52 protein-coding genes (2 of these 52 cut by a window edge) are annotated in these 57,671 nt (G+C 41.4%); 28 read left to right on the top strand and 24 right to left on the bottom strand.

What is annotated here, in order from left to right; translation table 11 throughout:
• Positions 1-1,496, top strand: the 3' portion of a protein-coding gene (locus N477_RS13675; protein ID WP_063359854.1) for a trypsin-like serine protease. 115 nt of this gene lie to the left of the window's left edge; only the last 1,496 of its 1,611 coding nucleotides appear in the window; its start codon lies off the left edge, out of view; it ends in the stop codon at positions 1,494-1,496.
• Positions 1,497-1,581: 85 nt separating this feature from the next.
• Positions 1,582-2,778: a hypothetical protein gene (locus N477_RS13670; protein ID WP_063359855.1), complete on the top strand. Its 1,197-nt coding sequence runs from the start codon at positions 1,582-1,584 to the stop codon at positions 2,776-2,778.
• Here the strand turns inward: N477_RS13670 and N477_RS13665 are convergent, their stop codons facing one another.
• From N477_RS13665 to gyrA, 13 genes are all read right to left on the bottom strand, one after another.
• Complete coding sequence (locus N477_RS13665) at positions 2,779-4,350, bottom strand: cryptochrome/photolyase family protein (RefSeq protein WP_063359856.1); 1,572 nt, start codon at positions 4,348-4,350, stop codon at positions 2,779-2,781.
• 3 nt (positions 4,351-4,353) lie between these two features.
• The gene (locus tag N477_RS25655; protein ID WP_081216295.1) at positions 4,354-4,500 is read right to left on the bottom strand and encodes a DUF2256 domain-containing protein; all 147 of its coding nucleotides are present in this window, start codon (positions 4,498-4,500) and stop codon (positions 4,354-4,356) included.
• Positions 4,501-4,505: 5 nt separating this feature from the next.
• Positions 4,506-5,954: a cryptochrome/deoxyribodipyrimidine photo-lyase family protein gene (locus N477_RS13660; protein WP_063359857.1), complete on the bottom strand. Its 1,449-nt coding sequence runs from the start codon at positions 5,952-5,954 to the stop codon at positions 4,506-4,508.
• The gene (locus N477_RS13655; RefSeq protein ID WP_063359858.1) at positions 5,944-7,281 is read right to left on the bottom strand and encodes a DASH family cryptochrome; all 1,338 of its coding nucleotides are present in this window, start codon (positions 7,279-7,281) and stop codon (positions 5,944-5,946) included. Before N477_RS13655 ends, N477_RS13660 begins: the two co-directional genes overlap by 11 nt.
• A gap of 159 nt (positions 7,282-7,440) precedes the next feature.
• The gene (gene pyrF / locus N477_RS13650; RefSeq protein ID WP_063359859.1) at positions 7,441-8,145 is read right to left on the bottom strand and encodes an orotidine-5'-phosphate decarboxylase; all 705 of its coding nucleotides are present in this window, start codon (positions 8,143-8,145) and stop codon (positions 7,441-7,443) included.
• Between the two features lie 39 nt (positions 8,146-8,184).
• A complete protein-coding gene (locus N477_RS13645) occupies positions 8,185-9,321 on the bottom strand; it encodes a lipopolysaccharide assembly protein LapB (protein WP_063359860.1) in 1,137 nt (378 codons plus the stop codon).
• Positions 9,318-9,542 carry a LapA family protein gene (locus tag N477_RS13640; protein WP_231098034.1) on the bottom strand — a complete coding sequence of 75 codons (225 nt, stop codon included), beginning with the start codon at positions 9,540-9,542 and terminating at the stop codon, positions 9,318-9,320. The genes N477_RS13645 and N477_RS13640 overlap by 4 nt, the downstream gene beginning before the upstream one ends.
• Before the next feature lie 60 nt (positions 9,543-9,602).
• Positions 9,603-9,893 (bottom strand): integration host factor subunit beta, encoded by a 291-nt coding sequence (ihfB, locus tag N477_RS13635; RefSeq protein ID WP_023401704.1) that lies wholly within the window; start codon positions 9,891-9,893, stop codon positions 9,603-9,605.
• Positions 9,894-9,953: 60 nt separating this feature from the next.
• Complete coding sequence (gene rpsA, locus N477_RS13630; RefSeq protein ID WP_063359862.1) at positions 9,954-11,621, bottom strand: 30S ribosomal protein S1; 1,668 nt, start codon at positions 11,619-11,621, stop codon at positions 9,954-9,956.
• 95 nt (positions 11,622-11,716) lie between these two features.
• A complete protein-coding gene (cmk, locus tag N477_RS13625; protein WP_063359863.1) occupies positions 11,717-12,424 on the bottom strand; it encodes a (d)CMP kinase in 708 nt (235 codons plus the stop codon).
• A 156-nt stretch (positions 12,425-12,580) separates the two neighbouring features.
• Positions 12,581-13,861 (bottom strand): 3-phosphoshikimate 1-carboxyvinyltransferase, encoded by a 1,281-nt coding sequence (aroA, locus tag N477_RS13620; protein WP_063359864.1) that lies wholly within the window; start codon positions 13,859-13,861, stop codon positions 12,581-12,583.
• Complete coding sequence (gene serC, locus N477_RS13615) at positions 13,861-14,943, bottom strand: 3-phosphoserine/phosphohydroxythreonine transaminase (RefSeq protein WP_063359865.1); 1,083 nt, start codon at positions 14,941-14,943, stop codon at positions 13,861-13,863. The genes aroA and serC overlap by 1 nt, the downstream gene beginning before the upstream one ends.
• A gap of 190 nt (positions 14,944-15,133) precedes the next feature.
• Positions 15,134-17,809 (bottom strand): DNA topoisomerase (ATP-hydrolyzing) subunit A, encoded by a 2,676-nt coding sequence (gene gyrA, locus N477_RS13610; protein WP_063359866.1) that lies wholly within the window; start codon positions 17,807-17,809, stop codon positions 15,134-15,136.
• A gap of 181 nt (positions 17,810-17,990) precedes the next feature.
• Between gyrA and ubiG the strand changes: the two genes are divergently transcribed.
• The 3 genes from ubiG to nrdA all read left to right on the top strand — a co-directional run bounded on the left by ubiG (position 17,991) and on the right by nrdA (position 21,965).
• A complete protein-coding gene (ubiG, locus tag N477_RS13605; RefSeq protein ID WP_063359867.1) occupies positions 17,991-18,701 on the top strand; it encodes a bifunctional 2-polyprenyl-6-hydroxyphenol methylase/3-demethylubiquinol 3-O-methyltransferase UbiG in 711 nt (236 codons plus the stop codon).
• Complete coding sequence (locus tag N477_RS13600; RefSeq protein WP_063359868.1) at positions 18,698-19,345, top strand: HAD family hydrolase; 648 nt, start codon at positions 18,698-18,700, stop codon at positions 19,343-19,345. The genes ubiG and N477_RS13600 overlap by 4 nt, the downstream gene beginning before the upstream one ends.
• A gap of 334 nt (positions 19,346-19,679) precedes the next feature.
• Positions 19,680-21,965, top strand: a complete 2,286-nt coding sequence (gene nrdA, locus N477_RS13595) for a class 1a ribonucleoside-diphosphate reductase subunit alpha (RefSeq protein ID WP_063359869.1) — start codon at positions 19,680-19,682, stop codon at positions 21,963-21,965.
• 85 nt (positions 21,966-22,050) lie between these two features.
• Here nrdA and N477_RS13590 read toward each other — a convergent pair whose 3' ends face one another.
• The 6 genes from N477_RS13590 to N477_RS13565 all read right to left on the bottom strand — a co-directional run bounded on the left by N477_RS13590 (position 22,051) and on the right by N477_RS13565 (position 28,456).
• Entirely contained in the window at positions 22,051-22,842 is a 792-nt protein-coding gene (locus N477_RS13590; RefSeq protein WP_063359870.1) for a PhzF family phenazine biosynthesis protein, read from the bottom strand.
• Between the two features lie 123 nt (positions 22,843-22,965).
• Positions 22,966-23,964, bottom strand: coding sequence for an L-histidine N(alpha)-methyltransferase (locus N477_RS13585; protein WP_063359871.1), 999 nt, complete (start codon positions 23,962-23,964; stop codon positions 22,966-22,968).
• A complete protein-coding gene (gene egtB, locus N477_RS13580; RefSeq protein ID WP_063359872.1) occupies positions 23,961-25,235 on the bottom strand; it encodes an ergothioneine biosynthesis protein EgtB in 1,275 nt (424 codons plus the stop codon). The genes N477_RS13585 and egtB overlap by 4 nt, the downstream gene beginning before the upstream one ends.
• Before the next feature lie 650 nt (positions 25,236-25,885).
• Entirely contained in the window at positions 25,886-26,953 is a 1,068-nt protein-coding gene (locus tag N477_RS13575; RefSeq protein WP_063359873.1) for a DUF4331 family protein, read from the bottom strand.
• Positions 26,954-27,052: 99 nt separating this feature from the next.
• A complete protein-coding gene (locus N477_RS13570; RefSeq protein WP_196760620.1) occupies positions 27,053-27,517 on the bottom strand; it encodes a DUF417 family protein in 465 nt (154 codons plus the stop codon).
• Between the two features lie 504 nt (positions 27,518-28,021).
• A complete protein-coding gene (locus N477_RS13565; protein ID WP_155731891.1) occupies positions 28,022-28,456 on the bottom strand; it encodes a hypothetical protein in 435 nt (144 codons plus the stop codon).
• Positions 28,457-28,626: 170 nt separating this feature from the next.
• On the opposite strand from N477_RS13565, the gene N477_RS13560 reads away from it, so the two are divergent.
• Positions 28,627-29,601, top strand: coding sequence for an AraC family transcriptional regulator (locus N477_RS13560; RefSeq protein ID WP_063359876.1), 975 nt, complete (start codon positions 28,627-28,629; stop codon positions 29,599-29,601).
• Between the two features lie 227 nt (positions 29,602-29,828).
• Here the strand turns inward: N477_RS13560 and pssA are convergent, their stop codons facing one another.
• Entirely contained in the window at positions 29,829-31,154 is a 1,326-nt protein-coding gene (pssA, locus tag N477_RS13555; protein WP_063359938.1) for a CDP-diacylglycerol--serine O-phosphatidyltransferase, read from the bottom strand.
• A gap of 255 nt (positions 31,155-31,409) precedes the next feature.
• Here pssA and trxB point away from each other — a divergent pair, with 255 nt between their 5' ends.
• The 4 genes from trxB (at position 31,410) to infA (ending at position 34,174) form a co-directional block, all read left to right on the top strand.
• The gene (gene trxB / locus N477_RS13550) at positions 31,410-32,360 is read left to right on the top strand and encodes a thioredoxin-disulfide reductase (protein ID WP_039608983.1); all 951 of its coding nucleotides are present in this window, start codon (positions 31,410-31,412) and stop codon (positions 32,358-32,360) included.
• Positions 32,361-32,452: 92 nt separating this feature from the next.
• A complete protein-coding gene (aat, locus tag N477_RS13545) occupies positions 32,453-33,169 on the top strand; it encodes a leucyl/phenylalanyl-tRNA--protein transferase (protein ID WP_063359877.1) in 717 nt (238 codons plus the stop codon).
• Positions 33,162-33,866, top strand: coding sequence for an arginyltransferase (locus N477_RS13540; protein WP_063359878.1), 705 nt, complete (start codon positions 33,162-33,164; stop codon positions 33,864-33,866). Before aat ends, N477_RS13540 begins: the two co-directional genes overlap by 8 nt.
• An 89-nt stretch (positions 33,867-33,955) precedes the next feature.
• The gene (gene infA, locus N477_RS13535) at positions 33,956-34,174 is read left to right on the top strand and encodes a translation initiation factor IF-1 (protein ID WP_010560183.1); all 219 of its coding nucleotides are present in this window, start codon (positions 33,956-33,958) and stop codon (positions 34,172-34,174) included.
• Positions 34,175-34,306: 132 nt separating this feature from the next.
• On the opposite strand, the gene clpA is transcribed toward infA, so the two are convergent.
• Both clpA and clpS read right to left on the bottom strand, forming a co-directional pair.
• A complete protein-coding gene (clpA, locus tag N477_RS13530; protein ID WP_063359879.1) occupies positions 34,307-36,571 on the bottom strand; it encodes an ATP-dependent Clp protease ATP-binding subunit ClpA in 2,265 nt (754 codons plus the stop codon).
• 28 nt (positions 36,572-36,599) lie between these two features.
• A complete protein-coding gene (clpS, locus tag N477_RS13525; protein ID WP_063359880.1) occupies positions 36,600-36,917 on the bottom strand; it encodes an ATP-dependent Clp protease adapter ClpS in 318 nt (105 codons plus the stop codon).
• A gap of 201 nt (positions 36,918-37,118) precedes the next feature.
• Between clpS and cspD the strand changes: the two genes are divergently transcribed.
• The 8 genes from cspD to N477_RS13485 all read left to right on the top strand — a co-directional run bounded on the left by cspD (position 37,119) and on the right by N477_RS13485 (position 45,682).
• Complete coding sequence (cspD, locus tag N477_RS13520; protein WP_023401678.1) at positions 37,119-37,337, top strand: cold shock domain-containing protein CspD; 219 nt, start codon at positions 37,119-37,121, stop codon at positions 37,335-37,337.
• A 349-nt stretch (positions 37,338-37,686) separates the two neighbouring features.
• Entirely contained in the window at positions 37,687-39,909 is a 2,223-nt protein-coding gene (locus N477_RS13515) for an NADP-dependent isocitrate dehydrogenase (RefSeq protein ID WP_063359881.1), read from the top strand.
• Between the two features lie 111 nt (positions 39,910-40,020).
• Entirely contained in the window at positions 40,021-40,674 is a 654-nt protein-coding gene (locus tag N477_RS13510) for a pseudouridine synthase (protein ID WP_063359882.1), read from the top strand.
• Positions 40,675-40,753: 79 nt separating this feature from the next.
• The gene (gene mnmA, locus N477_RS13505) at positions 40,754-41,854 is read left to right on the top strand and encodes a tRNA 2-thiouridine(34) synthase MnmA (protein WP_063359883.1); all 1,101 of its coding nucleotides are present in this window, start codon (positions 40,754-40,756) and stop codon (positions 41,852-41,854) included.
• Positions 41,854-42,456 carry a high frequency lysogenization protein HflD gene (gene hflD / locus N477_RS13500; protein ID WP_063359884.1) on the top strand — a complete coding sequence of 201 codons (603 nt, stop codon included), beginning with the start codon at positions 41,854-41,856 and terminating at the stop codon, positions 42,454-42,456. Before mnmA ends, hflD begins: the two co-directional genes overlap by 1 nt.
• Before the next feature lie 37 nt (positions 42,457-42,493).
• Positions 42,494-43,864 carry an adenylosuccinate lyase gene (gene purB, locus N477_RS13495; protein ID WP_063359885.1) on the top strand — a complete coding sequence of 457 codons (1,371 nt, stop codon included), beginning with the start codon at positions 42,494-42,496 and terminating at the stop codon, positions 43,862-43,864.
• A 75-nt stretch (positions 43,865-43,939) separates the two neighbouring features.
• Entirely contained in the window at positions 43,940-45,094 is a 1,155-nt protein-coding gene (locus N477_RS13490) for a cupin domain-containing protein (RefSeq protein ID WP_063359886.1), read from the top strand.
• Positions 45,095-45,223: 129 nt separating this feature from the next.
• Positions 45,224-45,682, top strand: a complete 459-nt coding sequence (locus tag N477_RS13485; protein ID WP_063359939.1) for a GNAT family N-acetyltransferase — start codon at positions 45,224-45,226, stop codon at positions 45,680-45,682.
• Here N477_RS13485 and N477_RS13480 read toward each other — a convergent pair.
• Positions 45,666-46,079 carry a DUF4826 family protein gene (locus N477_RS13480; RefSeq protein WP_063359887.1) on the bottom strand — a complete coding sequence of 138 codons (414 nt, stop codon included), beginning with the start codon at positions 46,077-46,079 and terminating at the stop codon, positions 45,666-45,668. The two genes, N477_RS13485 and N477_RS13480, sit on opposite strands and share 17 nt — an antisense overlap.
• A 169-nt stretch (positions 46,080-46,248) precedes the next feature.
• Here N477_RS13480 and N477_RS13475 point away from each other — a divergent pair, with 169 nt between their 5' ends.
• Genes N477_RS13475 through N477_RS13430 form a run of 10 tightly spaced genes read left to right on the top strand, consistent with a single transcriptional unit; the run spans position 46,249 to position 56,816 of the window.
• Entirely contained in the window at positions 46,249-47,385 is a 1,137-nt protein-coding gene (locus tag N477_RS13475; protein ID WP_063359888.1) for a methyl-accepting chemotaxis protein, read from the top strand.
• A 7-nt stretch (positions 47,386-47,392) separates the two neighbouring features.
• The gene (locus tag N477_RS13470; protein ID WP_039608997.1) at positions 47,393-47,761 is read left to right on the top strand and encodes a response regulator; all 369 of its coding nucleotides are present in this window, start codon (positions 47,393-47,395) and stop codon (positions 47,759-47,761) included.
• Between the two features lie 9 nt (positions 47,762-47,770).
• Positions 47,771-48,046 carry an STAS domain-containing protein gene (locus N477_RS13465; RefSeq protein WP_063359889.1) on the top strand — a complete coding sequence of 92 codons (276 nt, stop codon included), beginning with the start codon at positions 47,771-47,773 and terminating at the stop codon, positions 48,044-48,046.
• 9 nt (positions 48,047-48,055) lie between these two features.
• Positions 48,056-50,170 carry a chemotaxis protein CheA gene (locus N477_RS13460; RefSeq protein ID WP_063359890.1) on the top strand — a complete coding sequence of 705 codons (2,115 nt, stop codon included), beginning with the start codon at positions 48,056-48,058 and terminating at the stop codon, positions 50,168-50,170.
• Positions 50,171-50,188: 18 nt separating this feature from the next.
• On the top strand, positions 50,189-52,171 hold the full coding sequence (locus tag N477_RS13455) for a methyl-accepting chemotaxis protein (protein WP_063359891.1): 1,983 nt from the start codon (positions 50,189-50,191) through the stop codon (positions 52,169-52,171).
• Between the two features lie 5 nt (positions 52,172-52,176).
• Positions 52,177-52,767 carry a chemotaxis protein CheW gene (locus N477_RS13450; RefSeq protein ID WP_081216297.1) on the top strand — a complete coding sequence of 197 codons (591 nt, stop codon included), beginning with the start codon at positions 52,177-52,179 and terminating at the stop codon, positions 52,765-52,767.
• A complete protein-coding gene (locus N477_RS13445; protein WP_063359892.1) occupies positions 52,760-53,305 on the top strand; it encodes a chemotaxis protein CheW in 546 nt (181 codons plus the stop codon). The genes N477_RS13450 and N477_RS13445 overlap by 8 nt, the downstream gene beginning before the upstream one ends.
• A gap of 9 nt (positions 53,306-53,314) precedes the next feature.
• A complete protein-coding gene (locus N477_RS13440; protein ID WP_063359893.1) occupies positions 53,315-54,118 on the top strand; it encodes a CheR family methyltransferase in 804 nt (267 codons plus the stop codon).
• A complete protein-coding gene (locus N477_RS13435) occupies positions 54,115-55,188 on the top strand; it encodes a protein-glutamate methylesterase/protein-glutamine glutaminase (RefSeq protein WP_063359894.1) in 1,074 nt (357 codons plus the stop codon). Before N477_RS13440 ends, N477_RS13435 begins: the two co-directional genes overlap by 4 nt.
• 2 nt (positions 55,189-55,190) lie before the next feature.
• Entirely contained in the window at positions 55,191-56,816 is a 1,626-nt protein-coding gene (locus N477_RS13430) for a bifunctional diguanylate cyclase/phosphodiesterase (RefSeq protein ID WP_063359895.1), read from the top strand.
• 16 nt (positions 56,817-56,832) lie between these two features.
• On the opposite strand, the gene N477_RS13425 is transcribed toward N477_RS13430, so the two are convergent.
• Positions 56,833-57,671, bottom strand: partial view of a lipoprotein-releasing ABC transporter permease subunit gene (locus N477_RS13425; RefSeq protein WP_063359896.1) — the 3' portion only. The gene runs 391 nt beyond the window's last position; 839 of the gene's 1,230 nt are visible here — the last part of the coding sequence; its start codon lies off the right edge, out of view; the stop codon is at positions 56,833-56,835.

Genomic DNA, 57,671 nt, shown 5'->3' with positions numbered 1-57,671 from the left:
ATTCAAGACCATACCAAGTTGCTTTATTGATGAATGGACGCCAAGGCTGTGGCGGCACACTGATCAGTCCGGACTGGGTATTAACAGCTGCTCACTGCTTAGACAGCGCGTCTACATCAAGTTTAACAGTGCGGGTTGGTGCCCACTCCATTAGCCGTGGCGATGGACAAACAATCAGGGTATCTCAGATTATAAACCATGAGAGATGGCGTGGTGCCAATGGGATCCGTTCAGGTTATGATATTGCATTATTAAAACTCGCCTCACCAGCACCAAACCAATACACACCCGCTAAGCTGCCAACCGCAGCAATTGAGTCACAATATGCTAATGTTGGTGCTTATGTCACAGTATCGGGGTGGGGTTTAACCTCAAACAGAGGCAGACCTAGCGATGTTTTGCGTGAGGCCGAACTGCCAGTCATCAGCAACAATAGTTGTAGCTCTTTACTTAATTTCTCTATTCCTGGCTCTGTCATATGCGGCGGTGGTGAAGGTGGTCGTTCAGCATGTAATGGAGATAGCGGCGGTCCCTATGCTGTACGTGTTGGGAGTGATTTTTATAGCATAGGCACTGTGAGTTGGGGAATTGCCTGTCAGGGCGCAACCGCCTTTACTCGTACCACCAGCTACTTAGATTGGATAAAGCAAAAAACGGGCATTATTGATATTCCGAATGACAAACCACCCGTTTCTGATTTTAGATATAGCGTCAATGGCACAATGGTTAACTTCATCAGTACTTCAACTGATGACAAAGGTATTACTCAATTTGATTGGAGCTTTGGCCAAGGTAACACCTCTTCAAGCGCCGAAAACCCCAGTCATGATTATAACTCGAATGGAGAATATAATGTCACGTTAACTGTCACTGACACAAAAGGACAAACTAATAGTACTTCTCAGGTAGTCCGTGTCGGAACCCCGCCCAGCTGTGGAGAAAACTGGTTAGCAACGAAAAGTTATTCACCTGGCGACAAAGTGACATTCAATGGTGTTGTATATGAAGCAATTTGGTGGTCTCAAGGTGCGCAACCAGATTTATACAGCAACGTTTGGCGTAAAGGCAGTGATTGCAACGGTTCATCTGATCCAGTGCCAGTCGCAAGCTTTACTGTTACAAAAAACAATTTAACGGTTTCATTGCAAAATCAGAGTACAGGTGCCGTGTCCTACGCGTGGAATTTTGGTGATGGTAAAACGAGTTCAGTTGCCTCTCCAACACACACCTATGCAGTAAAAGGGCAATACACTATTACGCTTACTGCAAAAAATAACCAAGGACAATCAGCAACATCAAGTAAAGTTGTTTCTGTAGGAGAGGTTTCTGGCGGCTGTAATGGATTACCTAACTGGTCGGCTGAGAAAGTGTACTTCAAAGGTGATCGCGTTGCTCATGACAATGTCATTTATGAAGCAAATTGGTGGGTACAAGGTGAAAACCCAGCAAACTCTGATGATTGGGGACCTTGGACGCGGATCCAACCTTGCAATTAACAAACTGATAGTAAAATGTAAATTTTACTTTTAAAGCGACTAAGTCCCATGTAATCTGATACCAAAAATTACCTCAAAAGAGAGCATGGGACTTAATCAACATAACCGAACAGAATTAACTCGCTTAGGTGAGCGGATCCAAAAAACATTTTTAGCTGTCAGTCATGCTTTGCCTGAGCATGCACACACAATTGGCGGTTTCGCAAAGTATTTAGATTATAATCGTTCGAACAGCCAACGTTTTTTTGCAGCCTGCAAGGCCAATAATGGCTTACAAGTTTTGGTTGAACTACCCGGAACACAAGCTTTACAGCAGCTCTGTGAAAAGCTCTCTCCCCTACTTCCCTCAGTATTGATAAGCCAAGTTAATCAAGTCGTAGACCTATTTTCTCAATGTATAGAAAGCAACGCTAAGAGCCATGCAGACCTCAAACGCTTGTTACAAGAACCTAAAAATAGTGAAGTGCTAAAAGAAGGGTCAGAGCATAAAGCTCAGCTCTATCACGCAGCTAAAGCTTTATTAAAATTCAGTGTGGAAGAGGTTTTTTGTATCTATATTTTGCGTGAAAATCAGAACGATCCAAGCTATTTACAAGAAGTCGCGCTTATCAGTAAGTCAGGTATAAACAGGCTTATGGGTGCAGTGCCATTCGTGCAGTTTTACACTCATCCTCACCCTGAACATTTCAGTGGTCCAGTCGAAATCACAGCAAGTAGTGCCCTTAAGCCCAATGAGTTCACACTGGGTGTTTCAAAAGAACTTTCAAGTCCTGGCTTTTTAAATGCATTTAGTACCTATTCACCCAGTAATTCTGGATTGGTGTTCGACCCTTTGCCAAGCCAGAATAGCGATGTCACTTTTGTGTTTAACAACCCAGACGAAGTCGTCAACCCCTTGGATCGAAACAGTCCATGCAGCTCAACCAGCCTATCGATTAAAAACCCAGTAAAAAAACTCACTATGCTTGTTTTACTTGAAAAGCAAATAGACAAATGTAGTACCGTCAATATCGGTTGCTATCACAGTAATCAAAAAGTTGAAGAAGGCAAATTAAAGGCAAGTGACCTATGGACTGAGCGTTTTCCGGAGTTTCCTGAACTCAAAATAACACCTCTTGAAAATGACTTTGCTCACAGTCAACTTTTGGAAGAACAAAAAACTAAGCTTAGGTATCTACTCACTGTCAGTGGTATAGCTGCTGATGATTTTATTTGCTACACCACTGATGTTGACTACCCTATTTGGTCCAGTACTTATCGCATTTACTTTGAACACCAATAATTACAGTTTATTAAGGTTATCAAGGTAGAATGCCGCTTGCTCCATTATTAACGCCCTTTGCTCAGGGGCTTTTTTACGCCAATTGGCATAAACCATACGATTACGAGGGTTAGAAGAAAACTTGCCTTCATGCGTATCCATAAAATGCCAGTATAGAGAGTTTAATGGACATGCATTGTGACCAGCAACGGACTTGATGTCATATTGGCAGTCTGAGCAGTAGTCACTCATTTTGTTCACGTAGTTCCCGCTGGCTGCATAGGCTTTTGAGCCAACTATGCCACCATCTGCAAATTGACTCATACCTCGAGTGTTTGGCATTTCAACCCACTCTATCGCATCGATGTAGACACCTAAATACCAATCATCCACCTGTCTGGGGTCAATACCAGCAATCAGGCAAAAGTTCCCCGTTACCATTAAACGCTGAATATGATGAGCATATGCATAATCTAGAGACTGCTTCACCGCATGCTTTTGACAATTCATATGCGTCTTGCCATCCCAAAACCAGTCAGGTAAATCTCGTTTTGCGTCTAGCTCATTGAGCCCAGCGTATTGCGGCATGTTTACCCAGTAGATCCCACGAACAAACTCTCTCCAACCAATGATTTGCCTGACAAACCCCTCTACTTGCGCAATATCTATTTCCTGCTGATGCTGCATAAAATAGGCAACAACCGTATCTACCACAAACTGAGGACTAATAATTTTACTATTGAGGGCAAAAGACAGCCTTGAGTGATACAAACTCCATTGTTTTTTTGTATACATATCATCTGCTTTACAAGTCATCGCGTCTTGAAAAAATCCAAACTTGGGTAACTGAGTCTCGCAAAACGAACACAATAACTCTTTGGCTTGCGCTCTGGTTATCGGCCAGAGGCTATTCGCTTCATATGTTCCAAAAGTTCTTACCTGATGCCTTTGCAACCTTTCCCATATATCACTTACATCATTTGCAAAAACCAGCGGCTCAGGTATCTCCGAAAGATCTTTTTGTTTGAGTTTGTTTCTGTTATTGCTGTCAAAGTTCCACTCTCCACCAAAGGGAGTAGAGCCATCCATCAAAATATTAAATCTCACTCGCATCTTTCGATAAAACGCTTCTAACCTATGCTTTTTACCAGCACTAAAATAACTGGAAAGCTCGCTATCTGATAAATAAAAATGTTCAGATTCATAGGCACCGCTCTCGATGTCTATTTGTGCACAAAAAGCACTAAGTTGCTCTCGAAGCCGATACTCATCTGGTAATTGATATTCAAATTTTGCTATGCCATATCTTGCTATCAAGCTATTGAGTAGTTCAGGCAATGTTGCAAATTGGTGGGTGTCATCCAGCGTTAAATGACTCACGTTATGCCCCGCTTTTTGCAGTGCAACCGCGAATGCTTTCATCGCTGCAAAAAAAGCACATACTTTTTGAACATGGTGCTTTACATAACTGGTTTCTTGATTCAGTTCAGCAATTACATACAAGATGCCTTCATCTTTGATACTGTACCAACTATGGCCTGCATTAAGCTGATCGCCCAGAATTAAGCGAAGTGTTTGATAAGTTTGAGACATATTTTATTGGCTCTCTTTGTGACGGTTTGAAGCGCAGCGCTTAGAACAGTATTTGACATTAACCCAGTCCCTCTGCCACTTTTTTCGCCAAGTGAATGGACGCTTGCATGTAACACATACTTTGCTGGGTAAATTTACTTTTTTATGCACTGCGTTTACCTTACATGTATTGCCAAAACACGCTTGGCTTCAATGGCTACATCCTCTCGCTTTTTCCAATGCCACATAAGCGCTTGAGCGTGAGTATAACTTTCTTTTAAATCAACGATAGGATTTGGATATTCGACACCAAGCTCAATGCCATACATCATTTGTTCCATGTCTGTTAAATCCCATGGTGCATGCACAAGGGGGGCTGGTATATTTTCTAATTCAGGTACCCACTTTTTCACAAATATGCCTTCTGGGTCTTTGTCTTCACCTTGCTTTACTGGGTTATAAATACGGATTGTATTTATCCCTGTAACCCCTGCTTGCATCTGAAACTGACTGTAGTGGATCCCAGGCTCAAAATCTAAGAACAATTTAGCAAGGTGGGTAACCCCTTCACGCCAATCAAGCTCCAAGTGGTGACATAAAAAACTCACCAACATAGCGCGCATTCTAAAATTTAGATACCCAGTTTTAATCAAACTGCGCATACACGCATCAACCATAGGTACACCCGTGTTCCCTTCTTGCCATGCTTTTAGACGAACAGCGGCTTCATCTCCCTTTACCCTTGGCATACCCTCATAGGCACGATTGACGCACCTGAACTCCATATCACATTCACTTTCAAACTTTTGGATAAAATGGCAATGCCAGTGCAACCTTGATGTAAAAGCAACCAGAGAACGTCTCCAATGTGGCTTTTTCCAATTCGCTAAGACGGTTTGATATACCTGCCTCAAACTCACGTTGCCCCAAGCAAGATGAGCAGACAGACGAGAGCAGTGGTGCTGAGACTTTTCGGGACTGGAAAGAGAAAACGCATATTCCTTCCCTCTCTCATTAAAAAATGAGTTGATAACATGCCAAGCAAGTGACTCTCCACCTTGCTGAAAATGCACAGACTCAGCTTCATACTGAAACCGCTTAATATCTACGTGCATGGAAAAGTGTGCGCCAATTGGAAACCAATTAACCTCGGCGCAATCAATATCGAGCGTGTCTTCACGCATCACGGTTTGCCAATTTTTGTCCCAACTAGTTCTTGCTTTAAGTCCTCTGATCACAGCGCCTTGTGGGAAATCTTCCCAATTTATACCAAACTTTTTACACCAAGCTGCGACGAGCTTATCTCTTTCAAAAGTGAAGCCAAGCCCTATTTCTTGATGGGAGTACAATGCATCTATGCCAACCTCTTGGTTGATCTGCTCAAGCACATCAATGATGCTCCCATAGGCACAATAGAGACTGTCAGAGTCAATTTGCTTTGAAATATCCTCGAGGGATTGGGATATAAACCTAAGGTGGCGACGAGAAGTGTGTTGATCTTTTATCATGATCGGTTCAAAGCAATACAATAAAAGCACTGGTTTATTTGTTTTTGCCGCCCTATACAGTGCTGCATGGTCTTGTAAACGCAAGTCCCTTTTTAACCAGACAACGCTAATGGCCATGCTTTTCACTCATTACAGGCCAATCGACCATATCAACGTCTTCACTGAATAAGTTGGGATGGCTAGACCACTTTTCTTGAAATGTGCCATCGGGGTCATACATCTGCGCCTGCTTTTCAATATTGAAATGTCTTCCGCCCCTCGGGTCATCACCGACGCCAGCGATATATTGCCAGTTTCCCCAATTAGAGGCGACGTCATAATCTATCAGCTGTTGCTGAAAATAAGCTGCACCATATCGCCAATCCACTTGGAGTTCATTAACTAAGCAACTTGCAACAATCTGTCTGCCACGATTCGACATAAACCCAGTTTCGTTCAACTCCCTCATACATGCATTGACAAGTGGAAACTGAGTGGTGCCATTGCACCAACGTTTGAATCGCTGTGGGTAAAAAGTAGTTAAAGGACGCGCTCCTTTTTCTCCTGCAAACTTAAATAAACTACTCCCTTTTTGTATCGCTTTATGATGAAAAAAATCCCGCCACATCAATTCAAAGCGGATCCAATAAGTAGAGTCATTTGCACCGTGCTGCTGCTCATACATATCAAGCCTATTAATGATCTGTCTTGGTGAGATGTTACCAACGGACAAATACGGGCTAAACTGCGTAGAGTTATACTTGCCATCTAATGCATTGCGAGTCATTTTATATGACGATGCGCTTTGTGTAGAAAAGTATTCTTCTAAGTAATCAAGCGCCGATTTCTCGCCACCTTGGAGCAGACTTTCATTATTAGCCATTGACCCGTCTACTTTGCACATATACTTCTCTGTCACAGTACTGTCCACAACTAATGGCAATGGTAAAGTCTCTGAGAATGTATCTTCAACGTACGAAGAGACCTGTAGTTTGTCTGCTTTTTTTCTAAATTTTGAAAAAGAGCCACTTAAATCTTTGTCTTCCAGCTGCTGTGGACCGAACAACAGGTTGTTGTGCTGGTGTATAAATCGAACCTTTCCATTGTCTGATTTTATATGCTCGAAGGCTGTTCGCTCATCATAGCCACAGCCTAAATGACTGCCGACGACTTCAATCTCCATTTGGGTAATCACATGATTTATGACTTCTCTACTGTGCCCCTTGAATACATATAACTCGTAACCTAATTGCTGCAGTTGCTCAGACAAATCACTCAACGACTGTTGAATAAATTTAAGCCGCTTTTCACCTAAATGTACATGATCAAAATTTGTTGCCGAAAAAAGAGATTCATCCACAACATAAATAAACATGATGCTGCTAGATGCATAAAGAGTGGAATTGAGCGCCAAATTATCTTGAAGCCTCAAATCGTCGGTAAACCAATATAGAGCTTTACTCATGATGCTTGTTTAACCCTGCCTTACAAATGGTTATTAAGCACATTTGTACGCATCAAACATCAATCTAGATTTATAAAATATATAACGAATATAGCGGTGAGAATTGATGACGGGAAAGAGAGGCTCGTCAGGTCCAAGACAGACCTAACGAGTATTCAATTAAGAAATACTGGCGTTAATATCTCTCAATGCTTTTGCAGGGTCTTCAGCTTTCGTGATCGGTCTGCCTATCACCAGATAGTCACTGCCAGCTTCAATAGCTTTAGCTGGGGTCATGATGCGCTTTTGGTCGCCTGCATCACTACCAGCAGGTCTGATCCCCGGCGTAATAAGCTTAAATTCATTACCAAGCTGTGCTTTTAATGTCTCTGCTTCTTGCGCTGAGCACACTACACCATCTAAGCCAGACTCTTTAGCCAGTTTTGCCAAGTAAAGCACCTGCTCCTGTGGTGTTTTATCAATGCCCAACTTGCTTAGCTGAGCTTGGTCCATACTTGTCAAAACAGTAACAGCAATAAGCAACGGCGCCTTATCACCATATTTACTTAACGCTTCTTTGGCTTTTGACATCATTTCTGTGCCACCACTGGCGTGCACATTAACCATCCATACACCTAACTCCGCAGCAGCAGTGACTGCTTTTGCGACCGTATTTGGGATATCATGAAATTTCAGGTCAAGGAATACGTCAAATCCTAGATCTACTAGCTTTTTTACAAATTGAGGGCCAAAGTAAGTAAACATCTCTTTACCTACTTTTAAACGACACTCATCTGGTGAAAGCTGAGACACAAATGCTAAAGCCGCACTCTCGTTGTCATAATCTAATGCAATTAGCACTTTCTTTTGTTCAATATTTGACATAATTACCTTAATTTTCTTTTAAAAGAATCACATACAATATTAATAACCATCTAAGCCTCGACTTGGCACAACTGACTCCCACGTTTTACACGATGGGCATAACCAGTATAGTTTATGGCTAGTAAAGCCACATTTGTTACACTGATAATCAGGCTTAGTGGATATGTAAGATGTAACGAGGTTATCAATCTCTTCTAATACATCTTGAATTTTTACATTTTTGGCACTCAAAAGTTGCAGTAAATAACTGAATCCTCTTATTGACGGCTCTCGCTTTAAGCTGTCAGTTAAAAATACTATCGCTTCTGTTACTTTCCCAGACTCTACTAGCCCCTGACAATGTTTTATTTTTATTGTTACACCTGCGTTAGGGAGTAATTCGCCTATCAAGCCATAAAACTCTTCTGAAATATTCAAGCTCTGATAGCAGGTTTGAAGATCGTTGATAATAAGAGGTGCGATTTGAGGAAATTCGGAGGTCAGTTTTCGCCAATAGTAAATTGCTTTTACATTATCTTGGCGACCGTGTGCATCAAGACCTAACTCATATAAAGGTCTGATAGCTTGATGATTGAGCTTGGTCGCTTGTTCAAAAAATTTGATATCTTTTGATTCAATAGCAACTTCACAATAAAAGTTCGCAATTGCAGCGCAACTGGCTTTATCAGAAAATAGGTCCGAATATGCTTCGTACATATTGACACCTTTTTGCCAGTCTCTCGTTTGCGAATAAAGTTGGATCATGGGCTCCAAAGCATCTTCAAAACCCGCTTTGACTAAAACAACTAAATTAGATTCGGCCCCATCTAATAACCCTGCCATTATATAATCTTTTGCTAATTCCAGCCGGCAGGATTTCACCAATTCTATATCTAAATTAGGCTGCTCTATGAGTAACTCGTGAATTTTGATTGCCCTATCAAGTTCACCGCGTTTTCTAAATAAGGTAGCGAGCGTCAAATAATGCTCTACAGAATCAGCTGACACTTCTAGCAGCTGTATTAGATGCTCAAGACCCTGATCTTCTTCTCTATCAAGTAAGAACTTTAGGCCTTTACTATATTCGGATGTGATTTTTCTATTTTGCTCATGTGCCAAATTTTTAGCACTGTTCTTTCCCATTACATAACCATAAGCAGCGGCAACAGGAAGCAGCAAGAACAAAAGCTCGATCATGGCTGGCTTTGATCTTTATTCAACAATAAATTATTCGTTTTATGTAACTGACGATTCTTTTGTTTTAACCTTACGAGTGAACTCAAGTTAAACAAAACACCAAGAATTATACCTGAAAACAGACATAAGCTCAGCAGTGTCGCTAACGGCATTTCGGCACTTGCAACGATAAAGTTTACTTCAACAACATTCGGATTCTGTGTGCCTACTACAAACGCCACTAAAAGCAACACCAAAAGTAGTCCCTTCTTAACAACTCGAACCAAATTAGGTATCTCCAATTACCCTTCGAGACTAGCGTTGACGCGATCTCTTAATTCTTTTCCAGGCTTGAAATGTGGTACATATTTGCCATCTAACTCTACTGTTTCGCCTGTTTTAGGGTTGCGACCAGTTCTAGGAGAGCGATAGTGCAGAGAGAAACTGCCAAAGCCACGGATTTCGATTCTATCAGAGCCTGATAGTGAACCCGCCATTTGTTCTAAAACTTCTTTTACTGCATTTTCTACGTCTTTTACAGGCACATGTGCATGCTGTTCAGCAAGTTTTTCTATTAATTCAGACTTTGTCATAACGTTTCCTTTAAATAAAAAAAGAAGGGCTAAAGTGCCCTTCTTGATTAGACTTAAGAATTAGTCTTTTTGAGCATTTTTGAAAGCAGCTGCCATTGCGTTTTCGAACGCTGGCTCTTCTTTCTTAAGCTTCTCTAGAGCTTCTTTCTCTTCAGCTTCGAAGATAGCTTTAACAGATAGGCTGATCGCACGGTTCTTACGGTCAACACCTACAAATTTAGCTTCTACTTCGTCACCTTCAGAAACAACAGAAGTTGCATCTTCAACGCGCTCTTGAGCGATGTCAGCTACACGGATGTAACCTTCAACACCTTCAGCAAGCTCTACAGTTGCGCCTTTCGCGTCAACTTCAGTCACTTTACCTTTAACAATAGCACCTTTTTTGTTTGCGTCTAGGTAGTTATTGAAAGGATCAGCTTCGATTTGCTTAACGCCTAGTGAGATACGCTCACGCTCTGGGTCAACCTGAAGAACGATTGCAGTGATCTCGTCGCCTTTCTTGTACTCGCGTACAGCTTCTTCGCCTGGAGTGTTCCAAGAGATGTCAGAAAGGTGTACAAGACCGTCGATGCCGCCGTCAAGACCGATGAAGATACCGAAGTCAGTGATTGACTTGATCTTACCAGTAACTTGGTCGCCTTTGTTCTGTAGACGAGCAAATTCCTGCCAAGGGTTAGCTTTACACTGCTTAAGACCTAGAGAAATACGACGACGCTCTTCGTCGATTTCAAGAACCATAACTTCAACTGTGTCACCTAGTGAAACAACTTTTGAAGGGTGGATGTTCTTGTTAGTCCAGTCCATTTCAGAAACGTGTACTAGACCTTCAACGCCTTCTTCGATCTCAACGAAACAACCGTAGTCAGTAAGGTTAGTTACGCGACCAGTAAGCTTAGCGCCTTCTGGGTAACGACCAGCGATTGCTGCCCAAGGATCTTCGCCAAGTTGCTTAAGACCTAGAGAAACACGAGTCTTCTCTTTGTCGAACTTAAGTACTTTAACAGCGATTTCGTCACCAACATTTACGATTTCACTTGGGTGCTTAACGCGCTTCCAAGCCATGTCAGTGATGTGAAGTAGACCGTCAACACCACCTAGATCTACGAATGCACCGTAGTCAGTAAGGTTTTTAACGATACCTTTAACTTCTTGACCTTCAACAAGGTTAGCAAGAAGCTCTTCACGCTCTTGTGAGTTCTCAGATTCGATAACTGCACGACGAGAAACAACAACGTTGTTACGCTTCTGGTCAAGCTTGATTACTTTGAACTCAAGCTCTTTACCTTCAAGGTGAGCAGTGTCACGTACAGGACGAACATCAACAAGTGAACCAGGTAGGAAAGCACGGATTGAATCAACTTCAACAGTGAAACCACCTTTAACTTTACCGTTGATAACACCGATAACAGTCTCTTGATCTTCACATGCTTTCTCAAGACGGATCCAAGCTTCGTGACGCTTCGCTTTCTCACGAGAAAGGATAGTTTCACCGAAACCGTCTTCGATTGCGTCTAGTGCTACGTCTACTTCGTCGCCAACAGCAACTTCTAGTTCACCAGCAGCATTTTTGAATTGCTCTGCAGGGATTGCACTTTCAGACTTAAGGCCAGCGTCAACAAGAACGATGTTGTTCTCGATTGAAATAACTGTACCTTTAACGATAGAGCCTTGCTCTGCTTCAAAACCCTTTAGGCTTTCTTCAAATAACTGCGCAAAATTTTCTGACATACTAAATACGTCTCATATATAAATGTACCAATAAGCGACCATGCTGCATGGGGTAGTTAAAAAAACACCGGCGGCCTTGCCAGTGCTATGATAAATTAGCTAACTTTCGGAAGTTTGCCTGACAACACAGCTTCATCAACAAGTTTAAGTACTTGCTGATATACTTGGTCGGCATCTAAAGTCGTGGTATCTATGTGAACAGCATCAGCAGCAGGCACTAGCGGCGCTACTTTTCTATTCATATCACGGTCATCACGTGCTTTGATATCTTCTAAAAGGCCCTCAAGTGTAACATCAAGCCCCTTATCCTTCAACTCATTAAAGCGTCTCTTAGCACGTTCTTCAGCACTTGCAGTAAGATAAATTTTTAATTCCGCTGATGGGAAAACAACTGTACCCATATCGCGACCATCCGCAATAAGGCCATTCTCAGTTCTAAATGCACGCTGTCTGCGTAAAAGTGCCTCTCTAACGCGTGGAAGCATGGCTATTTTGGAAGCCGTTGCTCCTACTTCTTCATTTCGGATTGTATTCGTTACATCTTCACCTTCAAGCACGATTCTAGATTTTTTAGTCGTACTATCAATCATAAATTGAACATCAAGGTTCGCGGCTAAAGGAACCAGCGCCTCTTCATTGTCCAGTGCGATTTGATGATGTAACACTGCAATAGACAGCACGCGATATATTGCACCGCTGTCTAGAACATCCCAATTTAATTTCTCAGCCAACAAACGACAAACAGTCCCTTTGCCAGATCCGCTTGGGCCGTCTACGGTGATTACGGGCATTGCAGCCTGCATTAAAACCTCCTGAAATGCACACCTTATATAAATCGGCGCCTATTATACGCAAGTTTGATGAATAGATCCTTATCAACATGTAACTTTTTGTTCTATTGTTGAATTTGTATCTTAATTGGGTATGGGAGCGTGTAAAAAACACGCTCTTAAATCTGATTAGTGCTGCGAAATTGAGGCGAGCACATCAAAGTAGGTAGGAAAAGTTTTCGCTGTGCAACCAGGATCATTAATCGTAACTGATTGACCACCAACAGCGACCATCGAGAAGCACATTGCAATTCGGTGATCGTTATAAGTGTCTATCTCAGCGTGTTTGAACTCAGTTGGCGGTGTGATCTCGATAAAGTCTTTACCTTCAACTACTTGAGCACCAACTTTGCGAAGTTCTGTCGCCATTGCATATAAACGATCGGTTTCTTTCACTCGCCAATTATAAATATTACGAATCCCTGTTTTACCGTTCGCAAACAAGGCTACGGTAGCCAATGTCATCGCCGCATCAGGGATAGCATTGGCGTCGATATCGACACCTTGCAACTCTCCCTTTCTCACAACCAGCTTTTCGTCATACCAATCAATTTGGGCACCAACTTGCTCCATCACTTGTGCAAAACCAATATCGCCTTGCACGCTCGCTTTGCCAACACCATTTATTTCAATTTCGCCCCCTGCGATTGCTGCTGCTGCCACGAAGTAAGATGCAGAAGAAGCGTCACCTTCCACCATAATACTGCTTGGTGAGGTGTAGCCCTGTTGGCCTTTCACATAAAACACTTCGTAATTGTCATGCTCTACTACCACACCAAACTGCTTCATCACACCTAATGTGATATCAATGTAGGGTTTAGAAACTAGCTCACCAGAGATCTTAATTTCACTGTCACCATCAAATAGTGGAGCAGCCATCAGTAGCGCAGTCAAAAACTGACTTGAAATACTGCCGTCAATCTCAACCGTGCCGCCTTTTAGCTTTTTCCCTACAATATTAAGTGGCGGATAGTGTTCATTTTTTAGATAGGTAACGTCTGCACCTAATGCATCAAGTGCATCAACAAGGTGACCAATTGGACGCTCTTCCATTCTAGGTTCACCTGTCAACCTGAACTTGCCCTCTGTCGCTGCTAAAACCGCAGTCAGAGGTCGAAAAGCTGTACCTGCGTTACCTAAAAACAATGGTTGTTCAGGCGTATTAAAGTGACCACCGTTACCGTGTACTTTCGCTATGGTTTTGTCATCGTTCAATTCAACCTTAACACCCATCACATCTAAAGCTGCGAGCATATGACGAATATCATCACTGTCTAACAAATTGCGAACTTCTGTTACTCCGTCACATAAAGCGGCAAGCAAAAGAATACGATTTGATAAGCTCTTTGATCCTGGCAAGGTCACAGAGCCAGATACTTTTTTTATTGGCCTTAAAGGTAACTGTTCCATCAGCTGTGCTCCGCTGCAAATTTCTTCATGAACGCAATTAATGCTTCAATGCCCTCAATTGGCATTGAGTTATAAATACTGGCGCGCATACCACCGACAAAGCGGTGACCTTCCAACGCCATTAAGCCGTTTTGTTCTGCTTGCTCAAGGAAGGTGTCATTAAGCGCATCATCTTTGAGCCAAAACGGCACATTCATTAATGATCGGCAAGTACTCGTTACTTTGTTGTAATAAAAGTCAGAGCTATCAATATAATCATATAACAACGCCGCTTTTTCTTTGTTGTGCTTTTCCATTGCAGGCACCCCACCAATTGACTCTAGGTATTTGAATACCTCCGCCGCTAAGTACCAAGCGTATGTTGGTGGTGTGTTGTACATGCTGTTTTGCTTTGCTTCGATTGCGTAATCCAAAATTGCAGGACGTGGTAACCCTTCTCTTTCTAATAAAGACTTACGAACAATAGCAATGCTCAAACCTGACGGACCGATATTCTTTTGTGCGCCTGCATAAATCAAATCAAAATCATCGACATTAATTTCTCGAGATAAAATCATTGAGGACATATCCGCAACGATTGGTGCTGTTGGATGCTTTGGCACGTCAAAAATTTCAATGCCATCTATAGTTTCATTCGGGCAGTAATGGATAAAAGAAGCATTTTCAGGTAGTGGCCAATCTGAAACCGGTAAAATATCAAATTGACCCTCTTTGTCCGTACGAATATCAACAGATTCAACTTGTGTAAACTTTGCGCCCTCTTTCGTTGCGCCAATTGACCAAATACCATTCTCAACATATACACCTGGTGCATTGTCCAAATGTAAGTTCAACGGCACCGCTGAGAAATGACCTCTGCCGCCACCGTGCATAAATAGCACTTCAAATTCATCAGAGATGTTCATCAACCTTCTCAAGCTTGCTTCACATTCTTCAGCCAACTTAAGAAACGGCTCTGAGCGGTGGCTTATTTCCATTACGGATACGCCTAAACCTTGCCAGTTGATAAACTCTGCTTTCGCTTTCTCCATTACTGCAGGGGGCAACATCGCTGGGCCTGCACAAAAGTTATAAACAGTCATATTTTCCTCATTCCAAAATAAAACGTGCCGCCAAACAGCAAAAAGCGGTTTATACAACGCGACACGGAAATAAACTTTCAGTCTATGAATTTACATCAAATACGGGGTTAGATGAAACAAAATTCTGGGTCAAATTATTTAATTTGGTTGAATTTTTTTAATAAAAAAGCGGCCTAAGCCGCTTTTTTAATTATTCAGAATCTTGTTCTGGTGTACTCGGTGGTGTTTCTTCACCTTGAGCGTCATCCACAACAGCATCTTCAATCTCATCTACTTCAATTTCTTCGATGCGCTGAAGCCCGACAACTTGCTCATCTTCTATTGTACGGATCAATATAACACCTTGCGTGTTACGTCCTACAGTAGAGACTTCATTTACGCGCGTTCTAACCAAAGTGCCTCGGTTAGAGATAAGCATAATTTCATTGTTGTCTTCAACTTGAACTGCGCCAACAACGTTACCGTTACGCTCAGTTACCTTAATTGATACAACCCCTTGTGTCGCTCGGCTCTTCGCTGGGTATTCATCCAATGGCGTACGCTTGCCATAGCCGTTTTCTGTTACCGTTAAAATAGCACCGTCGTTTTTAGGCACAATCAATGAAACAACTTTTACGCCATCTGGCATCTTAATACCACGAACACCTGTTGCTGTACGACCCATCGGACGTAATGCCAACATTTCTTCGCCTGTTTCAGGGTCAAGCTTCACTTCGCCTGTTTCTGAGTCACGTAGTTTCTCATTAAAGCGAACAACTTTACCGTGGTCTGTAAATAACATAATGTCGTTACTGCCATCAGTAATATCAGCACCAATTAGGTTATCACCATCGTTCAAGTTGATTGCGATAATACCGCTTGCACGCTGACGGCTGTATGCTGTCAGTGGTGTTTTCTTCACTGTACCATTGGCTGTTGCCATTAAGACATACTTGTCTTCTTCATATTCACGGACTGGTAAAATCGTTGTGATACGTTCATCTTCTTCAAGAGGCAGTAAGTTAACAATTGGCTTACCACGCGCTTGTCTTGATGCCAATGGTAGTTGATATACTTTCAACCAATACAATCTACCCGCAGTCGAGAAACAAAGTATTGTGTCGTGTGTATTGGCCACAAGTAGACGCTCGATGAAATCTTCGTCTTTCATTCTCGTTGCTGCTTTACCTTTACCACCACGACGCTGTGCTTCGTAGTCAGATAGAGGCTGATACTTCACGTAACCTTCATGAGATAGCGTTACAACAACATCTTCTTCGTTAATTAGGTCTTCAAGGCTGATGTCATGTGCTGCGGCAGTGATTTCCGTGCGACGCTCATCACCATATACATCTTTGATTTCAACCAACTCATCACGGATAACTTCCATTAAACGCTCAGGTGACGAAAGAATGTGTAGTAGCTCAGCAATTAAGTCTAGTAGTTCTTGGTATTCACCTAAGATCTTCTCATGCTCTAAGCCTGTCAGCTTGTGTAGACGTAAATCAAGAATTGCCTGTGCTTGTTGTTCAGAAAGGTAATATTGACCATCTCTAATACCAAGCTCATCTGCTAACCAATCCGGTCTTGCAACATTTTGCTCACCTGCACGCTCAAGCATAGGTGCAACCGAGCCAAGCTCCCACGCACGCGCTGTTAATGCTGCTTTCGCTTCAGATGGTGTTGGTGACTTACGAATTAGTTCAATAATTGGGTCGATGTTTGCCAATGCAATAGCAAGACCTTCAAGCGTATGTGCTCTGTCTCTTGCCTTACGTAAGTCGTAAACTGTACGACGTGTAACCACTTCGCGACGGTGAATAACAAACGCTTCTAGCATTTCTTTTAAGTTGAAACACTTAGGTTGATTGTTATCAAGCGCAACCATGTTCATACCAAACACGGTTTGTAGCTGTGTCTGAGCATATAGGTTATTAAGCACAACCTCGCCTACTTCACCACGCTTAATTTCAATAACAATACGCATACCGTCTTTGTCAGACTCATCACGTAATGCACTGATACCTTCTACTTTCTTATCTTTTACTAGTTCAGCAATTTTTTCGATAAGACGCGCTTTGTTAACCTGGTAAGGGATCTCATGGACAATAATCGTTTCTTTGCCCGTTTTCTCGTCAGTCTCAATCTCTGCACGAGCACGGATATAAACCTTACCACGACCAGTTTTATAGGCTTGTTCGATGCCTTTTTTACCACTGATGATTGCCGCAGTTGGGAAATCAGGGCCTGGAATATATTCCATTAGCTCTTCAATGGTGAGGTCAGGGTTTTGAATAATTGCCAAGCAACCATTGATCACTTCAGTTAGGTTATGTGGCGGGATGTTTGTCGCCATACCAACTGCGATACCTGAAGAGCCATTCACTAATAAGTTTGGCACTTTAGTTGGTAGCACGTCAGGGATCTGCTCTGTGCCATCATAGTTAGGTACATAATCGACAGTTTCTTTGTCAAGATCAGCAAGAAGCTCATGAGACATCTTTGCCATACGTACTTCGGTATAACGCATCGCAGCTGCCGAGTCACCATCGACAGAACCGAAGTTACCTTGACCATCAACAAGCATGTAACGTAAAGAGAATGGCTGAGCCATACGTACGATTGTATCGTATACTGCACTATCACCATGAGGGTGGTATTTACCGATGACGTCACCGACTACACGAGCTGATTTTTTATAAGGTTTGTTCCAGTCATTTCGTAGCTCGTTCATTGCGAAAAGTACACGACGGTGAACTGGCTTCAGTCCGTCACGTACGTCTGGCAATGCACGCCCTACGATCACGCTCATTGCGTAATCAAGGTATGAATTTTTCAATTCATCTTCAATATTGACCGGGAGGATTTCATTGGCGAGATCAGTCATTTGATACCACTTTCCTTCAGAGTCTTGCCCTTTTGTGTCACACTAATAGCAACAAAGGGTTAAGTTATTATTTATTCGGCTGCCGATAGTAACACAGGTAAATTCAATTTGCAGTCGTAAAATGTCTGGTATTTTTATAAATAGCCAATACAATGCGCCCAGATAAACGAGGAAGCTTTTTATGACCGAACATCAAAATGTAGACCACCAAGAAATCGCAAAATTCGAAGAAATCGCTGAAAGATGGTGGGATACAGAAGGAGAATTTAAACCGCTACATGATATCAACCCGTTAAGGTTGGACTTCATCAACGATAAAAGTGCAGGCTTATTCTCGAAGAAAGTACTTGATGTTGGATGTGGTGGCGGGATCTTAACTGAGAGTATGGCTAAGCTTGGTGCAGAAGCGACAGGCATTGATATGGGCCAAGAGCCTTTAAATGTTGCTAAACTTCACAGCCTTGAAAGCGGAATCAGCGTAGATTATCAAAAAATACCCGCTGAAGTTTTCGCTGACGAGCACCCTGAGCAGTTTGATGTGGTAACTTGCATGGAAATGTTAGAACATGTACCCGACCCTGCTGCAATCATTGCCGCAGTCGCAAAAGCTGCTAAGCCGGGAGCCAGCGTATTTTTTTCTACTCTAAATAAAACACATAAAGCGTATTTATTAGCTGTTGTTGCCGCAGAGAAGCTTTTAAAAATGGTACCTGAAGGTACACACGATCATAACAAGTTCATTCGCCCTTCGACTTTAATTGGTTGGGCTGAGCAACATGGTTTAAAAGTACGTGCATCAGCAGGAATTAGTTACAACCCGTTCACTAAAACGTTTACCCTAACAGACGATGTTAGTGTAAATTACCTACTTCACTTCGAGAAACTAGCATGACACAAGCCGTTTTATTTGATTTAGACGGCACTTTACTTGATACCAGTGATGATTTAGGTGCTGCCCTAAACCATGTTTTAACAGAGCATGGATTACCGACTCTTTCAAAAAGTGAGTACAGTCCCGCCATTTCCAATGGCGTCAAAGCCCTGCTTGAAGTTGGTTTTAAAGACAAATTAATCAACTACGACTTAGCGACCTTGAGGCAGCAGGTTTTAGATTATTATGAAAGTAATATTGCTATCCACAGCCATTGTTTTGATGGGATCGATAACATGTTGCAATCTTTGCATGATAAGGGGATCGCAGTCGGTATAGTTACCAACAAACCAGAGTTTTTAACTTTCCCACTTTTACAACAAATCACTACATTAAAAAATATTGAAGTCGTCGTATGCGGAGATACCCTTGATGTAGCGAAACCCCACCCTGCACCACTATTGCTTGCAGCTGAAAAATTGGGAGTTTCTGCCTTGCAAACTTTATATGTCGGTGATGCAGAACGAGATATACAAGCAGCCAAAGCAGCACAAATGCGCTCGGTCGCTGCACTGTGGGGCTTTATTCCCTCATTAGATGAAGCGCTATCATGGCAAGCAGAGGTAAACGCAAATCGTCCAATTGACCTGATTTCGCACATATAGTGAAAAATTATAATTTGAGACACTACATATAGTGTCTTAAACTTAATTGGGTAAAGAATTGAACAGAAAAAAATCATTCAGTTTTTTTGCTAAAAAAAGGCAAAAATTAATGAACTGAAGTTGATTTTTTTACGCACTCAGGCCTAGTGTATAGCATAAGGTTAGTAATCACTAACGCGGTTAATTTATCCCAATGTTATCCACAATTTGAGTGAAGTTGTTCTCTTGCAAAATAGTATCAACCACACTATCTTGTGATGCACTTTCAAATAGGCACCATATCTAGTGGTGATTTCCTAACCAATATAAGAATTTGGGAATACGGGCATAGCTTATGAACCAACAATTATCTGTCAGTAAAAGAAACGGTCGTAAAGAACCGCTTGATTTAGATAAAATCCATCGTGTTATTACTTGGGCAGCCGAAGGCTTAGACAATGTGTCGGTCTCTCAAGTGGAATTAAAATCTCATATCCAGTTTTACGATGGGATCCGTACTGAAGATATCCATGAAACAATCATCAAAGCAGCTGCAGATTTAATCTCTAAAGACACGCCTGATTATCAATATCTTGCAGCACGTCTTGCAGTGTTCCATTTAAGAAAAAAAGCATATGGCCAGTTTGAGCCTCCGCACTTATATGACCATGTTGCAAAGCTCGTTGACGACAAGCGTTACGACGAGCACCTATTGAAAGACTACACTCGTGAGGAGTTCAATGAACTAAATGACTACCTTGACCACAGTCGCGATATGACTTTCAGCTACGCGGCAGTCAAGCAGTTAGAAGGTAAATATTTAGTTCAAAACCGTGTAACTGGTGAGATTTATGAGAGCGCGCAGTTCTTATATATATTAGTAGCGGCAAGCCTATTTGCTGATTATGACAAAGAAACACGTTTAGATTACATCAAGCGTTTCTATGACGCTGTGTCACAATTCAAAATCTCACTACCAACACCTATCATGGCGGGTGTTCGTACACCGACACGTCAGTTCAGCTCATGCGTGCTTATTGAGTGTGATGATAGCCTAGATTCAATCAATGCTTCTTCTTCAGCGATTGTTAAATATGTGAGTCAACGTGCCGGTATCGGTGTAAACGCAGGCCGCATTCGTGCACTTGGTAGCCCAATCCGCAATGGTGAAGCATTCCATACTGGCTGTATTCCATTCTACAAACACTTCCAAACAGCAGTGAAAAGCTGTTCACAAGGCGGTGTGCGTGGCGGTGCTGCAACTTTATTCTACCCACTTTGGCACCTAGAAGTTGAAAACTTACTGGTTCTAAAAAATAACCGTGGTGTAGAAGAAAACCGTGTTCGTCACCTTGACTACGGCGTACAGTTCAATAAAACAATGTATGCGCGTTTATTGAAAGATGACTACATTACCCTATTTAGCCCATCAGACACACCAGGGCTATACGATGCATTTTTTGAAGATCAGGAACTTTTCGAAGAATTATACTTAAAGTACGAGCAAGACGAGTCTATTCGTAAAAAGCGTATCAAAGCGATTGAACTGTTCTCAATGTTTGCTCAAGAGCGTGCTAGCACGGGTCGTATTTACTTACAAAATGTTGACCACTGTAATACACACAGCCCATTTGACTCAAAAGTAGCCCCTATCCGTCAATCTAACTTATGTTTAGAAATTGCGCTGCCAACTAAGCCGTTGAACAACGTCAATGACGCTGAAGGTGAAATTGCGCTCTGTACACTGTCTGCATTTAACTTAGGTGCTATTGAAGATTTATCTGAGCTTGAAGAATTAGCAGAGCTAGCAGTTCGTGCACTTGATAATCTATTAGATTTCCAAGATTACCCAGTACCAGCAGCACACACAGCTACAATGGGACGTCGTACTCTGGGTATAGGTGTCATTAACTTTGCTTATTACCTAGCTAAGAATGGTAAGAAGTATTCAGACGGCAGCGCGAATGGCCTAACGCATAAAACATTTGAAGCAATTCAATACTACTTGATGAAAGCCTCTAACGAACTTGCAAAAGAACGCGGTGCATGTCCTAAATTTAATGAGACAACATACTCACAAGGTATTATGCCTATCGATACTTATAAAAAAGACATCGATGCAATCTGTGACGAGCCACTTCACCTTGACTGGGACGCGCTAAGAGCAAGTGTTCAAGAGCATGGCATGAGAAACTCAACGCTATCAGCGCTAATGCCTTCTGAAACTTCATCGCAGATCTCAAACGCAACAAATGGTATTGAACCGCCTCGCGGGCATATCAGTGTTAAGGCAAGTAAAGACGGTATCCTAAAGCAAGTTGTGCCTGAGTATGAGAAACTTAAAGAGCAGTACGAACTACTATGGGACATCCCTTCTAACGATGGTTATTTAGGCCTAGTTGGTATCATGCAGAAGTTTGTCGACCAAACAATCTCTGCAAATACAAACTACGACCCAACTAAGTTTGAAGGCGGTAAAGTACCAATGAAGTTATTGTTAAAAGACCTACTAACAGCATACAAGCTAGGTGTTAAGACGCTTTACTACCATAACACACGTGATGGTGCTGCTGATGCACAGGACGAATTAAAACCAGAGCCTGAAGATGACGGCTGTGAAGGCGGCGCTTGTAAGATTTAACAAGCCTGTCAAGAATCAAAAAGCCCAGCATATGCTGGGCTTTTTCGTATACACAATTCAATTATTCAATCATACACTATCGAATTTAATATTCTAATTTGAGCACTTTTGCTATCACGCAAACTTGCTGTGCAGTTTTATAAATTTGATAATACCCACCACCTACAGATAACTGATGGCAATTAAATATTTTGTTGGCTGGTATCTGCCAATAAGAAGCCAGCAATGGAGCCACCGAGCCTGTCGCTTGATCTTCTTTGCTGCCATATTGAGGTGCAAAGTATCTGAAATAAAAACCATCACTACCTAAGCCATGATTTGTGGTCACTAGCAACGCTCGACGAGTGCAGTTGATGTATTCCTTGGCATTGAAATCTAACTCAATCAGATCTTGCTTATTTGCTGCTTGTGCAACGAAATACCCGTCATTAGGCTCTGTGTGTTTAATATTACTCAGCGTTTGGTTAAACACCGGAAATATATGATCAAAGTCTGTTGTTATTTCAAGGCTCGCTTGCGGCAAGCACATAACAAAAAGCTCGCCCCCTTGATGAGAAACACATATTGTCTGATTCGACGATTCAAAAGTGATTTCTTTTCCAGCATTGGTGAAGGTGGATGTTAGCACCCCAGCCGCAGCAAGCGTTGCATGACCACAAAATTGAATTTCACCGTATGGTGAAAACCACCGGATACCAAATTTGCAGTCGGCATATTTAACCAAAAACGCAGTTGCAGCGACTGTATTAGTACTCGCGATTTTTTGAAGGCCGTGTGTATCGTGAAACTCATTGAGATCATCACATAAATTCACGTCAGCAAGATTGCCAAGGTAATGCTCCGAGCAAAATACTCGCCGAACACCGTACATCTTCATATCAAACAATCTTACTCATGGTTGTATTTAGTCTTAAAGGCTAGCTATCTATACATCAAAGAGGTATAAGCACATTGTCACAAACACTACCTTGTACTCAAATACCTCTACAGTGGAAAGTAATTAACGCTCTTCTTTCACGACTTGCCATAAGGAGTCTACAAAATACTGATTACTATCAGTGAAATGCTTAACCACATGAAAACCACTTTGTTGAGACAATCGCTCAATATCATTTGTTGAAAACTTATAAGAATACTCGAAATGGATCGCTTCATATGCATCAAATTGAAACGCTCTTTGTAGCGCCGAGATGTACACTTCTTGCTTTTCAGTCGAAAGTACATAACTTTCCATGGCGCCTAAAACTGGATTATAAACGCCAAAATGTTGGAATTTATCTAGCTCGAAATTCGCGCCTAACTCTTTGTTTATTCGACTCAACAAATTGAGATTAAACTTTGCAGTTAAGCCATCTTCGTCGTTATACGCTGCGGTGAGTTTCTTGACGTCCTTCTTTAAATCAAAACCAATGAATATAAAGTCATCCGCTTTAAGACTCGCCCATAACTTTCTGAGAAACCCAAGACTTTGCTCGCGATTAAAATTGCCAATATTAGAGCCTAAAAATAAAACCAACTGCTTATTTGTAGACTGACCCCTGACGAGCTTTAATCCGTCAAAGTACTCAGCTACCACACCATGAATTACCAGGTTATCATTGGGCATAATATTTTCTTGTAGCATGAACATGGCTTTTTCTGAAATATCGATGGGATAAAAGTTTACTTTGCAGCCACTTTTCAAAAAGCCATCAATAATTAACTGACTTTTATGTCCATCCCCAACGCCTAATTCGATAATGTCAATTTCTTGCTCATCAATCACATCAGCTAACTGTTTGTTAATATTGGTGATGATTTCCACTTCTTTCGCGGTCAAATAGTAATCTTGATGCTGGGTAATTTTTTGGAAAATTTCACTTCCCGTATCATCGTAAAAGTACTTTGCAGACAGGTGCTTTGAAGGCGCACTTAACCCTATCAATACGTCAATGGCTAGCTGGTCATCTTGTGTACTTTCACCATGTGTATCTTGCGTGAATAATCTAAAGTGTGTCATTCAATATCCTCTGCTAGCCTGATGCCAGAAAACATCCAGCGCTGATGTGGTTGATAAAAATTGCGATAACTGTGACGATAATGATCGCCGGGTGTGGCCACACACCCGCCCCTCAAAACAAACTGATTGCACATAAATTTGCCATTGTATTCGTTCAGCATGCCCTGATATGGCTTGTAACCGGGATAGCCCGAATAATGACTTTTAGTCCAACACCAAACTTGCCCAAAAGGCACGCCACTCGCTATAGGGTGATAAATGCTTGCAAGATTGCCATTGCGCTTATTGATACCTGAAATCACCGCAACAGCTGAGTTTGCTTGCAAATAAACCTCCAGCTCATGCTCTGTCGGTAACCTTAAGCCTTTCCAGTTAGCAAACGCGTCTGCTTCAAAGTAGCTTATATGTGTGACAGGAAGATTGAGGTCTAATGGCATCAAACCATGTAGTGTAAACTCAAACCATTCATTTTCTATCTTTTGCCAATATAAAGGGTGGGCAATTTTACTCTCGTTTACCCACTCCCACCCCAAGCTCAGCCAAAATTCTGCTCTGTCATACCCATTATCTTGAATAAACGCCAAATACTCGCCATTTGTGATTGTGTTTTCACTAATCGCAAATCCATAGTTGTAGCGCTTGTGCCTTGGTTTTTCATTGTCATAGGCAAACCCCCTATTTATGGCACCCACTTCATAAATGCCTTCGTCAAAAACACGCCAGCGTGCATTTTCTGGCTTTGAGATGTCTAACGATTGGTCGCAATAAACGGGAGAAAGTGGGTTACAGCCCAAAATATACTTAATATCCATAAGCAACAGCTCCTGATGCTGCTGCTCGTGATGTAACCCGATCTCTAGTAAGGAAAGTACTACTTCGTCCAAATCAGTAAAGGACAAAAAGTCTACAACTTGTTGATCTACATAGTTTCGATAATGAATAACCTCATTAACCGTTGGTCTTGATAGGCTCCCACGCTGACTTTGCAACCAATGTTCGCCAGCTGATTTGTAGTATGAATTAAACAGCATGCGATACCCTTGGTGATACCTTGAGTAATCTGTCATGTATTTAACCAAAATAACTTCTTCAAAAAACCACGTTGTGTGGCCTAAGTGCCACTTCGGCGGACTGACTTCAGCACTAGGTTGAACTGCATAATCTTCAACTTGTAAGCTTGCGCATAAGGCAGTTGAGTGCGCTCTGTTCCTCAGATACTCATCAATTAAATGTGTAATCTTTGTTTTCTCGATTGGTTGCTGTCGGTTCATAAGCTACCTGATTGAAAAGTCTATTCTGTGTCAGAAACCTACTTAATTACCCTATCTAACAAACAGACCACAATGTTAATAGAGTGTAGCACGTTATCACGTTAATATTGTATGGTATCTAAGCTGTTTCAATTTCATATAACACAGCCTTCAAGACCTGACTTGAAGCATTCATTGAAATCTAATCTCACCAGCATCGGCTGGCTTATAAGGTATTATCTCTTTGCGCACTTAAAGTATGTATGCTCTAAACGCTTCTAATTATGTCTAAAAGTCTTTTATGCAGGTTTTTGGCTTAAAGAACTAATCCTAAACAATAAAAATTGTGAGTGCTCAAAGGCATGTATTAATCAGGGCTCAAATGAATGACTGTGAATATCCTAGACCTAGACGGTTTCATGCGCCAATTGTGATTTAGAATCATATGCAATGTCGTGATCACCTATAATATTGGCTTGTATCGTCTAGCCGTCAACGTAATAAATGATAGAAACAGTACCAAACCGCCATTGGCTTTTATCAAAGTTAAGTCCTGCATGTGAGCTATAACTATCAGCGCCTTGAATATATTGTCCAAAAAGAGATAGATGAAGTGTGGTGTTTCTCAACGATAAGAAACACCATGGTCGAGCAAAATGATAAAGCAGGTATTAACGCACTGGTACGACATATGGAAACTTAACAGGGTGTCGATTAAAGGTATTTGCATGATCTGTTACATTGCGCCCAACCAGTAAGCTCAACACTGCGTCCATACCATCGTCACTGGGTTTGCGTCCATTGACTTTCGGATAGCCATATTCCGCGCTGCTACCCACCTTGTAAGAAATCATATCAGGTAACAATTGCGCTGCAACTGAGTCCGCATATTCAACAGGGTTGGATAGTTTCCTATCTAGCGCGACTGCCCTTAATACCATGCCTGATATCGCATACCTTCGTGACATGTCACTATCTGGGCGGTGTTGAATATGTTCACTCACTTCCATTTTGTTATTTGCCAAAAACATATGCGTTACAAGCGGGTTTGCCACTCGATTCACTTGTACCCACTGGTCAACATTGTACATTGCACTACTTGCATACACGTGAATATTTTTCGCCAGCATGCTGTTAGGCAGTTCAACTAAAATGATACTACTATTAAAGTCTTTAAATAAATCCACCCCACTATTGAATTGAGACAGCTCAAGCTTACCTTTGCCAATCAGTGCTGTTAAGAACCCGACAATGCCCTCGGAATTTCCAACAAACGGATCTCGTGCCGCGCCGCTCCATACTTTCACGCCATTGTTAAATTTGACAGTTTTACCAACTTTAGCCTTACCAAATGCCTTACCTTTAGTACCAACAGCTTGATTCGCCCCATCTACGAGCCCAAAAACCAACTGTTCCCCTTCTAAATGAGCTGTGATAGTTACCCCGCCACTACCAAACGATTTATCATTGGCAATATGAAAGCTGTAAACGCCTTTTTCACCAAAAGCAGCGCGGTCTTTTGTGCTGGGATTCACATCCATCATAAATGCAGTATAACCACGGCGCTCTGAGTCAAATACAAACATATCAGTCAAATCAAACTGAGGATGTTCCTGAGCCAATTTACTTTCAAAGTGATGGCTTGCAACTGCTGGCACTGTGCTTAAGCCTGCACCAATAGCAAAAGCGAGCGCTGCCACTGTAGATTTATTGGCTGATATTTTTAGCAATTTAATCATAGCGGTCTCCTATAAACCGGGTTGCTATTAAAAAGTGGGTTTTACGGTTTAACTTACTGATCTACCCTCCTTACTTTTATTTTTGAGCTATTTAATAACTCAGCTGCGAGCACGAAAACGCGCTAAACAGTTAGCCAACACCAATATTGAAATACCTAACAAAGCAACATCCTTGATTAAAAACTGTCCTAGAAAATTTAGAAATGGTAAACCTCCCTCTTTGTCTTCCCCGATTGGCAGCACAAGTAGAGTGCTCACAGTCACCAAAAAAGTCACGGTACCCATTGCACCACCCATAATTCCAGCACGCACAGACCACACAGACATAATTAATAAGGTGGCAGTAATAATTTCAACTACACCGAGGAAGTAAGAAGCCCCTTCAAAACCAAATACCGCATACAACCAAGTTAACCAAGGTGTGCCATTAATGACGGGTTTTAATGCTTCAACTTCCGTAGGGGTAAATTTAAGTACGCCAATTAATAGTAATGGCAACACAACCCCTAGTAGCGCAGTACCTTGCCCAACCTTATGCATGAAATTAATTGAGTTAGTAAACAAAAGCAGCCTCCTTCGTGAATTTATAAGCTATGTGATCTCGATACCGAATCCTGACACCAAGCAAAAATAGCGACTGTTATCGTGTTTAGTGCTTTAACTACTTTCATATTCACGGAAATTTATGTGCTGAAGGCAGTCAATCTATCAACGGCTTGGGATAAATTATTCATCACCTTACTCGGATGAACCATGACCAAAAAAACCAACTTTATGTCAGTTCGTATAAAAAGTGGGGGGAATAGCTTTTTTGGAGTATTCTCCAATAGCCTACAAGCTATGAAAGGTAGATGGTTTTAGATTTCTGCAACCTTAGAGGTATTCCTATCTAAATGTATTTTTGCATTAGGTAACAAAGCGTTTTGAGTTTTTGAAGTGGAAGTGCTGTCCGGCGCAATATATTTATTGTTTGATTAAACTCGAATTCAACTTTGAATTGTGGCTATAAAAATGAGGTGCGAGCTAATATAGCCCGCAAAATATAAAAGAACCAATTCAGTTTCTGTACTACTGATTAAAAATCTGTTCGCGTGTTTTATATAAGCCTGTCGCCATCAAGATACAAAACAACCATGGCATAACAAACATTGGCGCACCAGTTTCAAAGTAAAACTGAGTCACACTATAAACGTCGTTAAACCCCTCCCAAACGAGCATGAATAAAAGATAATACCAGACCCACTTTTGCCCCTTTTTGAGTGCAAATATAGAAATCAGAATGATTGGCACTGCCGCCGATACAATATTGACACCTGCCAGCATCGCTAAAAATGCGACAAACGGAACCACTTGCGGATCAACAGCGGTGAGCTGAGAAAAACTAAAGTCCAACTTATGAACAACAAATGTCCATAGCGACATATCGTTAGAAATAGAAAGGCTGGAAGTCAATAACATGAATAGTCCGCCATCAAAGGTATTAATCCTGCGTACATTGTCCACTTCCAGCCTATTACTTCATTCTCTGTTTTATTCATGGTGATACTCTTCATTTAAATAAACGATTGAGTCAACAATTTTACAGTTTCACCTTGTACAAACTATGATGTTTAGTGCAGCATATATGTCAAATCGTACTTTTTTGGTTCATTACGACCAATAGGAGTAAACTCGTGTTTAATCACATTCCATCGCCATCGAACGCTCAAATTCCTAATGCTGGAAACAGCTTAATTGGAGGAGATGCCTTATCTGATATTTTAAATGCACTTCGCCTTCAAGCTAGCAGCTATTTTTGTACCGAGTTTTCAGCACCTTGGGGCATAAAAGAGCCAGAAACAGACTATGGTACTTTTCATTTCGTCGTGCGAGGCAGTGCTTGGTTAAACATGCCTGACTCAAAGCGTGCTACCTATCTCTCTACCGGAGATATTGTTGCCTTTCCAACAGGTGCGGCACACCAAATTGGCGATCAACCAAATGGAGTCTGTATATCGGGAGACGAATTACTAACGCAGATACAGAACGATGAGAACCCGTTTTCAGGAGATGAAAGCATTACCACACTATTGTGTGGTTACTTCAAATATCAGCAACACGTCCAACTGCCAATATTAAGAGATATGCCCAACTTTTTGCATATAAAAACAAATGAAGAACCATCACTATTGTGGTTAAACAACCTAGCCAATATGCTAGCTCACGAATCCCGCTCGACTCTACCTGGCGGTACCGTTATTGTTGATCGCCTTACTGAGGTACTGGTCATTCAATTGCTGCGATGGCATGTCAACACACAGCATTCCGGTACGGGGTACTTTCGGGCACTTGCAGATACACGACTCAGTCTTGCTTTGAGCCTGATCCACAAACAACCCGCTCAAGCGTGGACAGTTGAGCGCATGGCACATTCCGTAGGTATGTCTCGTTCCGCGTTTGCAAACTTATTCCACGAAATCATCGGTATGACGCCACTGACGTATCTCAGTCAATGGCGAATGCATATCGCCCAAGACCTATTGAAGGAAGGAAAAGAGTCGATGATAAGCGTTGCAGAGCAAGTTGGTTACAGCTCTGAAGCTTCTTTTAGCAAAGCCTTCAAAAAAATAATTGGCATAAGCCCGGGACAATTAAGACGCCAGAAGTAGTATTTAACTTAGTTCTTCCAACATGTTGGCAAGTAAACAACTTTTAAATATGGGCTTTTATCATGGGGCCACAGTCAAAGTCAGGAGAGATTTTGGGGCTATCAAGAGCACTAAATGAGAGAGAAATGCCTAAATAAAGGACTTAAAACAAGCCCATAAACAAAATATTAAATATTAAAAACGACTAACGGAAGTTAGTCGCCTTAATTCATACTGTGACAGCAAACTTAAATAAACTTTTTAATGATAAAGTCGACTTTGACACGTTTAGCCTGCCCTAGTATCTTTTGAACCGGTGCAGGGTAATCTTGTAAAGTTTCAATATCATCAGGCCCAGACAGCTTTCGGCATTGAGACAAAATTGATTGCTTTTCAGCATCGATAAATGATTTCAATTCCTGATCTCTGTCTTCTATCAAAATGCCATTTTCTATGTCCAAACCCCAAGCTCTTGGGTTTAAATTATGTCCTGTCATGAGGTGGACTTGATTGTCTTGATTTATACCTTTTAGATGGAATGAGTTGTCTCCGTCCTTCCATAGATACACATTGAGTAGTCCCTGCTCGATATACCTTTTTTGCGACTTTAGAAATTTATGTAAAATCCGCTCATACAAATAAGGCAGTGCGCCTATTCGACTAAATGGCTTATCTGGCGAGATGTAAAAGTCATTTGCTGTCTTATCGCCAACCACGATCGTTACTGACTTACCTTGCTTTAACAGACGACGTAATGAGCGTAATAAAGGCGCAGGGAAGTTGAAGTAAGGCGTATATAAAATCAACTCCTGCTCAGTGGTATCAAATAACGTCTTAATCAATCTATTGAGCTTATTAGTTCTACGGCCAAACCCTAAAAATGCGCGAACATTAAGTGAATTAGACTCACTTGCGCCAGACATATCATAATTAGCTTTTTTCAGCGAGCGCATTAATTTCTTTTGCGCCAACTTAATTTCACTAAATGGCTTTAAAGGCCTTCTATCAATTCTGGGGACCGCTTCAGAGTTTAACAGGTGCTTCTCAATAAAAGCAGTAAAGCTATCAGCTAACTTTGCATTATCTAATAGAAAGTAACGATCAAGACGATATCGCTCTTCTTGATGCAGGTAGACATCATTGATACTTGCTCCGCTGTATAGAACCGTATCATCAATCACAAACCCTTTAAGATGTAAAACTCCAAACAATTCTTTGGCTTTTACTGGCACACCATATACTTTAACATTTGAGTTGAATTGCTCCAAATAATCACAATACAAGCGTGCATTACCCTCAGACTTTGCCTCACCGATTAACCCTCGCTGGGCTCTGTGAAAGTCAACTAGTATTTTGATCTCTAAATCTGGATTGCTCAGCGACGCATTATGCAACGCAGACAACACACCCTGGCCTGCCGTGTCATCTTGTAAATACAGTGCGGCGATGTAAATGCGCTTCTTTGCTTTGCCAATCAAAGACAAAAGTTCACTGTGATAATGTTTAGCGTCTGTTAAGACTTTACAGCTGCTCGCTTCTAAAGCAAAGCCAGCGTTGTCCTGCCAAAATGCCATATTTACCTTTAAATCTTGGGCTACTGATAATTTAGTAGCAAAAAAAATTCCTTCAAACATAACAAAAAAAAATAGAAAGGTCATGAATATCCGACAATTTCAGCTCTATTGGCTTACTTTTCCATCAAGTACACTAAATTTGACAAGTTCACGATTTCTAAAATTGCTTTATTTGATTTTTATTTTACTTCTGGGTTGATTTACTTAGAATCGGCATCATTGTAATGCTAATACTAAATTTTAGGATAGAAATTCATGAGTGATAAGCACTGTAAACTATTGATCCTTGGCTCAGGTCCAGCGGGTTACACTGCCGCTGTTTATGCAGCACGTGCAAATTTAAACCCTGTGTTAATCACAGGTATGCAACAAGGTGGTCAGCTGACAACAACAACAGAAGTAGAAAACTGGCCTGGTGATGCACATGGTTTAACTGGCCCTGCTCTTATGGAGCGCATGAAAGAGCACGCAGAGCGTTTTGAAACAGAGATTATTTTTGACCATATCAATAAAGTCGATGTGACTAAGCGTCCATTCACCCTTACAGGTGACCAAGGCACTTATACTTGTGATGCTTTGATCATTGCAACAGGTGCATCTGCAAAATACCTAGGTCTAGAGTCTGAGACAAACTTCCAAGGTCGCGGTGTTTCTGCTTGTGCAACTTGTGATGGATTCTTCTACAGAGGGCAAAAAGTTGCCGTAGTTGGTGGTGGCAACACAGCGGTTGAAGAAGCGCTATACCTTTCTAACATTGCAGACGAAGTACATGTTGTTCACCGTCGAGATAGCTTCCGTAGTGAAAAAATTCTATCTGACCGCCTACTAGAGAAAGCGAAAAACGGCAATGTTGTTCTTCACTTTGACCGCACTTTAGACGAAGTACTTGGCGATGACATGGGTGTAACAGGTATTCGTATCAAAGATACAAACTCTGATGCAACTGAAGATTTAGACCTAGCAGGTGTATTCATCGCTATTGGTCATAAGCCAAATACAGACATGTTTGAAGGTCAGCTTGAGATGAAAGATGGCTACCTTGTTGTTGAGTCAGGCCTAAATGGCAACGCAACACAGACAAGCGTAGAAGGTGTATTCGCTGCAGGTGACGTATCTGACCACATTTATCGTCAAGCAATCACTTCAGCTGGTACTGGCTGTATGGCTGCCCTTGATGCAGAGCGTTATTTAGATAACCTTAAATAATCTCTTAGCACGCCATATTTCATGGCGTGCTTCCAACCGAAATTTGCTAAACTCAAAATTAGCAACTAGTCCACTCGAAACAAAAGTCACCCATGACACAACAGTTGTTCCATTTATCATCGACAGATTACATATTTCCGCCGTGCCACTTTGCACTAAAAGAACCAGATGGCCTGTTAGCCATTGGCGGATGCCTCAATACAAAAAGATTAAAAAAAGCATATCAACTTGGTATCTTCCCTTGGTTCAATGAACGAGAGCCGATCATGTGGTGGTCACCCAGTGAACGAGGAATTATTGAGCTGTCAGACTTTCATATTGGACGCACACTTAAAAAAGCTCGAAATCGACTCAAACCCAAAATCACTATAAATCAAGCCTTTGAGCAAGTTATCTCTCAATGCAGAGAGCAACGACTTCACGAAGAAGGAACTTGGATCAATAAAAATATGCTCAAGGCATATTGCCAAGCGCATGAGGAAGGGTTTGCCCATAGTGTAGAGGTATGGATTGACGGAAAGCTAGCTGGCGGCCTATATGGAATAATGATATCAGGTGTATTTTGTGGTGAATCTATGTTTCATAACCAGCCAAATGCTTCTAAATTAGCAATGTGGGCTTTGGTTAATTGGCTCAAAAAACACAATGCTCATTTTATAGATTGTCAGTTAGATAACCCTTACTTAAGTTCAATGGGCGCAAAAGTCATTCCCAGAGAAGAATTTTTGACTAAACTTAAAGAAGCAAGTGACTATCACCCTGTACAAACCATGTGGCACCCACAAGACATAGGGGTAATATATGACTGAACACTTTCCATCTAAAATTGGCCTCAGTCAGCAATTTGATTGCAGCTATCTACCAGATAGAAAAGAACAGCTACTCGTTATTTTAGACAGTGAATGCTACACAGCAGCGCGTTTTGAAGCCCTCCTTTCTCTGGGGTTTAGGCGTAGTGGAGATCAAATATATCGACCACACTGCCCACTTTGCAGTGCATGCCAATCAATACGAGTATTAGCAAAGGATTATGTGCCCTCAAGGTCACAACTGCGAAAGTACAAAAAAATACAAAACAGCTTTAGCGTTAAAGTGAGTTTCGAAGAAAAGGAAAGCTATTTTCCACTTTATGAAAAGTACATAACTCTCAGGCACAGTGATGGCACAATGTACCCGCCAAACAGACTGCAATATGAAAGTTTTTTATTTTGCCGCTGGATGCCCATTTCGTTTATAGAGTTGTGGCACCAAGACCAACTTGTCGCCGTTGCTGTTACAGACACAATGCCTAACGCCCTATCTGCAATCTATACTTTTTTCGACCCAGACTTTGAACACTTAAGTTTAGGTACGATTATGATCATGGCACAAATAAACCTAGCAGCGGCAGAGAATAAAGAGTTTGTTTATTTAGGTTATCAAATAGACGAATGTAAAAAAATGCGCTACAAAAAGCAGTTTTCACCAGCTCAACAGCTTAAAGATGATACTTGGACAAATATTTAAGTTACTAATTTAAGCTCTTACCTTTACTTATTGTGTGCTTTTGGGCAAAATCTCCAACGATAAACTTATACAGAGGTGATACGCTCCAAATGGCGAAAGAAGACGTTATTGAAATGCAAGGCACGGTCCTTGATACTTTACCAAATACAATGTTCCGTGTTGAATTAGAAAATGGTCACGTAGTGGTGGCTCACATTTCTGGTAAAATGCGCAAAAACTACATCCGTATTTTAACAGGTGACAAAGTCACTGTAGAATTAACTCCTTACGATTTAAGCAAGGGACGCATCGTTTTCCGTGCACGTTAATTCTACCGTCTCGCCAGCGTCAATTTGACGCTATAAGACGTATGTAGCAAAAAACCTAGCCTTGGCTAGGTTTTTTGCTTTTGTAACTTCAAAATATTAAGCGGCTAACACTATCAGCCCAGCCGCCACAAATTATGCAGAAACGAGTTCTTGTTCAAAGTCGAACTCTAAAGCATTGCCTTTGACAGTCACTTTTACATTACCGCCATCGATGAGCGAACCAAATAAAATTTCATTCGCCAATGGCTTTTTAAGGTTATCTTGAATAACGCGCGCCATAGGTCTAGCACCCATCGCTTTGTCATAACCAATATCGGCAATCCAATCTCTCGCTTCATTAGTAAATTCTAGGTTCACCGACTTCTTATCTAACTGAGCTTGCAACTCAACAATAAACTTATCTACAACTTGCAAGATAACTTCTTTTTCTAGGTGGTTAAACCAAATAATGTTATCCAGCCTGTTTCTAAATTCAGGCGTAAATACTTTATTTATCTCAATCATTGCATCATGAGAATGATCTTGTTGCTGGAACCCGATAGACTTTCTCACAGTCTCTTGTACGCCCGCATTGGTCGTCATAACAAAGATAACATTACGGAAGTCAGCTTTACGGCCGTTATTATCTGTTAACGTACCATGGTCCATCACCTGCAATAGAATGTTGTAAATGTCAGGGTGTGCTTTTTCAATCTCATCCAATAATACAACAGCATGAGGATGTTTAATGACTGAATCAGTTAATAGGCCACCCTGTTCAAAACCAACATAACCAGGAGGTGCACCGATTAAGCGGCTTACAGCATGACGCTCTGAGTACTCGGACATATCAAAGCGAATGAACTCAATACCCATGCACTTAGCAAGCTGTTTTGTGACTTCGGTTTTACCAACACCTGTAGGTCCTGCAAACAAGAATGAACCAATCGGCTTTTCTTCATTAGCAAGTCCCGAACGTGATAAGCGAATCGCTGAAGTAAGCGCATCAATTGACTCATCTTGACCAAAGACTAGCATCTTAAGATTTCTATCTAGATTCTTAAGCACCTCCTTATCACTTGAGGACACATTTTGCTGAGGAATACGAGCAATCTTAGATACAATTTGCTCAATATCTGACACACCAATGGTCTTCTTACGTCTAGACATAGGTAACAAGCGTTGATTTGCACCCGCTTCGTCAATTACATCAATTGCTTTGTCTGGTAAATGACGTTCATTGATGTATTTCGCACTCAACTCAGCTGCGGCTTTAAGGGCTTTTTGCGTGTACCGAATGCCATGATGCTCTTCGTAGCGCTCTTTCAAGCCGTATAAAATTTTTGCAGTATCAGCCACACTTGGTTCAACAACGTCAATTTTTTGAAAACGACGAACCAAGGCTCTGTCTTTTTCAAAAATATTTTTAAACTCAGAGTACGTCGTAGAACCTAAGCAACGGAGTTTCCCGCTAGAAAGTAACGGCTTGATCAGATTTGAGGCATCCATAACACCGCCAGATGCAGCACCCGCGCCGATAATGGTATGGATCTCATCAATAAACAAAATTGCATTTGGTTTTGCTTGTAACTCTTTCAACAGCGCTTTAAAGCGTTTTTCAAAGTCACCGCGATACTTTGTGCCAGCAAGTAAAGCCCCCATATCAAGAGAGTAAACAACCGCATCTTCGATCACTTCAGGTACTTGCTCATTGACAATACGATAAGCTAGCCCTTCGGCAATTGCGGTTTTACCAACACCCGCTTCACCTACCAACAGTGGGTTGTTCTTTTTGCGGCGGCAGAGCACTTGAATGGTTCTTTCTACTTCTTGATCACGACCAACAAGCGGGTCTATCTGCCCTGCTTTCGCTAAAACATTTAAATTTGCAGTAAAGTTCTCTAGCTTAGTTTTTTCTTCGCCTTGAACTTCCGCGCCTTCTTCATTGATGTCCTCTTGCTCTTCAGGCTCAGGATCATCATCTGACTTTGAAATACCATGACTGATGAAGTTCACGATATCTAACCGGCTTACATCTGCTTTTTTCAGTAAATAAACAGCTTGGCTTTCTTGCTCTGAAAAAATTGCGACTAAAACATTGACGCCGGTTACTTCATTTCTGCCTGAAGACTGAACATGAAACACTGCCCGTTGCAAAACACGTTGAAATCCTAACGTTGGTTGAGTCTCCCGGTCTTCCTCTAACTCAGGAATAATTGGCGTTGTTTCATCAATAAACTCTGACAAATCTCTTTTTAAGCTGTCAGTATCTACGCTACAGGCGTTGAGCGCTTCACTTGCAGATGGATTATCAATCAGTGCAAGTAATAAATGCTCCACCGTCATAAATTCATGACGACGAGTACGAGCTTCACGAAACGCGGTGTTAAGTGTAATTTCTAAATCTTTATTTAGCATTGGCAACCCCCAACGAGAATAAATAAGGTCATTCTTGCTCACAGCTACACAGGAGCGGATGCTCATGATCGCGAGCGTATCTGTTCACCTGCTCAGCCTTTGTATGGGCTATGTCTGCAGGATACATTCCACATACCGCTTTTCCCTCGTGATGCACTTTAAGCATCACATCAGTTGCTCTTTCGCTATCCATGTTGAAAAAAGTCATTAACACTTCGATGACGAAATCCATCGGCGTGTAATCATCATTGTTTAAAATCACTTTGTATTTCTTCGGTGGTTGAAGTTTTTGCTTCTCTTGGTCTTTGACCTCTTCCAACACACCTGAATCTTTTATCCCACTCATAATTAAATATAGTCTTGTCTTATATACTCAAGCAAACTTGAATTAAAAAATAAATAAAATGTTAAAAAACTGCACTAAAAAACTTGACTGTATGGTTATTTAAACTACATTCTAGTCCTAGTTGTTCATGTTATGGACAGCTTAGCAAATTTCAAAGGTTAGATTAACTTAATTAGTCAACTTATAGAAGGATGTAGAAGTATGGCTTGCGGAAAAGTCAAATGGTTTAACAACGCCAAAGGGTTTGGTTTCATCGTAGAAGACGGCAGTGACGAAGATATCTTTGCACATTACTCGACGATTGTAATGGATGGATACAAGACGCTTAAAGCTGGTCAAGATGTAACATTCGAGCTACAGGAAGGGCCTAAGGGCTTACATGCTACTAATATTGCACCGAAAGTTGGTGAAATGGCATAGCAAATTCTAAGGCTCTATAAGCGGGCTACGTAAGTTGCTCGCTTCATCTCTTTTTCTCTCCAAAACGTTCCTTGTAACATATTTTTCTATAACTAAAGTAAATTGCATTAGCAGCATTACGATTAGATTGGTACAATCCCTGCCGGTGTCCAGGTCTGTTAGTTATTTCTATTCCCCCTAATTTCAGTAGGAATAACTAACAAACTTGCTAATTACAAAGAGTTTAAGCTTTTTATAAGCTAATTTTTTTGTTACTAGATCGTCCAAATAACGATGGGTAACATAAGTTAGCAAGATTTTGCTTATTGTTGAACGGTCGAAATTGGCCCAAAACTATCTAGGAATGATGATGACATCAAAAATTATTTATACAAAAACCGACGAAGCACCAGCTTTAGCAACATACTCTTTGTTGCCAGTAATTCAAGCTTATACTAAAGCAGCTGGTGTTGAAGTAGAAACAAGAGACATTTCTTTAGCTGGTCGTGTGATCGCTAACTTCCCAGAGTTTCTTACTGAAGAGCAAAGAATTGCAGATGCACTATCTGAGCTAGGTGAACTTGCTAAAACACCTGAAGCGAATATCATCAAATTACCTAATATCAGTGCTTCTATCCCTCAACTTAAAGCAACTATCAAAGAGCTACAAGAAAAAGGCTATGCACTTCCTGATTACCCTGAAGAGCCTAAAGATGAAAATGAAGCTGCTATCAAAGCAACTTATGACAAAATCAAAGGCAGCGCAGTAAACCCAGTATTACGTGAAGGTAACTCTGACCGTCGTGCACCTGGTTCTGTAAAAGCATATGCTCAGAAAAACCCACATTCAATGGGTGCATGGTCTGCTGACTCTCAATCTTATGTTGCGAGCATGAGCGAAGGCGATTTCTTCGGTTCAGAGCAATCTACAACTGTTACTGAAGCAACAGACGTTCGTATCGAGCATGTTGCGGCAGATGGTACTGTAAATGTACTTAAGCAAAGCACACCTCTACTTGCTGGCGAAATCATTGATGCTTCTCGCATGAATGTTAACGCACTTCGCACTTTCTTAGCCGCTGAAGTTGAAGCTGCAAAAGAGAAAGGCGTTCTTTTCTCACTGCACATGAAAGCAACCATGATGAAGGTCTCAGATCCAATCATCTTTGGTCATGCAGTAAAAGTATTCTATAAAGAAGTATTCGAAAAGCACGGTGAAACTTTTGAGCAACTAGGTGTTGACGTTAACAATGGTATTGGTGACGTATACAATAAACTTGCTAAACTAGATGATGCGAAGCGCGCTGAAATTGAAGCAGATCTTGCAGCGGTTTATGACGTTCGTCCAAGCATTGCAATGGTTGATTCAGATCGTGGTATCACAAACCTACACGTGCCAAGTGACGTTATTATCGACGCATCTATGCCAGCGGCTATCCGTACAAGCGGTCAAATGTGGAATGCTGAAGGCAAGCAACAAGACACAAGTTTTGTAATTCCAGATCGTTGTTACTCTGGTGTTTACCAAGCAACTATCGACTTCTGTAAAGAAAATGGTGCTTTTGATCCTCGTACTATGGGTACAATCCCTAACGTTGGTCTTATGGCTCAAAAAGCAGAAGAATACGGTTCACACGACAAAACATTCGAAGCACCTTCAAATGGTGTTATCCGTGTGGTTGACCAAGCAGGTAACGTACTACTTCAACACGATGTTGAGGAAGGCGACATCTGGCGTATGTGTCAGGTTAAAGACGCACCAATCAAAGATTGGGTTAAGCTAGCAGTTAACCGTTCACGTGCTTCTAACACACCTGCAGTATTCTGGTTAAACGAAGAGCGTGCACATGATGCTGAGCTTATCAAAAAAGTAAATGCATATTTGCCAGAGCACGACACAGACGGTCTTGATATCCGCATTCTTGCACCTGTTGAAGCGACTAAGTTCTCACTAGCTCGCATGAAAGACAGCCAAGACACTATTTCAGTAACAGGTAACGTACTACGTGACTACCTAACTGACTTATTCCCAATTTTAGAGCTTGGTACAAGTGCGAAAATGCTATCTATCGTTCCACTAATGAACGGTGGTGGTCTATTCGAAACGGGTGCAGGTGGTTCAGCGCCTAAGCACGTTCAACAGTTCGAAAAAGAAAACCACTTACGTTGGGACTCTTTAGGTGAATTCTTAGCGCTTGCTGCGTCTCTTGAGCACCTGAGCCAAGTAACAAACAATCCAAAAGCACAAGTACTTGCAGATACACTAGATGCGGCAACGGGTAAATTCCTAGACGAGAACAAATCACCTTCTCGTAAAGTGAATGAACTAGATAACCGTGGTAGCCATTTCTACCTATCTCTATACTGGGCACAAGCGCTTGCTGCACAAGACACAGATGCAGAGCTTAAAGCTAAATTTGAAGCAGTTGCTAAGCAACTGACTGAAAACGAAGCAGCTATCGTTGCAGAGCTAAACGACGTACAAGGTCAAGCAATGGATGTAGAAGGTTACTTCCAGCCAAATGACGACAAAGCGTTTGCTGCAATGCGTCCAAGTAAACTATTTAACGATGCATTAAACCTAATCGCATAAGTTAAATTCAAGCTTTAAAAGGCAGCTCAGGCTGCCTTTTTTTGTTTTCATGCTGAAGTATGGCGAGACTTTTGTTAGTATGCGCCCATTCATATTACCTCTTTGTTAGCTATGTCATACAAAAACAGTCAGCGCCCTAACGCTGCTCGGAACAAGCCAAACAACATCTCACGACGACCATCACGAGGCGCTAAAAAGCCGCCAGTCAAACCTGAGGATGTCAAAATAGTATTGTTCAATAAACCATTCGATGTGCTGTGCCAATTTACGGATGATCAGCACCGTAAAACACTTGCTGATTATGTCGACGTTAAATCTGTATATGCTGCGGGTCGCCTTGATCGTGATAGTGAAGGCTTATTGCTACTCACAAACTGTGGAAAGCTGCAACACAAACTGACTGAACCGAAAAAGAACACCAATAAAACATATTGGGTTCAGGTAGAAGGTGCACCGGATGAGCAGTCATTAAACCAGCTTAGAAAAGGCGTAGAACTCAAAGACGGCTTAACCAAGCCTGCACAAATTGAGGTAATAGAAGAACCTGATGTGTGGCCGCGTACGCCTCCTATTAGGGAGCGTAAAAATATTCCTACGACTTGGTTGAGTATTACCATTTCAGAGGGACGCAACCGACAAGTACGTCGCATGACTGCACACATCGGTCACCCTACACTTAGGTTGATCCGATATAGCATTGGCAAATATACTCTCAATGGCCTAAATAACGGTCAGTATAAGGTTTTGCAGCCAAATAAAGTCTAGTGTGTGTCTTTTGAGGGTAGCCAAATGCATGCTATACTCACGGCCTTTCAAATATTACATATAGATGTACAGCGATATTATGAGCGATAACAGTAACATTAAAGTCATTGTCGGCATGTCTGGCGGCGTAGATTCTTCAGTTTCAGCTTACCTTCTAAAAGAGCAAGGCTACCAAGTCGAAGGCTTGTTTATGAAAAACTGGGAAGAAGACGATAACGATGAATACTGTGCCGCAGCTGAAGATCTAAAAGATGCGCAAGCTGTCTGTGAAAAGCTTGGCATTGAGTTGCACACAGTTAACTTTGCTGCGGAATACTGGGATAACGTATTTGAATACTTCCTAGAAGAATACCGTGCTGGGCGTACGCCGAACCCAGATATCATGTGCAACAAAGAAATTAAGTTCAAAGCGTTTTTAGAGTTTGCCGCCGAAGCATTAGGTGCAGACTACATCGCTACTGGCCACTATGTTCGCAGAGAGGAGCGAGACGGTAAGTTTGCGATGTTAAGAGGGTTAGATAATAACAAAGATCAAAGTTATTTCTTATATACCTTGAGCTACGAGCACGTTGCACAAACCCTGTTCCCAGTAGGTGAAATCGAAAAACCTGAAGTACGCAGAATTGCAGAAGAGCAAGGTCTAATTACCCATAACAAGAAAGACAGTACAGGTATTTGCTTTATTGGTGAGCGTAAGTTCAAAGATTTCTTACAAAAGTTCTTACCAGCCCAACCAGGTATTATTGAAGATGCTGAAGGAAACCGAGTCGGTGAACATGAAGGCTTGATGTACCACACCCTTGGCCAAAGAAAAGGCCTACTTATTGGCGGAATGAAAGAAGGGTCTGGTGAACCTTGGTATGTAGTAGATAAAGATGTAGAACGCAATGTACTGGTTGTTGGACAGGGTAAAGATCACCCTCGCCTATACAGCAATGGTCTGAATGCAAACCAACTTCATTGGGTTGACAGAGAAGGCCCACAAGGCACGACTCGCTGCACAGTGAAAACACGTTACAGACAAGAAGATATCCCTTGTACTTTATTAGTTGGTCAAGACGGCATGGCGCGTGTTTTATTTGATGAGCCACAAAAAGCCGTAACGCCTGGTCAATCTGCTGTTTTCTATTTGGATGATGCTTGCTTGGGTGGCGGTATCATTGAATCGGTGATTAAATAATGCAACCAAAAGCCGTTATTCCTCTTGCTGCTATTTGCCAAATAGCTAAGCTTGTCCAAAAATGTGCTCGTTATGGTACCTTCAATGAAAACGAAGTGCATACGTTTTTACAGAGTATATTAAATACCGCACCGCAAAATCCGGAAGATGTTTATGATGATCACTTTGCACTCAAAGGTGGTTATCAAGCACTAGTCGCTCAACTCTCAAGTGACGGTGAAAAAGACGTTGAGATAGTGAAATACGTAGGCAGTCTATTGCAATTAGAAAGAGCATTATCATCGAATGATGCTGTTTTTTCCGAACTCGCTAAACGTATAGAGCAAGTCGAAAGACAAACATTGCATTTCAATGTCTATGACGAGCAAGTTCTAGGCGCTCTTGCTGATATCTATACCCAAGTTATCAGCCCTGCTGGACCAAAGATCCAAGTTTTTGGTAAACCAGATTTATTACAGCAAACGCATATTCAACATAAAATCCGTGCTTTGCTGTTAGCAGGTATTAGAAGTGCCGTGTTGTGGCGACAACTAGGCGGAAAACGCCGTCACTTCTTTTTCTCTAAGAAAAAGATTGTCCACACAGCACAACAATTTATTTAAAAATATCGTTCAAAAAACCAATTAGTTAGGAGAAATTATGGAGCTTTCAGCGTTAACCGCTATCTCTCCAGTAGATGGTCGCTATGGTAGCAAAACCAAAGAACTTAGAAGCATCTTCAGTGAGTTCGGTCTGATCAAATACCGTGTTACTGTAGAAGTTCGTTGGTTACAAGCTTTAGCAAAAGCTGACGCAATCAAAGAAGTCCCTGCTTTCAGTGACGAAGCGAATGCGCTACTTGACGACATCGTGGCAAACTTCAGCGAAGAAGATGCACAGCGTGTTAAAGACATCGAGCGTACTACTAACCATGATGTTAAAGCAGTTGAATATTTGCTTAAAGAGAAAGTTGCGGATAATGCAGAGCTACAAGCTGTAAATGAGTTCATTCACTTCGCTTGTACATCTGAAGACATCAATAACCTATCTCATGGTTTAATGCTTAACGAAGCACGTGATCAAGTATTACTTCCATACTGTGATAACCTGCTTAATGCCATCAAAGATAAGGCAATTGAGTACAAATCAGTACCAATGATGACACGTACTCACGGTCAGCCTGCGTCACCTTCTACTATGGGTAAAGAGTTTGCTAACGTCTATGTTCGCCTTCAGCGTCAACGCGAGCAAATTGCAAATGTATCATTATTGGGCAAAATCAATGGTGCTGTAGGTAACTACAATGCACACCTAAGTGCTTACCCTGAATACGACTGGCATGCACACGCTGAATCATTTGTAACAAGCCTTGGCCTAACTTGGAATGCTTTCACAACTCAAATCGAGCCGCATGACTATATTGCTGAGCTGTTTGATGCGATTGCACGTTTCAACACAATTCTATTAGACTTTGACCGTGACGTTTGGGGCTACATTGCACTAAATCACTTTAAGCAAAAAACAATTGCTGGCGAAATCGGCTCATCAACAATGCCGCACAAAGTAAACCCAATTGACTTCGAAAACTCTGAAGGCAACTTAGGCCTAGCAAATGCCATTTTTGCTCACCTAGCGCAAAAACTACCAGTATCTCGCTGGCAGCGTGACCTTACAGATTCAACTGTATTGCGTAACCTAGGTGTTGGCATGGGTTATACTCTAATCGCATATCAAGCAACACTTAAAGGTATCAGCAAGCTAGAAGTAAATGCCGATCGCCTACTTGCAGAGCTTGACGACAACTGGGAGCTGCTTGCAGAGCCAATTCAAACGGTTATGCGTAAATATGGTATCGAAAAGCCGTATGAAAAGCTGAAAGAATTAACGCGTGGTAAGCGTGTTAATCAAGAGATCATGGCAGAGTTCATCGACGGTCTAGATCTACCTGACGCAGTTAAAGCTGAGATGAAGCTAATGACTCCGGCTAACTACATTGGTCGTGCAGAAGCATTTATCGACGAATTAAACTAATCTAAATTATTAGATTTTATTAAGCGAAAGGATAAGCATATAGCTTGTTACTTTCGCTTTTTTTATGGAGAAAATATGTACCAGCTGTCTATTAACGATATGAGCCCTGAAACCTTTTTAAAAGAATATTGGCAAAAGAAGCCTCTACTCATCAAGGGAGGTTTTAAAAACTTTCAAGATCCTTTATCAGCAGAGGAGCTTGCAGGCTTAGCAATGGAAGACAGCATAGAGTCTAGATTAGTCACAAATCATGACGAAAATTGGTTGGCACACCATGGGCCATTTGAAAATTTTGATAAATTAACCGAAACCAATAGTACCCTACTCGTTCAGGCTGTGGATCATTGGCATCCACCAGCAGCCCAATTGCTTGAACCATTTCGTTTCATTCCAAACTGGCGCATTGATGATTTAATGATTAGTTATTCAACACCCAAAGGGGGAGTTGGTCCACATTTAGATCAATATGACGTGTTCATTATTCAAGGTGAAGGTAAAAGGCACTGGCGTGTTGGTATGCCTGATGCAAGTTTAAAGCAGTTCACCAAAGACAAAGCACTTCTGCAAGTTGAACAATTTGACGCCATAATTGATGAAATTCTTGAGCCGGGCGATATTCTCTACATTCCACCAGGTTGCCCACATGAAGGTTACGCCGTTGAAAATGCACTCAACTACTCCGTCGGGTTTAGAGCGCCTGACCAAAAAGACCTGATCAGTAGTTTTGCTGACCATGTCATTGATGAAGAAGCTGGAAAACATCGCTATAGTGATGCCGATCTCAACATGAGAGCGTCCATTGGTGAAATTAGTTCCGATGACAAACTCAAAATCCAAGCTATGTTAACTGGATTAATTGAAAACGACTCGCTATATAATCATTGGTTAGGCACTTATTTAAGTCAACCAAAGCATGATATGGACTTAGCCCCACTAGACGATGCGCTAGTAGCAGAGTTTTTAGAGGATGAAGTTGAGCCTCATGATGTCGTTATTCGCTCAGGTGGCGTAAGGGCCATTTATCAAATCACAGATACAGATGTTTTGCTCAGTGTTAATGGGGAAAATTACTCTCTTCCTAGCAACACCCTAGAACAGGTAAAGTTGTTAACAGATAATACAAGTTTTTCCTTTGAACAGGTAAAACCAGCATTGATCAGCTTGGAATTTAAAGAAACGTTAACTACGCTTATAAACGACGGGCTTTTTTACATAGAAGCTTGGTCTTAAATGCCTGACTGACAGGGCCAACCGAACAAATACACGGTGTCATTTTCATGGCACCGACAATAATAATAGGGGTTGATTTTTCCCTTATTCGTCAGGACGTGTTCTATGATTTTTCGCAAAGAGGTAATCATGATTTATCACGTCGACAAAGTGAGTTGGAAACAAACTCAGGGACAGCTGCGCCAAATTCGTGAAAGAGTGTTCGTTTGTGAATTGCACTTACCAAAACAAGTAGAGTTCGATCAACATGACAAAACAGCTGATCATGTATTAATACGTGATGAAAACGACCAAGCTGTTGGTACTGGTAGGTTGTGTAGTGATGGCTTAATTAGTCGTATTGCAATATTCAAAGACCATAGAAACAGACAAGCCTATCAATCATTAATCGGTTATTTGGCAGATCTTGCCCGCCAGAAAGGCCTCGAAGAAGTTTTTGTCCAGTGTATTTTGGATGAAGTGCCTACATTTATAAAATCCGGGTTTAGCAAGCAAGGTGGCGTATTTATGGAAGCAGGTATTCCAAGACAACGCCTTAAATGCCCTGCTTCGATGATAAACTCAGAGCCATTTACGATGCTACATTAGCCCATAATTTATCATTGTCGTAAATTGCATAGATATCATGCGCCTTATTGATAAGCAGGTTCGCAAAATCAAGCTGAGTTTTGTCTTTTATGCCTGATGAAATGATGCCGTCAGCCTTGATTTGCCATTGGAAAGATAAGTGTCTGAGCGCATCTCTGGCACTCTTTGCCACTTTCACTTCTATTGCATCGGTAGGAACTTGTCCCGAAATAGCCCAATAACCTTTTCCTTTTTGGTCTTCTAACCGCCAAACTGCAAGTGCAGGTGGCAATATACGGCATTCTTTTTCGATTACTTTATTTGTTATTATGCCTTTTTCTGCAAGGTGACGTTGGGCTGCTTGCAATTGTTGTCGTTGCCAATCTTGAATTGACTGCTGCGGTTTTGAATTTGACATAGTTAAACCTACTCACTTCATTGTTTTATTCTTTCTGTAATTTTCCCACTGTATTAATTTCATTAACCTGTTGCAACCAAGAAACGGTAAAGGTCTCAATTAAATTAATATTTGCACAATAATCATACTTTACTAGGCTAAAAAATAACTCAACCAAAGATTGACTAGCATGCTTTTGTTTGTTGTGTACTGCACACCCATTGTCATTTTGGCCATTGGCGTGTTTTTTATAGACTCACTAGTGATATCGCTCATTTTATGTGGCCTTTCTGCACTAGCTTTGGTTATGCAGAAAATTATCAAAGATGAACAACAAGAAAAAAAGCAACCGTTAACTGAACATCCTAAAGACGAGTTAATACAAGAACACAAAGAAGACCTTGCCTGTTTAGAACAACTCAGTAGCGTCATCATCCCTCAATTAATTGCTCAGGTTTCAAGTGCTAGAGAGCAGACAAAACAATCTGTTGTGCATATGTCGGGAGAATTTTCACAGTTGGTTGGCAATATATCCCAAACTCTAGAAAGTACCTCAAATGACAGTACCACAAGCCTTCAAGACGTCTCAGAATCCAGCCGAGAAAAGCTGAACGATGTTTTAGCTTATATAGAGCAGAGCAATGACTCACAAGCGCAAATGACAACCACAATTAAAGATCTTGTCGATAAAAGCAATGAATTGCAGACCATGTCGGTAGATGTCTCAAAAATTGCAGAGCAAACCAATTTACTCGCGCTCAATGCATCAATAGAAGCAGCGCGCGCGGGTGATAATGGTCGAGGCTTCGCGGTGGTTGCTGATGAGGTCAGATCATTAGCAAGTTCCAGCGGTGAAACCGGTGTGAGAATTGGCCAATTAATTGAAAGTATAGCCAATGCAATGCGCGCTTCGATGGATATGATGAACAGTGAATTAGAGAACAAACAAGCTTTGACTGAAAAATATCGAAATGAAATTAATGAGGTTGTCGACGAATGGTTAGCACTGTCTCAACACGTTGAGTCTCAAGCGTCTGAGCTGCATGCTTCCAATATCGAGATCAGAGAAAAAATTTCACACATACTCGTCGATTTACAATTCCAAGACAGAGTCGACCAAATACAAGACAGTGTGACCATCGCTTTAAACATTATGACCGAAGAAATTGATCAATTTATTCTTAATCGAAGAGAATGCCAAACCGCAAAATTTAATCACCAAAGGATCAGCAATGAATTGAAGAAAACCGCTGCTACCAATGAACAACGCAGTATTTTGTCCAAAGATGGTGATGACGATACTGTTGATGATTTAACTTTTTTATGAGGCCATTATGAGTAAAACCATTTTAGTTGTAGACGATTCAGACTCACTCAGACAAGTCGTCAATATTGCCTTAACAGGCGCCGGATTTAATGTAGTAGAAGCCAGAGATGGTAAAGATGCTTTAACTAAACTCAATGGCAATAAAATCCATTTGATAATTAGCGATGTCAACATGCCAAATATGAATGGCATCGAGTTTGTAAAACAAGCTAAGCAATTGCCTCAATACAAGTTCACACCCGTCATTATGCTCACTACAGAAAATCAACAAAGCATGATGGAAGAAGGTAAAAAAGCAGGCGCCAAAGCCTGGATGGTCAAGCCATTTAAACCAGCACAAATGCTGCAAGCAGTATCTAAATTATTAATGATGTAGAGATTTAATATGACTGAATGTTTTAAATTTCCTGCTGAACTAACCATTTACGAAGTTCAGGAAACCTTTAATGAAGTAAAGTCTTATATTACAGATAAAGAATGTGTGTCTTTTGACTTTAGTGAGACCACAGAAGTCGATTCAGCAGGTTTACAGCTCATCATTTGGGTTGTCTACCATAGCCAAAAAATTGGCCTGAAAATCGATACTATCTCTACAAACGAACTCATTGAAAAGCGTTGTGAAAAATTGGGTGTAGGTATGTCCGCGTCCCAAAATGACTAAGGGGTAGTCATGTCTATTGATTTGTCGTCTGCCATTGCCACTTTTGTTACAGAGTCTAAAGAGCTGTTACAAGAAATGGAAAACGGGCTGCTAGATTTAGAATCTGAAAACTCACAAGAGCATGCTAGCGAGATTATCAATGCTCTATTTAGGGCAATTCACACAATCAAAGGCAGTGCTGGCATATTCGATTTTGAGCATGTTGTCACCTTAACACACATTGCAGAAACGCTGCTTGAGAATGCGAGAAATGGAGAATTACAGCTTGATAAAGAGCTTATTTCTTTATATTTAGAAGCCCGAGATGCGACTGAAACCCTCATCACACTGGCCGCTTCGGAAACCGAGCCTGACGCTGACTTGTTAAACAAAGTGAATTACTTGGTTGCGAGCTTTGCCAAATATATAAAAGAGCAAAATGATGAACCAGAAAACATCAGTTCAACTCAGATCACTTCAGGCAACAAATTAGATAACGAACGCTGGGTGCTGTTTTTTGTACCAAATGAAAATGTACTGAGAAATGGCCTAGATCCCTACTCCTTTATTCATTACCTAGATTCAGAGACGAATGAGCTCAAGGTGAGCACCTGGTTTGATGCGATGTTTGGGCCACAACAATTTGATCCTGAGTCCAATTATTTGTCGTTTATTTTGTCGTTTGAATCAGACAAATCTGAAGATGACATAAAAGATGTGTTTGAGTTTATCCAAAGTGAAGCTTATATCGCAATTTTACCCCCTCATGGCGATGCAGAAATCGTCAAATCAAGCATTCAAAAATATCAAGATATTGATTTTGTAACCCATGCACTCAAAGACGCAGATCCGGCTTTTTCAGATATCATTCAACTTTTGAGTAAAAAAGAACAGCCAGAGAGCTCAGAGCTCGTCGAAACCGCAGCAGGCGCACCGACGCCAGCAAACACCTCAAAGATCCATAAAAGTAAAACCTTGCGTGTTGAGGCGCTCAAACTGGATAGATTAATCGACCAAGTAGGTGAGATGGTTATTACCGGCGCGAGAACAAACTTACTCGCCCATGAAACAGGTAATGAGACCTTAATCGAAGCGATGGCACTATTAGAACGACTTGTTGAGAACATTCGAGATAGCTCCTTAAAACTCAGAATGGTACAAATTGGAGAAACATTTAATAAGTTTAAGCGCGTAGTACGAGATATTGCAGATGAACTCGGCAAACAAGTCGATCTCACTATTGTCGGCGCTGAAACCGAGCTTGATAAAACCTTTGTAGAAAAAGTCAGCGACCCCCTCATGCATATCGTCAGGAATGCCATAGATCATGGCATAGAAGACCCTGAAACAAGAAGAGCAAACGGTAAATCAGAGCAAGGTCAACTCACACTCAAGGCGTACCATGATTCTGGCTCAATCGTGATTGAAGTCAGTGATGATGGCAAAGGGCTTGACCAAGAAAGAATTCTCAAACGTGCAATCGATCGAGGCTTGGTCAGTGCAAATCAAACTCTGCAAGAAAAAGACATTAATTTACTGATTTTTGAGCCAGGCTTTTCAACTGCCGAGTCCATCACCAATATTTCAGGTCGTGGTGTCGGTATGGATGTCGTTAAAAGAAACATCGACAGCTTAAGAGGTAGTGTAGAAGTTGAAAGCAACCCAGGACAAGGTTCAACAATTTTAATCAGGCTTCCACTTACCCTGTCAATTATAGATGGCTTCATGTTTGAAGTGCACAAAGAAAACTACGTGATCCCTTTAGATACCGTAGTCGAGTGCTTAGAACTCCATGAAGTGGTGTCTGAACAAGATATTCAAGACAAGAGTTATATCAATTTAAGAACTGAGGTTTTACCCTTTATTCGCCTCAGAACCTTATTTGGTATTGAAGAGCAAATTGACCATACCAGAGAATCTTTAGTTATCGTGCAATTTGGCACGTTACGAGCGGGTCTAGTGGTGGACTCACTCAAAGGTGAATTTCAAACAGTAGTAAAACCACTTGGAAGGTTGTTCGAAGGACTCAAATGTATTAGCGGTGCGACAATTTTAGGTAGCGGAAACGTGGCAATCATTTTGGATGTTTCTGCACTTATAAAATCAGCAATTTCTGTCTATGAGGCGTTAGAGAAAAAGCATTAAGTAATTCGGAGAGCGAACATGTTTAAGAACTTTACAATTCGCAACAAGATCATTCTTGCGATGTTTACCATGGGGGTGTTGCTGTTAGTCATAGCAATGTCCGTACAGCTTAAAAACGGAGAAATTGAAGAGTTTGCGGTGGACGTTGGTAAGGTAGATATACCCGAAACGATTTATGCCTTAAACATGCTCGATGAGTTAGGGGACATGAATAGTAACGTGCTCGAATATATCGCAGGCGAATCTGATGAGAGTGAAGACTTTAGGTCAAACTACAACGAATTTATCCGCTATTTAGAAGATCTCAAACAGCTTGGCACAGTAAATAACTCTCTGATACGCCAATTGGAAGAGTTAGTATCCCGATATGCTAATGAAAATCAAGAGCTTATATTTGACCGTTTTGATCCGCTTTTAGAAGCTAAAGCCATCGATAAATATGACTACTTAAATAAAGAGTTTGCAATCCCCCTTGAGCAACTGCTTGACACATTAAAAGAGGAAGAAGTTGCCGATGCGGGAAGCAGCGGTGATTTTAACGAGGTAGTGAATGACGACCTGCCCGGTGTACGCTATTACCTTGAGCTGATAGATGAGCAAGGTGATATGATGAGTTCCATGAACGCATACATGCGTGGTGCACTAGGTGCAGATGCCGCCTTTGAGAAAGATGCTAGAACCTTTACTGGTTTTTTAGCTGACCTCAAGCCTCTTGAGAGAAAGCCCTCTGAAATCAAAGCACTCAGTGAAGTAGAACGCATGTACATGGAGTTATATAATGGGGGTAAAGAAATCTTCGCCATGTATGATCCTCGTGACAAAATTAAAGCGTCGAGCGATGTGGATAGATTAGAGCACGAAGTATTTAATAAAATTGAAGACCTGTTAGAGGAAATATCAAACGAGGCAATTCAAGAGGGTGACGAGTCTCTCAATGCCTTAGTTACCGCTGCGAGAGAAAGCATTTCTTTAGTGTGGGCATTGCTCGTCGTTGCCATTGTATTGGCTACCGCGACGGCTGCCTTTTTGATCCGCGGTATTGTGATCCCAATTAATGCCCTTGCCGAGGCCGCTGAAGACCTTCGCTCTGGTGAAGGTGACCTAACCAGACGTATACCGGATTTTGGCAATGATGAAATCGGAGAAACAGCACGAAGTTTCAATGGGTTTATCGAGCGACTGCAAAATATCCTATTGGATATTCAAGAGTCAGTGGAGTCTATTGCACACAGCACCAATGAAGTAGGCACAACTTCGCGTATGCTGAGCTCCACTTCAAATCAACTCGCCGCAAGTGTGGAAGAAACCTCCGCGTCATTGGAGCAAATGAGTTCTTCTATCTCCATGAATACTGAAAATTCAAAAGTCACGAACGACATTGCAAAGCAATCTAGCAGCGAAGCCAATGACGGTGGTCGTGCTGTAAAAGATACAGTGAAAGCCATGACCCAAATCGCTGAGAAAATCGGCATTATTGAAGACATTGCCTACAAAACCAACTTGCTTGCATTAAACGCAGCCATCGAAGCAGCAAGAGCCGGCGAGCATGGTAAAGGATTTGCCGTGGTTGCTGATGAAGTAAGAAAACTTGCAGAGCGTTCTCAAGTAGCTGCACAAGACATAAGTACACTTGCAGATAACAGTGTGAAAATCGCACAGCACGCTGGTGGTATGCTAGATAGAATGGTGCCTAACATTGGTAAAACGGCTGATTTAGTTCAAGAAATTACCGCAGCTTCCACAGAGCAAAGCACCAGTGTGGCTGAAATCAATCGAACCGTTTCGCAGTTGGACGAAATTGCGCAGCAAAATGCGTCTGCCTCTGAAGAGTTGGCTTCAACCGCTAAAATGGTTCAAGATCAAACCAGTGATATTCGCTCCACTGTGAATTACTTTAAACTCAGTAATGACAGACAAATGATGAAATTGAGACGCTCTGTACAGGAATCAAAATCATCAGGCTCAATGCCAGAAGAAGGCTATACCCCTTTTGATGAGTAAATGTTATGACAGATCATACAGCTCAAAATAGTTTAGTCGACAAAGATAAGTATCTGGCGTTTGAACTTAACCACGCTTCGTACTCCATCAATATTTCTTTGGTAAAAGAAATCATGGAGTACGTTGAAGTCGACCCCATTCCCATGGCACCTGAGTTTATCATAGGCGCTATCAACTTGCGTGGAGAGGTCATTCCCGTTTTTGACCTCTCTTTGCGCCTTGGAAAACAACCTCAGGATATCACGAACAGAACTTGCATCATTATTGCCGAATGCCAATTTAACGCCCAAGAAATTACCATTGGCTTAAAGGTCGATATGGTGACAAAAGTATTGGATATCTCTAGTGCTGACATTGATGCCGTGCCAAGTATTGGAGGGCAATTTCAAAGCCGTTTTGTCCTTGGCCTTGCAAAGTTGCCTGATAAACTGATGACCATTTTAGATATCTCAAAAATTTTAACTTTAGATGACATCAAGCTCATCGAAGACTTAAATAACGCTGAGCTCACTGAAGACTTTGATAACGAAGACGAAAGTCCCCTTCCTCCACAAAACTCCGAAGAAGATACAGCAAGTGAGGTCAGCCATGAGTGAACATACGCAGGAGATTGCCCATATTCAGCAAAAAGGTGAACTCCGTTACTTATTTGTCAAAGTCGGACATGATCACTTTGGTATTCCCATTGATTCTGTTAAAGAAGTTATAGAACTAGTCGAAACAACCATGGTGCCCATGTGCTCAGATGTGATACGTGGCGTGATAAACGTGCGAGGCAGCGTCATACCCGTACTCGATTTGCAAAGCCGATTAGGTCTAAAGTCGACCACGCCCTATGATAAATACAGCTGCATCGTGTTGTATGACTTTTTTGACCAGTCATTAGAAGAGTCCATGACGCTAGGCATGCTTGTTAATAGCGTAGTGTCTATTGAGTTTATCGACCTGAATAAGCTCGAGTCTTCCCCCTCTTTTGGCTCTAATATTCCAAGACATTTTGAGTGGAAAATGGCCAAAATCAACAACAAGCTCACAACCCTACTTGATATTGAAAAAGTACTAAATGTCAACGAGATAAACACCTCATTAAAGCATGAGCAAGAACAGTTTTTCATCGACTATTGCCAAAGGTAAGCTTAGCCTATGGCAATTAGTCAGCTTGAATTCAATCAATTAAACAGAGTGCTCGACGAGCAGACAGGGATCAGATTAAATGCCTCTAAAGCGGATATCATGGCCAGCCGTTTAAGCTCAAGACTGCGGGCAAATGCGTGTGCGACACATAATCAATATTATCAATTAATAACCAGTCCAGTCGGTAAAAAAGAGCTGGATATTTTTATCGATAAGATGACGACACATGAAACTTATTTTTTCCGTGAGCAAGTCCAGTTTGAATTTTTATATGAGTACTTTCGTGGTAAACAAAGCCGCCGAGTGCCAATAAAAGCATGGAGTGCAGCATCCTCCACTGGGGAGGAAGCCTACTCTATTGCCATGGTGTTAGACGACTTATTCTACGGCAGAAATTGGTCTGTAACTGGAACAGATATATCACCAACGGCAGTCGAAATGGCAAAAGAAGCCTGCTTTGCCATGTCTACTTCACAAAAAATTCCCAAAAAGTATCGACGCGCGTATTGCTTAAAAGGAATAGACCAAAATGAAGGGACATTTACGGTCAATAAAGCCATTAAAAGCCACTGTACTTTCTATGTTGATAACTTGCTACGTTTAAAAAAGGTAGACTATTCTTTTGATATCATCTTTTTGCGTAATGTTTTAATTTATTTTGATGAAATCAAACAAAAAGCCATTATCGATAACATTGTACATAGACTTAACCATGGCGGATTGTTGTTTTTAGGTCACTCTGAGTCACTTAGAAAAAAACGCCAAGGGCTGGAGTTGATCCAACCCTGTATCTATAAAAAGGTCCGGTTATGATTAGCGTATTTATCGTTGACGATTCTGCGGTAATGCGGCAACTCGTGGGCGAAATCATCAAACATGATAGAGATTTAAAGCTTATCGGCTCTGCGCCTGATCCTCTACTGGCAGAGCGAAAAATGAAGTTGAATTGGCCGGACGTTATCTTGCTCGATGTTGAAATGCCCAAAATGGACGGCATTACCTTCCTGAAAAAAATTATGCAAGAAAAGCCTACTCCCGTGATTATGTGCTCTGCCCTCACCCAAAAACATACCGAAACTGCAATGGAAGCACTCGCATCTGGCGCTGTTGACGTCATTGCAAAGCCAACTCAGGGACTAACAGACTTTCTTAATAATCAAGGTACCACACAAATCATTGATGCCATAAAAGCAGCTGGTAAAGCTAAGGTAAAACCATTACGCTACCTAGCTGAAGAATCACTCAGGCACAACCATACCGTCGATGAAGTCCTCCCCCCTGCTTCACCAAGCGAATTAAAGCCGCCTATAACCCATGACAAAGTCATTGCAGTGGGTGCGTCCACTGGTGGGACAGAAGCCCTTACCGGTTTTTTGTCTTTATTACCGCCAGATACGCCACCCATCGTTATCGTTCAACACATGCCTAGTAAATTTACCCATGCGTTTGCACAGAGATTAAATACAATTACACGTCACACTGTTGTTGAGGGTGAAAACGCGATGAGATTGAAAGCTGGACATGTATACATAGCGCCCGGAGGTAAGCACATGTTGGTAAAACGTCAAGGTAGCGACTACTATTTAGAAGTACGAGATGGTCCTTTAGTGAGTCGGCACAGGCCTTCTGTGGATGTGTTATTTAGATCAGTCGCACAATCGGTGGGACGCAATGCAATTGGCGTAATACTCACGGGTATGGGTGATGATGGTGCATCCGGTATGTTAGATATGAAGCAGGCTGGCGCAATCAATTTTGCAGAGAGTGAGTCCAGCTGCGTGGTATTTGGCATGCCCAAAGAGGCAATAGCCAGAGGTGCAGTAGACAAAGTCTTTTCGCTCAGCAATATCCCGTATCAAATATTAAAAGTGTTAAGGTGCTAGGTATGCAAAAAAGCCTGTTAGAACTGCTCAATATCATCTACGTAGCATATGAGAAAGACGGGGTGATCACAGGGATCTCAGATAAAGCCAGCAATTTAATGACTTTGAATGTTGGTGATAATATTGTCGACTGCGCAACATTAAAGTTCTTCGACCAAGACTTCAATGACTTAGACAGTAAACAAATACTTTTTGAAACTGACTTTGACCATTTGGAGCTCGGTGTCAGTGTTGATAACAGCAATGTGCACTGGGTTAGATTTAGTTATACAAGAAAAAATGACCTCACCTTCGTTAAAGTCGATTTAATTGAAGAACTCGTTGCAATTAGACGCCTAAACAAACAATTAGCCATTCGCGACCCGCATACGGGCTTATTATATAGAGAAGCCTTTGTTTCTAAGGTGCAGGAGCTTGATACAACAGGTGTAATGTGTTGTATCAGGATCTGTAACTACCAACGAATATCCGAGGTGTGGAATATCGGTGTAGCAAATTTAGTCTTTATGGAGGTACTTTCTCGCTTTCAATGCGAATATGAACAAGGTATCTTCTCGAAACACTCATCAGACTGTTTTTGCGTATTCATCCCCAACTCATCCCCGATAAATATTGAAGCCCTCTACAACCACCTTAACGAACCATTCGAATTCAACGACAGTAGTTTTTATAGCAATGTTGCACTGGGTTACTATAAAGAAACAAATAAAGAAGACCACGAACTTAGCTTAAACAAAGCTGAAATGGCTACCTTTGATGTGTTATCTGAAAAGCTAAGATTGGTTGAATTTCAAGAAGGACTGGCGCGCCAAATTGAGCGACAAAACAAAATTGAGACCGCGCTTAGAGATGCACTTCATAATGAAAACTCGGACAATACCTTCAGTGTTGTACTGCAACCACTTCATGACACCAAAACAGAGTGTTTAATTGGCGCCGAATGCCTAATGAGGTGGACTTTGGATGGGCAACCAGTATCTCCTGTCGAGTTTATTCCAATTGTTGAAAGTACTGGTGACATTAATAAACTGACTATGTTTACGCTCTCACAAATCAAAAAAACCAAAGATAAGCTTAGAAGCGAAGGCATAGAGCCCAAAAACTATATGTTCGCTATTAATATCAGTGTGGTAGAGATTTTAGACGTCAACTTTGAGAGTAAGTTACTGCATGCACTAGCGGAGTATAAAATTGATCCTCGCTGTATCAAGCTTGAGCTGACTGAGTCAGCCTTAATAGACAATTTTTCCTATGTAAATGAGGTGCTTGTTTCTCTTCAGGGCAAAGGGTTTCTTATTTCTATTGATGACTTTGGTACCGGCTTTTCGAGTCTAAGCTATTTGTGTAAATTACATTTTGATGAAATAAAAATCGACCGCTCTTTTGTTACTAATGTGGTAAAAGACGGCAAACTTCAATCTGTCTTTAATTCAATTGTATCTTTAGCCAAAAACCTAGATAAGCCGCTTGTTGCGGAAGGCGTTGAAGATATGGAGCAAATGATTTATGCCAAAGCAAAAGGCGTACAATATGTACAAGGCTATTACTATAGTAAGCCTCTCCCCATTGACGCCTTTGTCGAGTATGTTTTAGAAGACAAGTCGAGCTATTTACACTTTGAGAGCTAATCAAAATCAATTAGCTCTACCCACCACCAAGTACTCGTGCAGGCTCAATTTTAGTTGCCTGCCATGCAGGATATAAACTCGAGAGCACGGAAATAAACGCAGTTGCTACCAAAACAATCACGATATCTATCCAGTCTAACTTGCTTGGTAAAAACTCAATAAAATAAACACCCTGCAATGGGTTACTGCCATCAATTGACGTCCAAAGCATGAATAAATCAGATATATTGAGCGCTAACAGTGTACCAACCACTAAGCCACAAAACGCCCCAACTAATGCGTAGCTCAAGCCCTGAATAGCAAATGTCATAAAGATAGTGCGATCGCGCGTACCCATGGTTTTCAGAATCGCAATATCAGCTTGCTTTTCTTTCACTTCCATAACCATTGACGAAATAATATTAAAACTGGCAACAGCAATAATTAAGAACACCACTAAATAGACAATGGTTCTAACCATTTGAATATCTTGATACAAGCTACCTTGCGTTCTAAACCAGCTCTGAACATAGACGAGATCTGGTAATGCACGACCCGCGCTCATCGCAATTTGATGCGCATTAAATACGTCGTCAACAGCAAGACGAAGACCAGTAACCGTTTGGCTCTCTAACATTAATGCTTGCTGGATTTTTGGTAAGCTCACCAAAGCTAGGTTCTTATCGACTTCACCACCCATGGAAATAAGTCCCGCGACATTAAATGACACGCGTTTTGGCGCTGCCAGTGCATTTTTCGCATGCTGGTTCGCAATTAACACCGTCACTTTATCACCTAGGTCTACGCCAAGTTGAGACGCGATCCCTTTTCCTAGGATGATTTCGTTTTCACCTAAGTTTTCTAAATCAATAGGCT

Source organism: Pseudoalteromonas luteoviolacea H33-S (genome assembly GCF_001625695.1).
GTDB lineage: Bacteria > Pseudomonadota > Gammaproteobacteria > Enterobacterales > Alteromonadaceae > Pseudoalteromonas > Pseudoalteromonas luteoviolacea_B.
The sequence above is the reverse complement of the archived record's forward strand: the minus strand, read 5'-3'. Positions and strand labels throughout refer to the sequence as shown.

Bases quoted from the DNA above. Each gene is read 5' to 3' on its own strand.
- N477_RS13540 (WP_063359878.1), top strand. From the start codon at position 33,162: ATGACTGAACACTTTCCATCTAAAATTGGCCTCAGTCAGCAATTTGAT.
- aroA (WP_063359864.1), bottom strand. From the start codon at position 13,861: ATGGAACAGTTACCTTTAAGGCCAATAAAAAAAGTATCTGGCTCTGTG.
- N477_RS13460 (WP_063359890.1), top strand. From the start codon at position 48,056: ATGTCTATTGATTTGTCGTCTGCCATTGCCACTTTTGTTACAGAGTCT.
- N477_RS13645 (WP_063359860.1), bottom strand. From the start codon at position 9,321: ATGATCGAGCTTTTGTTCTTGCTGCTTCCTGTTGCCGCTGCTTATGGT.
- N477_RS13590 (WP_063359870.1), bottom strand. From the start codon at position 22,842: ATGAAGATGTACGGTGTTCGGCGAGTATTTTGCTCGGAGCATTACCTT.
- N477_RS13475 (WP_063359888.1), top strand. From the start codon at position 46,249: ATGCTTTTGTTTGTTGTGTACTGCACACCCATTGTCATTTTGGCCATT.
- N477_RS13655 (WP_063359858.1), bottom strand. From the start codon at position 7,281: ATGAGTAAAGCTCTATATTGGTTTACCGACGATTTGAGGCTTCAAGAT.
- N477_RS13600 (WP_063359868.1), top strand. From the start codon at position 18,698: ATGACACAAGCCGTTTTATTTGATTTAGACGGCACTTTACTTGATACC.
- N477_RS13430 (WP_063359895.1), top strand. From the start codon at position 55,191: ATGCAAAAAAGCCTGTTAGAACTGCTCAATATCATCTACGTAGCATAT.
- pssA (WP_063359938.1), bottom strand. From the start codon at position 31,154: ATGGCATTTTGGCAGGACAACGCTGGCTTTGCTTTAGAAGCGAGCAGC.
- N477_RS13485 (WP_063359939.1), top strand. From the start codon at position 45,224: ATGATTTATCACGTCGACAAAGTGAGTTGGAAACAAACTCAGGGACAG.
- ubiG (WP_063359867.1), top strand. From the start codon at position 17,991: ATGACCGAACATCAAAATGTAGACCACCAAGAAATCGCAAAATTCGAA.
- gyrA (WP_063359866.1), bottom strand. From the start codon at position 17,809: ATGACTGATCTCGCCAATGAAATCCTCCCGGTCAATATTGAAGATGAA.
- purB (WP_063359885.1), top strand. From the start codon at position 42,494: ATGGAGCTTTCAGCGTTAACCGCTATCTCTCCAGTAGATGGTCGCTAT.
- N477_RS13490 (WP_063359886.1), top strand. From the start codon at position 43,940: ATGTACCAGCTGTCTATTAACGATATGAGCCCTGAAACCTTTTTAAAA.
- aat (WP_063359877.1), top strand. From the start codon at position 32,453: ATGACACAACAGTTGTTCCATTTATCATCGACAGATTACATATTTCCG.
- mnmA (WP_063359883.1), top strand. From the start codon at position 40,754: ATGAGCGATAACAGTAACATTAAAGTCATTGTCGGCATGTCTGGCGGC.
- N477_RS13510 (WP_063359882.1), top strand. From the start codon at position 40,021: ATGTCATACAAAAACAGTCAGCGCCCTAACGCTGCTCGGAACAAGCCA.
- trxB (WP_039608983.1), top strand. From the start codon at position 31,410: ATGAGTGATAAGCACTGTAAACTATTGATCCTTGGCTCAGGTCCAGCG.
- pyrF (WP_063359859.1), bottom strand. From the start codon at position 8,145: ATGTCAAATATTGAACAAAAGAAAGTGCTAATTGCATTAGATTATGAC.
- N477_RS13445 (WP_063359892.1), top strand. From the start codon at position 52,760: ATGAGTGAACATACGCAGGAGATTGCCCATATTCAGCAAAAAGGTGAA.
- N477_RS13585 (WP_063359871.1), bottom strand. From the start codon at position 23,964: ATGACACACTTTAGATTATTCACGCAAGATACACATGGTGAAAGTACA.
- clpS (WP_063359880.1), bottom strand. From the start codon at position 36,917: ATGAGTGGGATAAAAGATTCAGGTGTGTTGGAAGAGGTCAAAGACCAA.
- N477_RS13470 (WP_039608997.1), top strand. From the start codon at position 47,393: ATGAGTAAAACCATTTTAGTTGTAGACGATTCAGACTCACTCAGACAA.
- egtB (WP_063359872.1), bottom strand. From the start codon at position 25,235: ATGAACCGACAGCAACCAATCGAGAAAACAAAGATTACACATTTAATT.
- cspD (WP_023401678.1), top strand. From the start codon at position 37,119: ATGGCTTGCGGAAAAGTCAAATGGTTTAACAACGCCAAAGGGTTTGGT.
- N477_RS13480 (WP_063359887.1), bottom strand. From the start codon at position 46,079: ATGTCAAATTCAAAACCGCAGCAGTCAATTCAAGATTGGCAACGACAA.
- N477_RS13660 (WP_063359857.1), bottom strand. From the start codon at position 5,954: ATGGCCATTAGCGTTGTCTGGTTAAAAAGGGACTTGCGTTTACAAGAC.
- nrdA (WP_063359869.1), top strand. From the start codon at position 19,680: ATGAACCAACAATTATCTGTCAGTAAAAGAAACGGTCGTAAAGAACCG.
- N477_RS13435 (WP_063359894.1), top strand. From the start codon at position 54,115: ATGATTAGCGTATTTATCGTTGACGATTCTGCGGTAATGCGGCAACTC.
- hflD (WP_063359884.1), top strand. From the start codon at position 41,854: ATGCAACCAAAAGCCGTTATTCCTCTTGCTGCTATTTGCCAAATAGCT.
- clpA (WP_063359879.1), bottom strand. From the start codon at position 36,571: ATGCTAAATAAAGATTTAGAAATTACACTTAACACCGCGTTTCGTGAA.
- infA (WP_010560183.1), top strand. From the start codon at position 33,956: ATGGCGAAAGAAGACGTTATTGAAATGCAAGGCACGGTCCTTGATACT.
- cmk (WP_063359863.1), bottom strand. From the start codon at position 12,424: ATGCAGGCTGCAATGCCCGTAATCACCGTAGACGGCCCAAGCGGATCT.
- N477_RS13440 (WP_063359893.1), top strand. From the start codon at position 53,315: ATGGCAATTAGTCAGCTTGAATTCAATCAATTAAACAGAGTGCTCGAC.
- N477_RS13465 (WP_063359889.1), top strand. From the start codon at position 47,771: ATGACTGAATGTTTTAAATTTCCTGCTGAACTAACCATTTACGAAGTT.
- N477_RS13515 (WP_063359881.1), top strand. From the start codon at position 37,687: ATGACATCAAAAATTATTTATACAAAAACCGACGAAGCACCAGCTTTA.
- N477_RS13575 (WP_063359873.1), bottom strand. From the start codon at position 26,953: ATGATTAAATTGCTAAAAATATCAGCCAATAAATCTACAGTGGCAGCG.
- N477_RS13665 (WP_063359856.1), bottom strand. From the start codon at position 4,350: ATGTCTCAAACTTATCAAACACTTCGCTTAATTCTGGGCGATCAGCTT.
- rpsA (WP_063359862.1), bottom strand. From the start codon at position 11,621: ATGTCAGAAAATTTTGCGCAGTTATTTGAAGAAAGCCTAAAGGGTTTT.
- serC (WP_063359865.1), bottom strand. From the start codon at position 14,943: ATGACTGTTTATAACTTTTGTGCAGGCCCAGCGATGTTGCCCCCTGCA.
- ihfB (WP_023401704.1), bottom strand. From the start codon at position 9,893: ATGACAAAGTCTGAATTAATAGAAAAACTTGCTGAACAGCATGCACAT.
- N477_RS13670 (WP_063359855.1), top strand. From the start codon at position 1,582: ATGGGACTTAATCAACATAACCGAACAGAATTAACTCGCTTAGGTGAG.
- N477_RS13455 (WP_063359891.1), top strand. From the start codon at position 50,189: ATGTTTAAGAACTTTACAATTCGCAACAAGATCATTCTTGCGATGTTT.
- N477_RS13450 (WP_081216297.1), top strand. From the start codon at position 52,177: ATGACAGATCATACAGCTCAAAATAGTTTAGTCGACAAAGATAAGTAT.